Here is a 43,584-nt window from a genome sequence, read left to right as displayed (position 1 = left end):
AATGCGTCGTAGCACGTTTGCCATCCAACAGGCCGGTATTGGCAAGGATAAACGCGCCCGTGCAAATACTGGCGATGCGTCGCGTTGCACCGGCAGCCTCCTTCAGCTTGGCTTCGAGCGCGGGTAGCGGCGGCGGCAATGCGGTCGCACCGGCGATCATCAACGTATCGTACGCGCCCCAACCTATGGCATCGCTTTGTACAACCACACCCGATGAGCTTTTGACCGGCCCACCGTCGATCGACAGCGCGGCAAACTCGTAGACGATCTTTTGCTGCAAGGTATTGGCGAACTCGAAGACCGTGAGTGCGGCCAGATCAAGGGCTTGAAATTGCGGATAAATGACGAGTCCGATGCGCTTGTTCATGGTATGCAGAAAATTGTTATTTAACGCATTTTAAGCCATGAAGTGCTAATAAATGTCGATAAGTGGGCAAAAATTTCCAAGTAATTAGGAGGCACGTCCGAAAAATAGGAAATGTCCTAATTTGCGGTATTTATGTCATAACGCACATTCGACTTTTCCGCACAATGGGAACTCTTCAACTACGCAACAGAGAGTTTTCCCATGACCACGACCAAAACCGCACTGATCACTGGCGCCTCTTCGGGCATCGGCGCCGTCTACGCAGATCGCCTCGCTCGCCGCGGCTATGACTTGATTCTCGTCGCACGCAACTGGCAGCGCCTCGAAACGGTCGCCCAGCGCATTCACTCCGCCACAGGGCGTCGTATCAAGCTCGTCAAAGCCGATCTCGCCAAACCGGAAGAGTCAGCCAAGGTCGAGGCGCTGCTGGCTGAAGGTGCGGTCGATGTATTGGTGAATAACGCAGGCTTCGGCGGCGTTACGCCACTGGTTGACAGCGATATTGCCCGGATGACCGAAATGATCGACATCAATGTCACCGCGCTCACCCGTTTGACCTACGCCGCGGTTCCGGCCTTTCTCAAGAAGGGCAACGGTACGTTGATCAATATCGCTTCTATCGTTGCCGTGGGTCCTGAGATTCTCAATGGCGTCTATGGCGGCACAAAAGCCTATGTGCTGGCGCTTACGCAATCGCTGCAACATGAAGTCGGCAGCAAGGGCATCCGCGTGCAGGCGGTTCTGCCCGGTGCCACCGCCACCGACTTCTGGGATACCGCCGGCCTGTCGCACAGCGCGTTGCCCAGCGAGATTGTGATGCGTACGGAAGACATGGTCGATGCTGCGCTGGCAGGCCTCGACGCAGGTGAAGTCGTCACCATTCCACCGTTGCAGGACGGCACGGCGTGGGACAACTACGACGCCATGCGTCAGCAGCTGTCGCAGCAATTCGGTCACCACGTTCCTGGTTCACGTTACCTGCCACGCGCAGCAGCGTGATTGATCACATCGCACTTTTTATTAGCTACTTTTGAAAGGCACCATCATGCAACTCAGCGGAAATACGATCTTCATTACTGGCGGTACATCTGGCATCGGTCGCGGCATCGCCGAAGAATTTCACCGACTCGGTAATCAGGTCATCATTAGCGGCCGTCGCAAAGCGTTGTTGGATGAAGTCACACGTGCCAATCCCGGCATGGCTGGCATCGAACTCGATATCCAGGACCCTGCACAGATCAAGGCGGTTTCTGCGCAGTTGGTGAAAGATTTCCCGACATTGAACGTGGTCTTTAATAATGCGGGCATCATGCCTTTTGATAATCCTGCAGGCGAACAGGACGACGAGAGTATCGTCGCTACGGTTGCGACCAACTTCCTCGGTCCGGTCCGCGTGACTTCCGCATTGCTGCCGCATTTAAAACAGCAGAAAAATGCGGTTGTCATTCATAACTCTTCGGTGCTCGCCTTTCTGCCGTTGGCGACTAATGCCGTTTATTCCGCAACCAAGGCTGCTGTGCATTCTTACGCACTGACACAGCGCTTTGCGTTGCGCGATGCCGGCGTGCGTGTGATCGAAGTTGCACCGCCATGGGTCGATACCGACCTGATCCATAAAAGCGGCGATCCCCGCGCGATGCCATTGAAGGACTTCATCGCAGCGACAATGGCCGGTCTCGGAAGTGGGCGCGACGAGGTGTACGTCGATGCTATTCAAGCTTTGCGTGACAATCCGGGTTCCGGCGAGCACGCGCTGATCAATGCCTTCAATCAATCCATTGTCGACAATCCCATCCCGACAGGGCATTGATCGACGAGGTACAAAGGGCGGCAGATAGGAATTTCCCGCCCTTCTCAAAAATCAATACGCTTAATCTACAGTTAATCTTCGCCCCCTAGCCTTCCTCCATCGCAACAATCAGGAGTGGCGAATGGTCAGGCAACAGGCATTGGCACCGTGGACGACCGGAACGGCGTTTGCGGCTGCACACGGGTACCGTACGGACTGGGTAGGTCGCGACCATCCGGATCGGCAGGGTTTGCAGGACTTCATCGCTGCCTCCTTCTTCAGGACGTACGGTGCACAGGTCCGGTTTTTTCTGGATATGCTGGTCGGCTGCCGCACCGAGCAGGGCGAATGGATTGCCGCCCTCGGTTTCTCGCTGGCGCAAGACGGCCGTACCTTTCTCGAACAGTATCTCGACGTGCCGCTGGAAAATGCAATCGCCGCGCAAACGCGTGTGCCGGTCTGCCGTGACCAGATCGTGGAAGTCGGCAATCTGGCGGCCACGCATGTCGGTGCCGGTCGGCAATTGATCGTGCGCATGACGCGCTTTCTTCATGAGCAGGGATTGAGCTGGGTTGCCTTCACAGCCACGCCAGGCCTGTTGAATTCCTTTACCCGTTTGCACCTCAATCCGCACGTATTGGCGGAGGCCGATCCGAGTCGTCTGCCTGATGGCGGCAAGAGCTGGGGTTCCTACTATGTCTCGCGTCCACAAGTGATGTTCGGCGATATTGGAGCAGGCCATGCGCAACTGGCGTGATGCGACGCCGGCACGGCAGCCGGTACTCAGTGGCGGCGGTCAGTCATGGACGGCGACAGAACTCGATGCATACATTGCCGGCATCAAGACAGCCTTGCTCGCGCGCCATCAGCCGCAGGCACCCGTTGCGGTGCTGGCAGACAATTTGCCGCAGTGGATTGCGATCGATCTGGCAACGCAGGAGTTGGGCATTACGCTGATTCCACTGCCTCTGTTTTTCACGCCCGCGCAATGGCATCACGCGCTCGTCAGCAGCGGCACGCAAGCCGTGTTTTGCGCGCAAGCCGAGCAAGGTGCGGCGCTGGGCTTCAGCCGTGTGGTGCCATGCATAGGTGAACTCGTCCTGTGCGAAGCGCCAGAAGTGGTGGCGTCAGCCGATGGGTTGGAAGATATTCAGAAGATCACCTTTACTTCCGGTACGACATCCGAGCCCAAAGGCGTATGCCTGACAACAGCGCAGCAGTGGGAGGTTGCCGAGGCCCTGCATGCCGGCCTGGACTGCCTCAAGGTCCGCCGCCATCTGTGTTTGTTGCCATTGGCCGTGCTTCTGGAAAACGTCGCTGGTGTGTACACGGCATTGCTGGCTGGCGCCGAAGTCATCGTGCCGCCGCTTGCCGAGGTCGGTTTGCGCGGCGCCAGTGCGTTCGATGCGCAGACCTGCCTCGATACCATCGCTCGCACACGTGCGGAAAGCGTGATCCTGTTGCCACAGATGTTGCAGGCACTGGTTGCCGCGGTGAAGATACATGACGCACGCATCGAGAGTCTGAAGTTCGTTGCTGTAGGTGGCGCGCATACGCCGGATGGCTTGATTGCACAGGCGTGGCAAAAGGGTTTCCCGGTTTTCGAAGGTTACGGCTTGTCCGAGTGCAGTTCAGTAGTGGCCTTGAACCTGCCCGGTGCGGGCCGCGCACAAAGCGTCGGCAAACCGCTTGCGCATCGTCAGGTGCGTATCGCTGCCGATGGTGAAATCGAAATTGGTGGCTTGCTACCAACGCGTTATCTGGGACAGCCGCCGCAAGATCAGGCATGGCTGCCAACCGGCGATATCGGCTATCTCGATACGAATGGTTTTCTGTTCATCAGCGGTCGCAAGAAGGATGTCTTGATCACAGCGTTCGGTCGCAATGTATCGCCCGAATGGCCGGAGTCGATACTGCTCGGGCAGCATGTGTTTGCGCAGGCATTCGTATTCGGCGATGCGCAGCCCACATTGAGTGCCCTGCTGGTGCCGGCAGCCGCCAGCGTGACACCGGAGATGATGCAGGCCGCCGTTGCCGCCGCCAACGCAGTGTTGCCTGATTACGCACGCATCGCTACCTGGCACATTGTGCCGCCCTTTACGCCCGCATCCGGCCTGCTGACGGCAAACGGACGCATGCGGCGTGCTGCCATCCTGCGCCATTACGCGGCGCTGACCGATCCCTCTTCGAACAAGACAGGAGATTCCCTTGCCATTCTTTGACACCTTGCAACAGCGCACAGAGGCTGACCGTGCCGCACTGTTTTCCGTGCCCGTGATCCAGCATGCCCTGATGGGCGAGATTGATGTCGCGCAGTACATCGCCTTCCTGAGCCAGGCCTACCATCACGTGCGACATACCGTACCTTTGCTGATGGCGTGCGGCAGCCGTCTCGATCGCCGCCATGAATGGTTGCGTACGGCCATCGCCGAATACATCGAGGAAGAGCTTGGGCATGAAGAATGGGTGCTCAACGACATCGCAGCTTGTGGCGGCGATCCTGATCAGGTAAGGCACTCCAAGCCGCATGCGTCGACCGAACTGATGGTGGCGTATGCCTATCATCAGATCGATCGGGGTAATCCGGTTGGTTTTTTCGGCATGGTGCATGTACTTGAAGGCACGAGCACCGCACTTGCCAGCAATGCGGCAGAGACGATTCAGACCGTGCTCCGGCTGCCCGCCAATGCATTCAGTTACCTGAATTCGCATGGCAGTCTGGATCTTGAACATGTGAAGTTTTTTGAATCACTCGTCAATCGCCTGGATCGTGAAGAAGACAAGGACGCCGTCGTACATACCGCCGCCATGATCTACAAGCTTTACGGCGATATTTTTCGCAGCCTGCCCGCGCGTGCATCGCAGATGTCGCAAGCCGCACAAAGCGTGGAGGCATGATGACCCAACGCTATCGTCCCTATCGCGCCGTATTGACGGGTGCTGCTGGTGGCATCGGTGCAGCGCTGGCAAAAGAATTGTTGCCGCAAGCCGAATACCTGATTCTGGTCGGGCGCAACCGCGCCGCTCTCGAAACCTTGCGTGCGCAACTGGATCCGGCGCGGATACATCTGATCGAAGGCGATCTGACGCAAGCCGCCACGCTGGATGCCATTGCCATGCTGGCCGAGCAACTGGGCGGCTTCAATCTGCTGATTAACAACGCCGGCAGCAATGATTTTCACGCGTTCGAAACACAATCCGAAGACGCGATTCGCAGCATGCTGGAAATCAATCTGCTGGCACCGATGCTGCTCTCGCGCCGCCTGATTCCCTTGATGAAAAAGCAGTTGCACGCGCAGATCGTCAACATCGGTTCGGTCATGGGATCGATCGGTTTTCCGGGATTTTCGGTTTACTGCGGCACCAAGGCTGGCTTGCAGGGCTTTACGCAAGCCTTGCGTCGCGAGCTGGCAGATACGTCGATCGACGTGCGCTACTTTGCGCCGCGTGCCACGCGCACTGCGATCAACAGCGATGCGGCCAACGCCATGAACCGTGAATTACGAACGGGTGAAGACACGCCCGAGGCTGTGGCCCGATCCTTTATCGCCTTTCTCAATGGCGGCAAGCGCGAACAAACGCTGGGCGCAAAGGAATCTTTCTTCGTCTTGCTCAACAAGGTGTTGCCGGGACTGCCCGAGCGTGCCATTCGTGGGCAGTTGCCCATCATCCGCAAACATTTACCTGACTAATTCATGACAACCAGAGGAGCCTCCGTGAACAATCCAAGCCAATCTCTCGTATCGCAACGTCCGCTGACCCAGCGCTTCAATCAGCGTTTCACAGCCATCTGTCTCAGCGCCTGCTGCGCCACGCTGCTGCTGGCCGGCGCAGCACATGCAGCGGTGGAAGAAGATGTCGCCAAGCTGCAGCAAAGCTGGGAGCACATTAAATACCAGATGCCTGCTGCCAATCAGGAAAAGGAATACGAACAGTTGATGAAGAATGCCGACCAGGTCGTTGAGCAGAATCCGGGCAAGGCGGAAGCATTAATCTGGCATGGCATCATCGAAGCGAGTTATGCTGGCGCCAAAGGTGGACTTGGCGCCTTGAGTCTCGCCAAAGGTGCGCGTGCCGATTTCGAAAAGGCACTCGACATCAATCCTGATGCACTCAAGGGATCGGCTTACACCAGCCTCGGTTCGCTTTATTATCAGGTACCGGGTTGGCCAATCGGTTTTGGTGACAACAAAAAGGCCGCGACCATGCTGAAGAAAGGGCTGGCGCTGAATCCGGATGGTATCGACTCGAATTATTTCTATGGCGATTTCCTGTTCCGTTCGGGCGATCTGGATGGTGCCGAAGCCGCGTTGAAGAAAGCCTTGCAGGCCCCGCCACGCCCGACACGCAAGCTGGCGGACGAGGGCCGTCGAGGCGAGATCAATGCCTTGCTGGAAAAGATTGCGGCGAAACGTAAACAGTAAGTCGCCGATAACTGACGACTAAGGATAGTCAATTGCGCATATTGCTGGTCGAAGATGATCCCCTCTTGATCTCCGGGCTGCTCACTGCCTTGCGCCATGCACACTATGGCGTCGAGCATGTGGCTGACGGCGTCAGCGCGACGCAGGCGCTCAAGGTCAATCACTTCGATCTGGTGATTCTCGATCTGGGTCTGCCGCGCATGGATGGTCTTGATGTATTGCGTCATGTCCGTGCGGCAGGCAATGATGTCCCCGTGTTGATCTTGTCGGCCCGCGAGGGTACGCGCGATCGCATCACGGGGCTGGATCTCGGTGCCGACGATTATCTGGTCAAACCGTTTGAACTCGATGAACTGCTGGCGCGTATCCGTGTGATCGAACGACGGCGCAGTGGCGTCACGGTCAATCAGTTGCAGCTCGGTGCATTGAAAATGGATCTGGCCAGCTTTGCCGTCTACTGGCATGAACAGCGCATTGATCTGCAACGCATGGAATTCATGCTGCTCAAGCATTTGGTGGAAAGTCCACAGCGCGTGTTCAGCCGTGCGCAGCTTGAAGAGTCGATCTACGGCTGGGGTGATGGCGCAGAGAGCAATACGATTGATGTGCATGTCCATCACATCCGCAAGAAAACCTCTGCTGATGTGATTAAGACCGTGCGCGGTGTCGGTTATCGTCTGGGCGAGGTCGAAGCCTGATGCGGCCGCCCTATTCGATTCGCCGGCGCCTGATCGTCAGTACGCTGATCGCCATGACACTGATCTTCGGCGCGATCAGTTTTGCCGCACATAGTTTGGCGATTCGTGAATCCGAAGAGTTGTTCAGCGCGCGGTTGGCAACGTCCGCGCGTGTGCTTGAAGCCCTGGTAGCGCGCCAGCTTGAAAACGCCAGTATCACCAATCCGCTCGTCATCGCCTTGCCTAAAGAGCTGGAAGAAGCGACGGACGACTTGCCCGAAAAATACGGTCACCACTACGAAACCAAGATTGCTTTTCAGGTCTATCTCGATACCGGACAGTTGCTGGCACGATCAGCATCCGCGCCCGATGTGCCGCTGGGCACATTTGAGGCAGGTTTCAGCGAACGCAAGGTGGATGACGATTTGTGGCAGGTGTTTGCGCTGCAATCGGGCAAGGTATGGATACTGACGGCCGAGAAAGACGAGGTGCGTCAGGAAATGGCAAATGGCATCGGCTTGTCGATCGTGCTGCCGATGTTGGGCGGTGGGCTGGTCCTGTTGCTGGCAGTGAACCTGATTCTGTTTTATAACCTGCGTTCGTTACGCACACTGGCTTCGCTGATCGCGCATCGTGAGCCCGAATCGCTGGCCCCTGTCAATCTACCCGTGGCACCGGCCGAACTGAGGCCCATCGTGACCGAACTCAACAGTCTGCTGGCGCGTGTGAAGGCGGCATTCGATCGTGAGCAACGCTTCATCAATGCAGCTGCGCATGAAATCCGTACGCCGATCGCTGCCTTGCAACTGCATGTGGAAAATGCGCAGCGTGCGGGCACAAGTGAAGAGCGCGAGAAATCTCTGGCGGATGCGCTGACGGCGGTGCGTCGTACCGCCAAACTGGCTGAACAGTTACTAGCCTTGAGTCGCTTGACAGCCAAGACCGAGCAGGGGCAGTTTCAGCCCTTGCCCTTGGAGGAAGTTTGCTGCGAAGTCATCGCTGCACATGAGCCTTTGCTGGCGCGACGTGGTCAGGGTATTGCGCTCGATGTACAAGGCGAAAGCCGCATCTGGGGCGAACCTTTTCGCTTGCAGCGTCTATTGCAAAATCTGATCGATAACGCCTCCCAATATGGCGCGCCGCAAGGCGAGATCGAAGTGTTGGTGCAGCATGCGGACGACGCCGTTCTGCTGAAAGTGACCAATGATGGCCCGCCGATTCCCGAGGATGAGCTGGAAAACATCTTCATGCCTTATTACCGGGTGGTCGGCCATGCTGTATCCGGTTCAGGCCTTGGACTAGCCATTGTGAAGGAAATCGTCGAACAGCATGAAGCGACGATCGCCATGATGCCCAAGGCCGATGGTCAGGGCAATGTGGTGACCGTGTGTTTCAAGGCGTGGAAGGAAGCTGCACCGAACGCCTGAGATCGGCGTATGTGCATCACGTCGGGTTTGCCGATCGCTCTGCCATTTTCTCCACGCGCACGAATTCTCTGGAGGCAATGGCACCTAGTTCGCGTAACGCGCGAATCTCCTTTTCTCGCAGACGGCGCGGCTCGCGGTCCAGTACACATAGCGTACCCAGACGGAATCCTTGAGCGTCGACAAGCGGAATGCCAGCGTAAAAGCGAATGTGCGGCTCACCCGTGACAAGTGGATTGTCACGAAAACGTGCATCAGTCAGCGCATCTTCCACGATCAGTTCCCTCTCCTCAAGGATGGCGTGACTGCAGAATGCCCATTCGCGCGGCGTCTCGCACACATCGACACCCGCCGTGGACTTGAACCATTGACGGCGCGCCGTCAGTAAGGTGATAAGCGCCATCGGCGTATCGGTAACCATCGTGGCGAGCCACGTCAGGCGATCAAACGCGGGATCAGCCGGTGTTGCCACCATGTTCAGTTTGTCGACTGCCAGAAGTCGTTCGGCTTCGTTAGGCGGGACTGGATAGCTGGGTGCAGATAAAGGAAGAAATTCGCTGCTTGACGGCAGGTGGCGTGATGTCTGTTCAGATGCTTGTGTTTCTTTAGAGCGACTTGCCAGCAGCTGCGTCACTGTACTGAGCCGCACACGACGGTGTCCACCCGGCGTTTTCCAGGATTCCAAGGCTCCGCTTTCCATCCAGAGTTGCGCCGTACTGACAGCTACGCCGAGAAGACGCGCAGCCTTGCTGGTTGTCAGGATGGGGTCGTTTGCTTTGTTAACAGTTCCGTGCGGCATGAGATGTGGCAAAGAAGTGACGAAGGTGCTTATGGTATGCGCGAATTAACTATTTATGACAAACATTTGATTGTTATGCGGAAACTTAGTTCGTACTATTTGGTCATATCCGACATATTCGTCAAATTCGTCAAATGTGAACTGCACGTATTTTATTTGACACTTTTGAACGGACTGCAGAAAGCAGGCCTTAGGGAGGCCATTGCTTGTCATGAAAATAACATTGGAACGAAGGAAATATTGTGCGACTTCTGCGTAATTTAAATATCGGCAAGAAGCTCGGTTTGGGATTCGGCGCTGTCACCTTGTTGATGTTGTCGCTCACTGTCTTTGCGCTTTTCCGCATGACAGCGATTTCCGAAGCGGTTAATCAACAGGCCCAGGTGGAGATAAAGAAGCTTGATCCTTTATATGTGACACGTGAGGCGCTTGCGCAAACCGGGTTGGCAGCACGCAACGCATTCATTTTTCAGGATGAAGCAGGAGCCCGCAAGGAACTCGACATCCTCGATCAGCAAAAAGCAATTTATTTGAAGGCGTTGGAAGAGCTTGGGCCAGCATTCGGCAGTGATGCGGACTTTGCCAAGGTTCGGGCAGGGCTGTTGCAGATGGCCGATGAATTGAAGCGCCCCCGCCTTTATCGTGAAGCACGTGACATGCAAGGTTATGGCACCTTTCTCGTGACCGAATGCAGCCCCTTGCGCCGCCAGATTGTCAGAGATATCGAAGTCTTGCTGCAAAAGGTCGAGGCAGAAAATGCCGAGGCAGCCCGGCATGCCAATAATCTGCTGAGCGAATCCATCACACTAGTGCTGATTCTGGCTGGCGTGGTATTGGTGATCAGTGCTTTGTTAGCGATTCTGATTACACGCGGTCTGCTGCGCCAGCTTGGCGGTGAACCCGCCTATGCGATGACGATTGCCAACCGTATTGCGGAGGGTGATCTGGCCACCGTCATCCACACCAAGAAAAATGATCACAGCAGTTTGCTGCATGCGATCAAGACCATGCGCGACAATCTTGCAACGATCGTTCATCAGGTTCGTACGGGGACCGATATGATCGCGTCGTCCTCCTCCGATATTGCGCAGGGTAACTCCGATCTTTCTTCGCGCACCGAACAGCAGGCTTTTTCGCTGGAGCAAACCAGCATCGAAATGCACAAACTGACCGATACCGTACGTCTCAATGCCGAGAATGCGCGTCAAGCCAATCAACTGGCACTGTCTGCTTCCGAAGTGGCGGGCGAAGGGGGTGTGATGGTCGACAAGGTGATCAACACCATGGAGACCATTGACGGCTCATCGCGTCGCATCGTGGAAATCATTTCAGTCATCGATGGCATTGCATTCCAGACCAACATTCTGGCATTGAATGCGGCTGTCGAAGCAGCGCGTGCGGGTGAAGCTGGTCGTGGTTTTGCGGTCGTCGCAACCGAGGTGCGCAATCTGGCGCAACGCTCGGCCAGTGCCGCAAAGGAAATCAAAACCTTGATTGATGATTCGGTCAGTAACATCAACGCCGGTACCCAACTGGTGGCGCAAGCTGGTAGCACCATGCAAGACGTTGTGGCAAGCGTGCGTCGCGTCACCGATGTCGTTGCCGAAATCAGTGCTGCCAGCCAAGAGCAGAGTGGTGGTATCGCCGCAGTCAGTCAGGCTGTTGCGCAGATGGATCAGGCTACGCAACAGAACGCGGCGTTAGTGGAGCAGGCTGCGGCCGCTGCTCAATCCTTGCGTGATCAGGCTGAAACCCTGTCTGGTCTGGTGAAAACCTTTGTGCTGGTTGACGATGCAATGTCGGTGCGTTCGCCTAATGCGTATTCGTCAGGAGCCGCACCTTCTCTGTCAATGCAAGGACAGCCCTTGCTAGGAGTCTGATCATGTCGTTCTCGAACGCCTCGCCTTGCCTGCCGCTCGATCCTGCCATCGAGGCATTGCGTCTGTCGGCGTTGCGTCGCCTTAATTTGCTCGATACACCGCCGAGCGAAGCGTTCGACCGCATCACGCGTCTGGCTTCACAGATTTTTCACCTACCGATCGCTGCAATATCCCTGACGGATTCGGATCGTCAATGGTTCAAGTCGCGAGTCGGTGTAGATCATCAGCAGATTCCACGCCATCTGGCCCCTTGCGCGCAAGTGGCAGAAACATCCGATTTGCTGGTGATTAGCGACCTGCAAGCCGATGGCGCGTATTCGCGCAGTTTGCTGGCTGACCGTGGTATCCGCTTCTACGCCGGTGCACCGTTGATTACCGACGATGGTTACAGTCTGGGAGCGATGTGTGTGCTCGGGACTGAGCCGCGGCAGATTTCCGTTGAGGAGCGCAAGGCGTTACAGGACTTGGCAGCGATGGTGATGGCACAGATCGAACTGCGTCATGCGCTCGGTCGTATCGACCCTGTAAGCGGTCTTCCGAATCGTACTCAATTCCGCGAGGATTTTGATGATATAGCAAGGGATAGTGCGGGGCAGATGGCAGATCTGGTGTTACTGAATATTGCACGCCCTGAAGAAGTGGCAATTGCCGCCCGTGTCATGGGAAGCGACTATATCGATACCTTGATCAAGGGTGCGGCAGAAATGATCAGCGCCCTTCTACCTTTCGGAAGACAGGTTTACCACGTCGGTGAGATGCAGTTCGCCTTCTTTGTCCCGCATGATATTGATATCGGAAGTGATACGTACAGGGATGATTTAACCAATTTTCTTTCCGAATACGAATACGGTGTTGACTCCCGCTTTGTCACGACGGCATCCTTCGGTATCACGCAATTTCTCATCGGCAGTCAGACCTACGCGGATGTCCTGCGTATGGCACATAGTGCTTCACAGGACGCATTGGAACTAGTCTCGCGCGTCAATACTTACTCGTCACGACAAGATGTAACGTGGCGTCGCCGTTTTGCTGTACTTCATGGATTTTCTAGTGCGCTCAAGCATACGGATCGTTTGCATCTTGTCTATCAACCACGCATAGACATTGTCTCCGGCAAGTGTGTTGGCGCTGAAGCCTTATTGCGGTGGACCGATCCCGAGCTCGGCATCGTGTCGCCGGCGGAATTCATGCCAATTGTCGAGCATAGCGCCATGATCCATCTGACCACAGCTTGGGTATTGAATAAGGCGATCGAGCAGCTGGGGATATGGCAACGTGCCGGCTTGCATCTGCAATTGGCGATTAATATTTCTGCTGTCAATTTGCTCGAGCCAGGCTTTGCACAGAACCTTTTCAACACCATCGAGCGATATGGTGTGGATGCGACTTGCGTCGAACTTGAAATCACCGAGAGTGCCTTGATGACGAAGCCGGTCGAGGCACATCACGCCTTGAATCGTATCGTTGCGTATGGTATCCGCATTGCCATAGACGATTTTGGAACGGGCTATAGCAGCCTTGCCTATTTGCAGAAATTACCTGCGCAGATTCTCAAGATTGATGGGACCTTCGTCAAGGATTTATCGAAGGATGACAGGCAACGCGCCTTGGTGCTGGCAATGATCAAAATGTCCCACGAACTCGAATACACCGTGGTTGCTGAGGGAGTGGAAAGCGAAGCAATCCTGACATGCTTGAAGGAGATGGGTTGCAATGAAGCGCAAGGTTACTTTTTCTCTCAACCGCTGTTACCTGGAGAATTTCTTAAGTGGAAATCCGAATCGCCTGTCGCTAGTTAAATAGTGCCGTGAGTAAAAAAGGCGCGCATGCATTGCGCGCCATTTTTATTTTTGCCCAATATGCCATGTCGTACGATTATGTCGCATCGCATACGGACCATTACAGTTTTACCGCTAGATGCGGCCAGTCAGCAACATGACGAGTAGCACGATCACAAGAATTCCGGTGATGCCACTCGGCGCATAACCCCAGCTACGGCTATGTCCCCAGGTTGGCAGGACACCGATCAGAATCAAAATCAACAAAATCAAAAGAATGGTCGACATGGCTTTCTCCGCAAGTGAGGAACGCTTCGATCATCGTTTCACACCGAGCCAGCGTCTGTGCGGCGACTCACATTTTGGGCGATTCGGGCATGAGCAGAATGCCGTAGTAGTTCCGTTACGCTCCCGGCGACTTAGCCGACGACGCATATCGTCTCGTGCCCTGTTCTACAATTCGCATCGTTCCTTGCGGCACGACACATGCCCACTACAGGCAGGTCGCGATCCACTTGCAGACGGTTGACCCGGTCATGTCGCTACACGCGGTGAATTTTGTTCATAAAAAAACGTCTACCGTTACGAAGAATTTTTACGAGGGTGCAGCAATGAAACCAAGCAAATGCCGTGTGGTCAAGGGAGTGTGTGCACTTCTGATCTGTGCCCTCCTGTCTGCCTGTGGCGGTTATGCCAATACGCCGAACAGCAAGTCTGGTATCGAGACGTATGGTGTTATCGACGTGGGTATTCAGCGCTGACACGCACCAGGACGTCGCGGCTACCATGCCGCAAGCATTGAGATCTCATTTTCAGAAAGCGAAGCCCATGCAAACCACTTCCGCTCCACCAAGCGATAGCACGCACTCCATCGAGCCCGTCGATGCCTTTCACGACAATCTGCTGGGTTTGCCCTGCCTGACATTGGTTTGTAACGGCAGCGAAGTGAAGATTGCACGTCAGGGTGCGCAGGTCCTTTCCTGGCGTGCGACAGACGGACGCGAACGGTTTTACCTGTCGGTGCAGACCGGTGGTGCGAAGCAGGACCAGATCGACGATGCTTCCTCGCTTGCCCAGGCGATTCGTGGCGGCGTGCCTGTTTGCTTCCCACAGTTTTCGGTGCGTGGCCAGATTCTCAAACATGGTTTCGCACGCGCCTTGCCCTGGACGATCGAATCGCTCGTCAATCATCATGCCGAACGGAGTACGGTCGTCCTGAGTCTGCGAGACGATGCACGTACGCGTTCCATCTGGCCGTATGCCTTTGTGGCACAACTGACCGTGACACTGGAAAGCGGCCGGCTGGTCATCACCTTGCAAGTCACGAATGCGGATACGCAGGCGTGGCCTTTTACCGGTGCTTTGCACAGCTATCTGCATGTGGATGACATTGGTAAGACAGAACTGCTTGGTTTGCAGGGCACGCGTTATCAGGATGCGACTGCCGACAATATCGAAGTTATCGATCCCGATCCCGTCGTGCGTATCGGCGCAGAACTCGACCGGGTCTATCTGTCGCCACCAGCCTCTCTGCAACTCGTGGAAGAAGGCAAGCCCGCGCTGCAAATTGGCAAGACTGGTTTCACCGATACTGTAGTGTGGAATCCCGGCCCCGAACTCGTGCAGACCCTGAGCGATATGCCCGATGCGGACTGGCAGCAGATGTTGTGCGTGGAAGCTGCTTGTGCTTCGGCCCCAGTGATCCTGCAGCCGGGAGAAAGCTGGATCGGCAGTCAGGTGCTGTCGGTCACCTAACCTAATGTAAAACTGATTTTCATCAGGCAGGCTTTGGGGAATAGGCCTTGTTTTGTTTCATGTGAGCGCCGCTACGAAAAGCTTTCGTTGCGGCGTTTTTCTTTATGTCGGCGGGCAAACAATGACTTCGCATTGGCGACCGGCAGCCAGGCTATGTTCGATGGAGCACAATTGCCCTCCTTTTATCCGTACACAAGTGTACGTTTGCGCTATGATTGCCTTACAAACAACCTTTGAGAGTGATCAAGATGGTGCGACAAAAGATTGTGATCGTAGGCGGCGGTGTTGCGGGGTTAGGTGTGGCAAGCGCCTTGGGCAGGCAAAGTAAACGGAGCAGGCAAAACGCCTTTGATATCACGGTATTGGACAGGGACTCGGCCCATGTCTGGAAACCCATGCTGCATACCATTGCAGCAGGAACTACCGATATTTCCCAACAACAGACGACTTATATTGCGCAGGCGCGCGACTGCGGTTTCATTTATCAGCCGGGAGAACTGAAGGGTATTGACCGTAGCTTGAAGAAGGTGCTGGTCAAGGAGCTGAAAGCACCGGATGGTCGCCTACTCGTCCCTGAACGGTCGATTGCGTATGACGCATTGATTCTGGCGCTCGGCAGTGAAGCGAATGATTTCGGCACACCCGGAGTGAGAGAACACTGCTACATGATTGATTCACGTATTCAGGCAGACGCTTTCAATCGCGAAGTTCGGTTGCGCATGTTCCAATGTCTGGGTCTTGATCAGCAGTTATCGATTGCAATTGTGGGTGGTGGCGCCACCGGTGTGGAGCTGGCTGCCGAATTGATCCGACTGACGGAAATTGCGGAAAGCTATGGAGCCCATGGTTTGGGAAGCAGGATCAGTATTACCCTGATCCAGAGTGGTCCACGTCTACTGGATGCCTTCCCGGAAGCGATTTCGAAAGCAGTGCAGGAAAAGCTGGAATTGCTGGGTGTAAAAGTGCTGACCAATACACGTGTGACAGCGGCGGATGAACATGGCCTGAGCATACAGGATGGCGAACGTATTGCAGCGACCATGCTGGTGTGGGCGGCGGGTGTCAAAGCGCCACAAGTGCTTTCCGGACTGGATGGATTGGAAACGACCAGAAACAATCAACTCGTCATCAATCCGTATCTGGAAACGACCAAGGATCCGTCTGTTTATGCGATCGGTGATTGTTCTTCCCTGACACTGGATGGTGCTGCACGCGCGCTTCCCCCAACGGCGCAGGTCGCACATCAACAGGCGACGTATCTGATACGCAATCTGTCGAAAAAGCTGGAAGGAAAAGCGGTGCCAACCTTCAAGTATCAGAATCTTGGCGCTCTCGTTTCCCTTGGCGAATACGATGCCTATGCATCGCTTGGCCAGTTCGGCTTGTTCAAGGATGGATACATTCGGGGCAAACTGGCGCAACTGAGTCACGCCATGCTGTATCGCAGCCATCAATCCAACTTGCATGGCTTCTGGCGCGGAAGTGCGCTATGGATGGTCGATCAACTTAACCGTCTGGTTCGTCCAACCATCCGTCTGGACTAGCGATGAAGCGTATAGACGGAATCAACAATCGCGAAGCGCTCTTGCTGGCGGCAGAAAGGCTCTTTGCCGAAAAGGGCTTTCATATTCCGCTGGAAGAGATCGCGCAGGCAGCCAACGTCAGCCGTACGACGCTGTATCGGAATTTCAAGGATAGGCAGGCACTGGGCATTGCAATCTACGAAAGCCAATTAGCTGACTTTGAAGTGTTTGTCGAAAACGTCAGCGAAGAGCCGGATGGCTTGTTCCTGGTGCTTGAAGAAATGGCGGTCAGCCACTGTCATAACGCCGGGATGACCGACGTTTTGCGTAATGACCGTGCTCTTCATCCGCAACTCATGGCGATGCGCATGCGCGTCCTCAAGTTGATGGAGCCGCTACTGCAACACGCCAAGGCTTGTAAACTTGTGCGCGCAGATATCACTTCACAGGATCTCGATTACCTTTTGGATGTCATCGTGAGCGTGACACAACGTGAGACGTTTGAAGAGCGCAAGCACGGCGTGCTACGCATGCTGGATCTCTTCAAAGCGGGCATCATGACTACCTGACGCGACATCGCGGAGCATGTCTTCATTACCCTGCGATCGTTCTCAAACGTTATTTCACATTACTTCTGCGTGCGGCTAGCCGTGAAGGAAGTGCTGCTCAAGGCTTCCCGTCGCGAACTTGCTGAAAGTCATGAAACGGTGTGATGCCTGTTCGCGCGAGTCGTATGACCGGTTCTTACGTCGGTGCCGACCATTCTGCGACGAATGTTGAACGAAATTCCCTCAACCATGCCAATCGCTGTTCTCCCATGCGTCGTCCGGCATCGGTTTGCATGGTGGCGGGCAAAGTGGCGAGTTTGACTTCGATGTGATCGAGTGCATAGCGACGGTCATCGAGCGATCGTCGCAAGCCGGTGGGATCATCGGTATGAGCAAGTGCAGAATCCATGCGGCCCGCCGTATAGAAAAGTCGGGCCAAACCGACGGCACCGAGTGCATCCAAGCGATCGGCATCCTGCACGATCTGCGCTTCGATGGTTTGTGGCTTGATGCCGGCAGAGAAGCTGTGCGCTTCGATTGCATGTGCAACCGCATCCAGCTTCTCTTTCGGAAAACCGGCATCACACAGTAGATCGCGCGCACGTTCCGCAGCAAGCCGTGAAGCATGCGCACGATCAGGATGATTCTTCGGCAGGTTGACGATATCGTGCAGATAGCAGCCAGCCTGCACGACGAGCACATCTGCTTGCGGATAATCAGCCAGTAGCGTGCGTGCCGCTTTCCACACGCGTTGCAAATGATTGAGGTCGTGTGCACCATCGTCCTGTGCTTCGCTTGCCGCGATTGCGATCAGGCGCGCTTGCCATTCTGTTTCGATGTATTCAGTCATTTTTATTGGATTGTTGGATGCAGTCATGCACTGTTCGGACCGGTTTGCATGATCGGCAATGGCGGTGTGTGACCATCCTTTTCCTGATGAAAGGACAGGACGGTATGCGGATACGGTAACTCGATGCCGGCGGCCGCAAAATGCTTGGTCACCAGACGATTGAATGCACGTTGCACCGGCCATTGCATGCCGGGTGCCGTCTTGATCAGCACGCGAATATTGAAGCCGCGTTCGTGCAGCGAGGTCACGCCGGGAATAGCAATTTCTTCGAGGATGGATGGTGCAAGTTCGGCATCCTGCATCAATTCCTTGAAGGCTTCGCGCAGATGATGCATGGCGTTGTCCACATCTTCGCGATAGGCGATAGCGTACTCGCCGTAGTGATATGAAAAATCGCGCGTGTGATTCGATACCTTGTCTACCGAGGAAAACGGAATCAGATGAAAGCCGCCATCAAGCGTGCGAATGCCGACCGAGCGAATCGTGATCTTCTCGACAGTACCAAAGGTGCCCGCCACTTCCACCACGTCGTTCTGGTTCATGCCATTCTCAAGCTGGATGAACACGCCCGTAATCACATCCTGCACGAGCTTTTGTGCACCGAAACCGATGGCGAGACCGACCACACCCGCACCGGCGATCAGCGGCGCGATATCGATACCGATCTGTGACAGCACGACCAGAATGGTCAACGTCACGATGACGACCAGCGCCGCGTTCCGGAACAGTGAGAGCAGCGTCTTCTCGCGTTCGCTAGGCTGCGCCATGCCGAGCGGACTCAGACGATGTTCGATGATGCTGGCAATGGTGGTCCAGATCAGCGCGGCGATCACCAGAATGATGGCAACGTGTACGGTGGCAATGACGACCGCACGACCGCTATCCGACGTGATCCATTGGCTGAGGTTGAAGGCACGCCAGGCATCGAGCACGACCAGTATCACGACCATCATGTTCAGGAAATGGAAACCCTTCAGTGCCGGCGGGACATAGGAGTTGATGCGAGATTCCAGCATGGGCAGGCGTTTGCGCAAATCGTCGGATAGACGAATGTGTTGCCGGAACACCGCATTGACGATGGCCGACAGCAGTAGGCCGATACCGATTGCCAGCAGGGTCTGTAATGTGGCCTGTGCCATGAAGGGCAAGGCGTCATGCGGCGCAATCTGGCTGACGATCAGCAGGACCGTGAAGTAGACGATCGCCAGCGTATGCCAGACACGCGCGAGGATGCGGATGAGCGTCGAAAAGAAAGAGGTGGATGCCGTATCGGCGTAGCCCTCCAGACTATTGCGTACCGATTGACGATTGCGGCGGATGATAACGATGGCATAGAGGTAGACGCCCAGCATGATGATCACGCTCAGCAATTGACCTACGGTCGGGGACAGGATGGCGGCTACCAGAGGTACGGCAACCAGAATGCCGTAGCCCATGATGGTGATGACACGTTCCAGCCATGCACACCAGTAGGCCGCCAAATCGTCACGCATCGAGAACAGCCGCAACTGGTCGTAGCGCGGTGAGAAGATGCCACGCACGACGGCCTTGGCGATTTCGACGGCGACAAAAGTATTGATGAAGAGCGACTCAATGGTCTCGATCTTCTCCGCTTCACCGACGGCGAATAAACCAACGGCATAACCCACCGCGCCGGCGAGCAGGATGGCGGCGGTATCGACGATCATCGCAAAGCCGATAGCGAGCGACTTGCGATACAAGCCCGAGCCGATGAAACGCTTTTCCATTTCAGCATCGCTACCGGTATGCGTGGGCACGGCTGTGATCCAGCGGTTACTGCGCAGATAAATACGTGCCGCGATTGCGCGGAAGATATGGAACGCTGCCAGTGTGGCGGCAGCGACGATGAGCAGATTCAGCAACAAGTTTCGCCAGCCCTCGGTCGTGAAGCCGGAAATGGAGACAGCATCGTCTGCCTGATCGATACGACGTACGGCATTGATGGCATCGCTCACATCATGTGAAACACTTGCGATGAAACCCTGAATCGCATCGGCAATGTTGCGCGAGAATAGGACATTGCTGTCCTTGCTGATCGGAGACGTTTTTTCGGATTTGCTGGTTGGCTGTTCGGTCTCTTTAGCTGACGTGGCCGTTGCAGACGGTGTGGTTGTAGCGTTTTCTTCGGGATGCTGCTTATCGGCCAGCGCACGTAACTCGGCGATCAGCTTGTCGCGCGTCTGTTCGGTTTCCAGTAGATCAGCCAAAGCAGCGTAAGACGTTTTCGTCTTTTCATGGGAATCTGGTGCTAGGGATTGTGAATGGAGCGTAGTACTTGTTCCCATCAACCAAATCGAGAGCAACAAGATCAACCTATGCCGAGAAAAAAAAGAACGGATGAACGTGCTGGTTCGATGGCAGTAAGAACATGGATGCAAATCAGTTTCCTCCACAGGACATATGTTGATGGGCGCACACGTCGCAACAAGGTCGCGACATCGACGGAAAGAGGAGAGAGGTATCGCAAGAGAAGCAGAAAGAACGGCAGTGCAGGTCTCATGCGAAACGCTACGAGGTCATGTACGTGGCCTGTGTTCACCTCGTGATAGGTGGAGGCCGCTTCATGCTGCTGACATTTTCAGGACGTCTGACGTACGATGATCCGACTGCCATGATACCAGCCGGATCATCGCTATTGATTGATCAACCTTATTCAAGGTCGGTGACGGATGTGCAAAAAGAGAGCATCAGTGAGGTATCGCCGAGAAACCCTCTCTCATCCAGTCTTCAAAATCTGCCGCGCCCAGCGGCTTGGCGAACAGATAACCTTGTGCCACATGATAGCCTTGCCGCTGAAGGATCTGATATTGCCCCTCCTCTTCAATGCCCTCTGCCACGACGGTCAGTTGCAATGTTTCGCCAATACGTGCGATGGCTTCGCTGAGCGCACGGCTCGTGGCATTGCTGCAAAGATCGCGTACAAAACTTCGATCAAGCTTGAGTTCTTGAATGGGTAGATCGCGCAGATAACTGAGACTCGAATAGCCGGTACCAAAATCGTCCATGGAGAGTCGCACGCCGACATCGTGCAACTTGCGTACCGTTTCCATTGTTTCCGGATTTGTATCCATGAGCACGCCTTCTGTCAGCTCTAGCGTCAGGTCGTCAGGCTGAAGCCCATTTTCACGCAGTGTGCGCAAAATCATTTCCGGTAGTTTGGAATCATGGAAATTGGTGGCCGAAAGATTGATCGCAATCATCGGAATCGAAAATCCTCGCTGGCGCCAATGCGAAAGCTGGCGACAGGCTTTGCGAATCACCCAGAGACTCAATTGATCAATCATGCCGCTTTCTTCGGCGAGCGGAATAAAGCAGGTAGGTGATATGTCTCCCATGACGGAATGACGCCAACGCGCGAGAACTTCCACCCCATGCAGCTTATTGTTACGCATGCAAATCTGAGGTTGATAGTGCAAGTCGAGTTGATTGGTACAGATTGCTTCGTGCAGAGCACGTTCCATCGCCTGGCGCCGGATCGCAAGCTGGTTGAGTTCATGGCTGAAAAAGCTGAAACGACCACGCCCTTGCTCTTTGGCTTGATGCATCGCGGTATCGGCACGATGCAATAGCGTGCCAATATCATGGCCGTCTTGGGGAAACAGGCTGATGCCAATACTTGCCGACGGCAATATCGCGACACCATTGATATCGCATGACTTGCTGATCATGACGCGCAATTGCTCGGCTAGTTCAGTCGCCTGTCCACCGTCGCATTGCGGAACGACGAGAACAAACTCGTCACTTGAAAGACGACCGACGATATCGTTAACTTTGCGCTGTTGATCAAGTCGTTTCGCGAGCGTTTGCAACAAGAAGTCGCCAACTGGATGACCATGAAGATCATTGATTTGCTTGAAACGGTCAATGTCTAAAAAGAACACCGCAACTTGATGATGATTGCGTTGCGCTTCGCTCAAAGCCAGTTCTGCTTTCGCCTGGAGTAGGCTACGGTTCGGTAGCTCGGTCAGGCTGTCATAAAACGCCAGACGCCGAATCTGTCCACGTGTTTCTTCCCGTTCAAGTGCGAGTGCGCACAAGGGCACCAGAACATCGGTCAATTGGCGATGAAAGGTCGACGGTTCACGAATTTCTCGATAATAGAATGCGAGCGTACCGATAGAACGGCCTTTGCTACATTTGATGGGGGTCGACCAGCAACTGAACAGGCCAAGGGGTAGAACAAGGTCCCGATAGCCGTCCCATAAAGGATCCGTAGCGATATCTCGCACCACCACAGTCTCGCCGAGATAAGCGGCGGTACCGCACGAGCCGACTTTGGGACCGATCGGCAATCCATCGATTGCTTGCGAATAACTGTGCGGTAAACTGGGTGCCGACAAAGGACGCAAGCGCCGCTCTTCATCGACGCGTAGAACGGACGTGACGACATCGGGAGCAACCCGCTCGATTTCGGCACAGACGATCTCCATTACGGTAGCGATGGGTTCTTCACGTGCCAATGCTACGAGCATGCGATGCTGTAGTACTTCATGCATCTTCGAATGGGTGATCTCTGTCAGCACGTTGACGATATTCATCAACTGGCCGCTCTCGTTGAGCACGGGGTTGCTGGTGACGCTGCACCAAATTCGACGACCATCTCGCCTGCAGGCAAGTTCTTCGCTGCAATACGCCTGGCCTTTTGTCAGATGATTGCGTACGGACTGCACGTTATCGGGAGTCCAGTGTGGTAGCAAAAGTGCAAACGGTTGCTGCCCAATCAGCTCATCAGCGGCAAAGCCGAACATCTTGGTAAAACCGTTATTTGCATACTGGATTTGCCAATTGTCATCCAGGATAACGATGGCGTTGTCGGTCTGATCGGCGACCATGGACAATAGACGATGGTGCTCTTGTTCTATATGCTGCTCCGTCACGTCTTTGATGAAAGCCGTGTAAAGGATTTCACCCTCAGTTTTTACACGTGACAGCGACATCGAGCCCCAGCGCGTTGCTCCATTTTTTTGCTTGATCGGAATTTCGCGACTGCTGCCTACTAGACGATTCAGTCCGGTGCGACGATTCGAATCGATGAAACCGTCGTGGAATGGACTCAGATAGTCCGGGACCAACATGCTGACATTTCGCCCCAGCACTTCGGCGCGGGGCCTTCCCCATAATTGTTCGGCAGCACGATTGAATAGGACGACATCGTTATTCACATCGATCACGACAATGCTGTCGATCGCCTGCTCCATTGTCTGGATGAAGATGTCGGAAAGATTGCTTTGTATGTGCATCGCATCTCCTTATGACAAGTCATCATGCCGTTCTGCTTTATTTATTCACTAAGCATAACCGGCTGGGACAATCCTTCTCTATTCAGCTTGCGCTCTTTTACCATGCAAACATTCTGCGAGCTTTGCTAGACAAATGCACGAAAAAATAGATCGATTTCTTGAGATCAAGCGGTGATATCAGAGACAACGCGATTTTTACCGGTACTTTTTGCCTGATAAAGATTCTTGTCTGCCAATGAAATCAGATCGTCCGGTCCGCCTTCAGCCTGTGGCACGATGCTGGCTACGCCGATGCTGACGGTCAGCCATTCGCCGGTGCTCGACTGTTCGTGTGGAATCTTCAATGCTTCGACAGCCTTGCAAATCTTGTCGGCTGCAACGATGGCGCCATGTCTTCCTGTTGCCGGAAGTACCACGGCGAATTCTTCGCCGCCATAGCGTGTGCACAGATCGGTGGAGCGCAGAATATTCGTTTCCATGACATGCGCGACCTGCTTCAGCGCATGATCGCCGACGACATGGCCGTATGTATCGTTATAGGACTTGAAGTTGTCGATGTCGATCAGTAGCAGCGAAATTTCCTTTTGCTCACGTCGTGCGCGGCGCCACTCGGCGCTCAGGTATTCGTCGAGGTAACGTCGATTGGCGATGCCGGTGAGGCCATCGGTATTGGTCAGGCGTTGCAGTTCAAAGTTGGTCTTTTGCAGTTGCTGCTGGCTTTCGCGCAGGGCGCGATAGGCTGCATCGCGTTGCAGCATGTTGTTGTAGGCGCGTGCATGGTAGCGAATGCGCGCGATCATCTCGATGGTTTCCGGCACCTTGACCAGATAATCGTTGACCCCGGCGGCGAAGGCATCGCGCTTGACTTCGGCATCTTCGCGGGTGGAGAGCACGATGACCGGAATATTGGCGGTTACAAGATTGCTGCGGTATTGCCTTACCAGCGTCAATCCATCCACACCCGGCATCACCAGATCCTGCAGGATGACGGTCGGGCGGGTTTTCTCGGCAACGGCGAGCGCATTGTCGGCATACTCGCAATAATGGAAATCGATATGCGGATCGTTCAGCAGGGCGCGTCGGATCGCTTCTCCCACCATGGGCTGATCATCGACAAGCAACACCATGATCTTGCGTTCGTCGTCCGGGATATGCAATCCCAGCTCGATGCGCATGTCGGGTGAGTTATCCATGGTCTGGTTCCTTGTTATTGAATAGAGTGAGCAATCGCGGCGCTATCGCCGTGATCGACAAAACTTCGCTGGCAGCCTGTAAGGCGACGGCGGCTTTCGGCATGCCATAGACGGTGCAGCTTTCGCGGTCTTGTACCAGCGTGTGACTGCCATGCTCATGCATTTCCTTCAGGCCTATTGCGCCGTCGCGGCCCATGCCTGTCAGTAGCACGCCGACGGCGCGGCCGCGCCATTGTCGCACCACGCTCTGGAAAAACACATCGATAGATGGGTGATAGACATCCTTGGGCGATGGCGCAAGATAACCTAGTGATTCGCGGCTCTTGAAACGAAGATGCTGATCGGTGCCGGCCATCAGCACTACGCCTGGTTCGGGAATGTCGTTCTCGCATGCCACGCGCACGCGCAGACGGCATTGCTGTTGCAGCCATTCCGCCATGCCGGTGGCAAAGGCCGCATCGATATGCTGGACTACAACGATGGCTGCCGGGAAATCCTTGGGCAGGCCGCCGAGCATCGTTGCCAGTGCGGCGGGCCCACCTGCACTGGCACCGACGGCGACCAGTCTGGTTGACGCATCAGGGCGTGCAATTGCGCAGGAGACGGTTGGATTGAGTTGTAAGCTTTTCTTGGCTTGCATGGCGTCGATCTGTTCGAGCCGTGTCAGCAACGCTTGTGCGTCCATCTGCTGCTTGTCGTTGATGGTCGGTGTCTTGACCGCATCCAGCGCACCGTGACCGAGCGCCTGATAGATCATCTCCGTATTTGCCCCGAGATCGGCGGTGACCAGCAGAATCGGGCACGGCGTCGCTTGCATGATACGACGCGTGGCCTCGACGCCATCCATGTTCGGCATCACCAGATCCATCAGCACCACATCAGGCAACTGCCAGGCACACATCTCAACGGCTTGTGCACCATTCTGCGCGACCCAAATCAGCGAATGCTCGTGCCGCTGGGCGATCACGCGCCGTAGAATTTCAACTACCATGGGAACGTCATTGACAATGCCGATACGCATGTTCAGGCTGCTCCGATTAAATCATTGACAGCCTGTAGCAAGCTGGCGTCATGGAAACTGCTTTTGGTGAAATAGTAATCGGCCCCGGCATCCAGCCCGCGTTGGCGATCCTCTTCCCGGTCCTTATAGGACACGATCATCACCGGCAGTTTGCCCAGGCTCGGTGATTGCCGTATCAGCGACACCAGCTCGATACCGTCCATGCGCGGCATGTCGATGTCCGTGATGACCAGATCGTAATGGTCGGTACGTACGGCATTCCAGCCATCCATGCCATCTACCGCGACCGTGACCTGATAACCGACGTTGCCGAGCAGCTTGCGTTCAAGTTCGCGCACGGTCAACGAATCATCGACAATCAGGATTCTCTTGCGGGCCTGATCGACAGCGATGCCATCGTCCTGTTTCACCGTCTGTAACTGGCCATCGCGCGACAGTTTTTCTACCGAGCGCAGCATGTCGGCAACATCGAGAATCAGTAGCGGTGCGCCGTTCTCCATGAGTGCGCCAGCCAGAATGTCAGGGATTTTGCCGATGCGTTCGTCGAGCGGTTGTACCACCAGCATGCGTTCACCAAGAAAGCGATCGACGGCAATGCCGCAAGTTTGATGCTGGTTGCCGATCACGACGACAGAAATGCCTTCGTCCTTGCCGTGCAGGCTGCCCTTTTGCAGAATCTGGTGTGCGGCGACGAGTCCGATCTGACGACCTTCGAAATGAAAATGTTGCCGCCCTTCCAGCATCGAAAGCTGATCGGCTTGCAAGCACAGGGTACGGTTGACGTAGGCAAGCGGAAAGGCATAAGGCTCGTTGTCAATGCTGACCAGAAGACTGCGCATCACCGACAACGTCAATGGCAATTGCAACTGGAAGCGTGTGCCCTTGCCCGCTTCGCTGGTGATGCGAATGGTGCCCCGTACTTCCTTGAGCATGTTGCCGACGACGTCGAGGCCGATACCCCGACCCGAAATATCGGTAACGGTTTCGCGCATGCTGAAACCGGGTAACAGCAAAAAGTCGAGCAATTCGCTCTCGCTCAGGCGTGCCACGGTGTCGGCGTTCGAAAGCTTGCGTGCCACGATTGCCTGTCGCAGACGATCCAGATCGATGCCATCGCCATCGTCGCTGACATTGACAAGCAACATACCGGCGCTATGGCGCGCCTCGATGGTGATGTGCCCCTGTTCCGGTTTGCCAGCGAGGCGGCGTGCAGCCGGCATCTCGATGCCATGATCGATGGCATTACGCAGCAAGTGTCCGAGCGGTGCGTCAAGTTTTTCTAGAATGTCGCGATCGATGCGGGTATCCAGTCCGAGGATTTGCAACTGCACCGATTTGCCCAGCGCGTGCGCGACGTCGCGTACCATGCGCGAATAGCCGCTGGTGCCGTCGGAGAATGGTCGCATGCGACACGCCAGCGCTTCATCGTAAAGGCGTTGCGACAGATTCAGTGAACGTCGATCGAAACTTTCCAGTTCGCCCAATTGCTCGGCCACCACGTGTTGGCACTGCGTCTGCAAGCTGCGCAGTGCATGAAAGGCATTTTGCGTGAGTTCATCCGTCATGCGACCGTTCAACAGATGATCGAGTTGCTCGATGGTCTTGGCGGTGTCGCGTTGCAGGCGTTTCAGGCGCAGCATGTCATCTTTGAAGGTAGCCAGTCGGCGCGACTCGACCAGCGATTCGCCGCTCAAGCTCAGCAAGCGATCCAGATTGTCGGCGCTGACGCGCAACGAACGACTGCCGATATCGCGTGATTCCGGTTCGCTGCGTTCGTTACTGTCGGCACTTTCGTTCGGCGCTTCGTCAACGACGGTACGCGACAGGATGGCTTCCTCATCGGCATCGCTGTTTTTTTGGGCTGCGGTAAGATTGGCAATGCAGGCTTCCACTTCGGCACGCCCTGCATGCAGCGCCCAAGATTCATCCTGATCCGGCGGATTCGCAATGCGTGCCAGCAAGTCGGTGCCTTGCAGCAGCGTGTCAATCTGACGGCGCTTCAGTTGCAGTGTGCCTTTTTGGGCGAAGACGAAGCAGTCTTCCATCACATGCGCGATATCGACGCCGGCCTGCAGACCGATGATGCGCGCCGCACCCTTGAGCGAATGCGCAGCGCGCATGCAGGCTTCAAGCTGGTCTGCTGCATTCGGCGACTGTTCCAGGTGCAGAAGGCCGTGATTGAGGATACGCGTCTGGTTGTCGGCTTCCTGTCGGAACAGATCGAGCATCGACATTTGACTCAAGTCGGGCGAGCTCATATCAGACTCCGCTTGAGGGTGTAAAACAGCAAATCGGTGTCCAGCAAGCCGACCTTGCGATCCTTCCACGGCAGGATCGCCTGCGTATAAGTCATGCTGGATTGGGCAAGTGTCGATGGCGGTGTGAGCCAGGCAGAAGGGTCGAGCCGTTCGACACCATCGATTTCATCGACAGGGAACACCACCTTCTGCGCATCATGCGTGACGACCAGAAAGCGTGCGGTGTTGCGCTGACCGATGGCCGGTTGCGTATGCAGCAGACGTTCCAGCGAGATGCAGAGCACCAGCATGCCGCGTATATTGGCCAGCCCGAGTACGGCGGCGTTGCGTTGATGCGGTAGAGAATGAATCACGTTTTCTGCCACGACTTCGGTGATGCTGGTCGCAGGTAAGGCTAGCCATTCGCTGCCGATCCGGAAGATTAGTACCGATTGCTGCGCAGTGGTGGTTTGCGCTGCTTCCGATGCTTGCGCCGTGTTGAAGCCGCCATAGATGATGTCGTTGCTATGCGGCTTGGCATCGAGAATGTCGGCAGCATGCTGTGCAAAGACCGGGCAATTGAGGCAGCGCACATACTGCTGCAATTTCGTGCAACTGCCATCACCACGGCTGCCGATGCGGCTCCAGCATGTATCGATCGCGGGCATGGCGGACATTTCATGCATGCGATTTCTCCGCAGCGCGTTGGGCACGCTGTTGCAGGCGCAGGGCACCGGCATGGTCGCCCTGCGTGGACAGCAACGCTGCCAGATGCGTCAACGCCTCGACGTGACCGGGTTCGAGATAAACCGCCTTGCGGTACAGGCGAATGGCATTGTCGGTGTCGTGATCAGCGTCGCTGAGCAAGCCCATCAGATAGAACCCGGCGGCACTCGGTCCAGCCAGCTTCTCATGTTGCTGGCACAGACTGCGTGCGGTAGCTAGATCGCCACGATCGGCGCAGGCCAGGGCCTGTTGCATGAGTTCAGCAGGTTCGGGCAGGTGGGCGGCGGGTACAGCTTGCGTGAGTATGCGTACCGGTGCTGTTGGTTTGGGTGGTATGCGCGGCACGACAGACGGCAGCGGACGCCGTATCGCCGGTTTGGTTGCGGCTTGGGCGACTGGGGCAATGTCGCGATGCCGGAAACCGAACGCGAGCGGCATGCCGATCGATGCCAGTTGCTGACGCATGAGAATGCCCGATTCCGCCGGGCCGATGAACAAGGTACCTTGTGGTGCCAGCAGGCGTTGAAGAATGGCGACAGCCTGATCCTGCATGGGTCGATCGAAGTAGATCAGCACGTTGCGGCAGAACACATAATCGTAGGGCGCTTCATTGCATAGAAAATCATCGGCAAACAGATTCCCCAAGCGGAAAAAAACCTGACGCCGGATACGTTCCGACAGCAGATATTGCGTGCCACTGGCGTGAAAATGCCGGTCGCGATAATCAAGCTGTCTGCCGCGGAAGGAATTGCTGCCGTAGAGCGCGTCCTGTGCGACCGCGAGTGCACGCTGGGAGATGTCAATCGCATCAATGCGAAATCTATCCGCAGCAATGCCTGCATCAAGCAATTCCATCGCAAGCGAATACGGCTCTTCACCGGTCGAACACGGCAGGCTAAGGATGCGCAAGGGACGATAGGGTTCGCGTTGCAACTGGCGCTGTGCCAGTACGGTCATCGCCGACATGGCTTCGCGGTCCCGAAAGAAATAAGTTTCGGGAATCACGACCTGTTCGATCAACGCCTGCATCTCGTCCGACGTTTCCTGCAAGGTGAGCAGGTAACTTGTCTGGTTATCGAGTCGCAAGGCCGTCATGCGTTCGGCGATCGCCCGTTCGATTTGCTGAATGCCGATCGAGTTGGCATCCAGACCCATAGTCTGTTTCAGCAGCGCGGCGATGCGATTGATCGTATTCATACTTGCAAGGCCTCGCTGAACAGCAATTTCTGAACATCCTGGCCGAGCAAATCCTTGACGGTGATGCGCTGGATCAGGCTGCCTTCGTGCTGCAATACCGGACCCAGATAGCGCGCGTTGCCATGATCGATGCCGGAGGCCGTGAAATCGTCGGGATTGCAACGCAGTGTGGCCGTTGCATGTTCGATTTGCAGGCCCAGCATCTGGTGTTCTCCAGCAGCAGTCTGGTAAGGCACCAGCACGATGCGCGTGCTCAAACGGCGTACGCATGGTATGCCGGTGGCCAGCATGCTGATATCGATCACGGGCACATGCCTGCCTTGATGAACAAGCAAGCCGGCAACCCATGCCGGTGCACCAGGAATCTGCTTGCAAGGTGCCAGTGGCAGCACGATGTCGATCTGTGCCGCATCCAGTGCGTAGCGATCTTCACCGATGCGAAAAAGCAGGAAAAGCATGCGCGTATCCGTGCCCTGTTTCAGGCCGAAATCTTAAAGCGCGAGACGCTGTTGCGCAGGCCGCTGGATACCAGATGCAATTCATCGATGGCCTGGCTCGATTGCTGCAACGACTCTACGGTTTGTTGCGCTGCTTCGCTTAATTGCACGAGTGCCTGATTGATTTGCTCGGCGCTGTTGGCTTGTGCATGCACGCCTTCGTTGACGACCTGGAAGCGTGGTGCCAGTTCCTGTACCTGCCCGATGATCTGCGACAACTGGCTGCTGACCTGGGCGACTTCCTGAATGCCACGGCGGACCTGATCGGAAAACTTGTCCATGCCCATTACGCCGGCAGCCACCGCCGACTGGATTTCCTTGACCATCAATTCGATGTCGTAGGTGGCAACGGCAGTCTGGTCAGCCAAGCGACGAATTTCGGTGGCGACCACGGAAAAACCACGTCCGTATTCACCGGCTTTTTCCGCTTCAATTGCGGCATTGAGTGACAGGAGATTGGTCTGGTCGGCAACCTTGGTGATGGTGGTGACGACCTGATTGATGTTGCCGGCCTTTTCATTGAGGATGGCCAGTTTGCCGCTGACCGAGCCAGCCGCTTCCATCACCGATTGCATGGTGTCTTCCATGCGAGCCAGTCCGACCTGGCCGTTGCCGGCCAGTGTCGCGGTTTGTTCCGACACGATCGATACTTCGTTCATGGTGCGCACCAGATCGCGTGATGTGGTCGAAATCTCGCGCGAGGTTGCGCCAATCTCCGTGGTCGTTGCTGCTGTTTCCGTCGCGGTTGCCTGTTGCTGACGCGAAGTTGCGGCAATTTCGGTGACCGAGGTGGCAACCTGTCCCGACGATTTTTGTGCCTGTCCGACCAGCGCTGTCAGTTCATCCGTCATGCGATTGAAGCCGGCGGCCAGATGAGCAAATTCATCCTTGCGATCAACTTCGAGCCGCTGCGAAAAATCGCCGGTGCGCATCACATCGAGGATCTGCATCAGGCGCTGCATGGGAACGGTGATCGCGCGCAGCAACAGATAACCACAAAGGACGGCCACCACGAGTGCGATGGCGCAACCGATCAGCATCAGGCGTTGTGTCGCTTCGACCGATTCCTTGATGTGACGCGTCGAGTTGTCGGCGAACTCGCGGTTCTCTTCGAGGATTCGCTGACTCAATGCATGCCCTTTTTCCCAAAGTGGACGCAGTTGCTCTTCGATCATGGTGCGATCAAGCGCGACTTGTTGCAGAACGAGCGTCTGTGCTTCGGTATAGGCGGCGCGTGCCGCGATGAATTGATCAAAAAGTTTTTGATCGTCTGTGTCATGAATCGATTGCTGATAGTGCCGTTGCACTTGATCCAGGCGCAGGCCGTTGGCTTGCAGATTTTGCAAACGTTGCTGTTTGGCGGCTTCACCGCCGCTGCTACGGCTTACTTCTTGCGTCAGCAAATAGTTTTCCTGCCAGGCGGCATTGAGGATGGCACTGTAATACAGGCCGGGTGTCGAATCATTTTGCAGACTTAAGGCTTCCTCATCGATGCTGTCCAGACGGAACCATGAAAAGGCGGCGATCAGGGCGGTCAGCAGCAGGATGATCGTGAAGCTGCCAAGAATACGTTGTTTGATTGTCCAGTTCTGCATGCGAACGGATCTCCGGGCTGGAATGGATGGGGTGACAGAAAAACAGATTTTGCCTAGCAAGATACCCGAATCTCTCCGGGATCACTATGCGTACATTTAACAATGTTTCCTATTCGAAACAGTTTTTCGGCTATAGGAGTCGTCCGCCGTTCTGACAGACGTTGCCGGCGAATCAAGCGAGATCGCGTCAGTGCTGGTGATTCATTCAATAGGATTGGCAATCCACCAATAACCGACGCTACGGTCACTGCGCACGACGTACCGCACCTGATTGATGAAGCGTTGCGGAAAATCGCGTCCTTCTTCAGCTGGCGACAGTTCTTGCAACATTGAGGCAACGATGCCGGCGATGCGGTCCGTAGACAATGTTGGATTGGTGGCCGTGGTCACTATTTCAGATATGGCCAGCATCAACTCGCGGTCCTGCAAAGCCCCGTGACGATTGACGAGCGCCGTGATGCTGGTAATGCGGCCGGTTTCCTTGGACACGCCGGCGGTGAGTGAAATGCCCGTATCTAGGATCTGTTGAAAGTAATCCTGCACGGCACCGTGCCGGACTTCGATATGCGCGATCTGGAAAGGCTTGTCGTACAGGCGTGCGGCAGTATTGAAGGCTTCGGCAAACTCACGTGGCGTGAACGGAAATTCGGCGTTTTGCGTCACCGCAGGACGCGGTGCGGTGCTGCTAACCGTTTCGAAGTTGTCGCTGTTGCATGCTGTCAGGCTCAAGGCGAGCAGCACACTTGCCATCCGTTTCATCATCTCCTCCGTGCCATTCTTGCGTCGTCAAGACAAGCTTGTGAGCGCGGGCTTTTTCTGGAAGGCGGCCTCCAAGAGCCGCAATGCTGAAAGATTACACCCAATTTCGCCTAAAAACAGGCTTATTCCGCGCTGCTTTCTAGGGTTTAGGCGAGATTAAGGTCGAATCACTGGTGCGATGGCGGATGAAAAAGTGTTCGCTTCGCTATAATCTGCCCATCCCCATTGCTGTACCTAGCGATGGTGTGCTGCAAGAGCGGGCCGTACAGTTACCGTTTTGCAGGACGAGCATGATTTTCCATTCCGAGTCCGCTTTCCACTATGACCAAATCCGACCACATTCTGATCGTCGACGACGATCAGGAAATCCGGCAGTTGTTATCCGATTACCTGCAATCCGCTGGCTATCGCATCTGGACCGCTGCCGATGGCAACGAAATGCGCAAGTGGCTCGAAACCGTGCAGATCGATCTGATCGTGTTGGATCTCATGATGCCGGGCGAAGATGGCCTGGCATTGTGTCGCGATCTGCGTTCACGCAGCGAAACGCCGGTCATCATGCTGACGGCACGTGGTTCGCCACTTGACCGTATCGTCGGCCTCGAAGTCGGTGCTGACGATTACATGCCTAAGCCTTTCGATCCGCGCGAACTGGTGGCGCGTATCAAGGTCGTGCTCAAGCGTGCCCGAAGCTATCCGCTGCAGGCCGAGCGCAATGAGCCGGGAACGATCGAATTTGCCGATTGGCGGCTGGATACGCAGGCGCGCCAGCTTCAGAAAGGCGACGGCCCGGTCATTACGCTGGGCAGTTCCGATTATCTGGTGTTGCGTACGCTGATCGAGCATGCCAACAAGGCACTGACGCGTGATTACCTGCTCAACAATGTCTACAGCAAGGAAAGCCTGCCCTTTGATCGTTCGATCGATGTCTGCATCAGCCGTCTGCGTCAGCATCTGGAACCCGATCCGCGCCACCCGACGCTGATTCGTACCGTGCGCAATACCGGGTATATGCTGACGGCCGACATCAAGACGGCATGATGAAACGGTTGTGGCCGCGTTCGCTGACTGGCAGGCTGGTCATCATCATGGTACTGGGCATGCTGGCCGCGCAAATCATGACCGGCACCATCTGGTTCGACATGCGCTATGGCAAGGCGATGGAAGTGCCAACGCGCCTAGTCGCCAGCGAACTGGCGATGCGTATTCGCCTGCTCGACACCACTTCGCCCGATCGACATGGATCGATGATGGCTGCCATGAGCAGCCCACGATTTACCATGCTGGAAATTGCCGGCCCCGACGAATCGGCACGCAACGAAACGCGGCACAAGGCTGTCGCTGATCTCTTCAATAATGTGCTGGCACAGCAATTCGGCCAGCGTTTGGAGACACGCATTCTGAAAGCCGATCTGCAAACGCAGGAAGGCGAAGACAGCGATTTTTTCTCCCTGTTTCGCGAGAGTTTTCCGGCTGGACACTTCGTCGTGCAGGTCGAATTGCCTGATCAACGGTGGTTGCAGATCGATGCACATGAAGGTCAGGCAGGCCTGAACCTGGCACCGCTGACAGCGCTTTACGATTACCTGATGCGCATTTATGTGCTGCGCATCATCGCCATCATCGTCATCGCATTGGTCGTTGTTCGCTTGGTGATGCAGCCGCTGAAGAAACTGGCCAATGCCGCAGAGCGATTGGGTGAGAACATTCACAGCCCGCCGCTGGATGTGACCGGCCCCGACGAGGTCAAGCAGGCGGCGCAGGCATTCAACGTCATGCAGCGCAAGCTGATCGACGGCATGGCCGAGCGCACGCGTTTCCTCGCAGCGGTATCGCATGACTTGCGCTCGCCGATCACGCGCATGAAACTGCGTGCCGAAATGCTCAAGGACGATGTCGCTCGGGGAAAATTCCGCAAGGATCTGGATGAGATGGAAGCGATGGTTACGTCCACGCTGCACTTCGTTCAGAACGTCGAAAACGACGAGCAGATGCGCAACGTCGATATCGATACCCTGCTGGAAAGCCTGAAGCTCGACGCGGAAGAAGTCGGCTCGCTCGTCAACGTGCAAGGCAAGGCCGCGCCGATTCCCGCCTATGCGCGCAGCCTGCGACGTTGCCTGCAAAACCTGATCGAGAATGCCATCCGCTACGGACAGGAAGCGCATGTCGAAGTGAGCGATACGCCGGATAACCTGCGCATCGTCATCGCCGACCGCGGACCAGGCATTCCACCCGAGATGCTGGAACAGGTGATGGAGCCTTTCATGCGCGTGGAAGGATCGCGCAATACGCAAACCGGTGGCTTCGGTCTGGGTTTGAGTATTGCACGTACCGTCGCGCAAGCCCATCGCGGCACGCTGAGCTTGCGTAATCGCGAACAAGGCGGTCTGGAAGCCATCCTCGATTTGCCGCGCACGAACAAGAAAAGCCTATAAGCCGGGACTGCGCATCATGATTGATGCGCATCCGGAAAGAACGAATCACGTAATAGAGCGAGTTCAGGTAGATGTTTTACCTGACCTCACCTGCTTTATCAGAAGCACTGGACAGGTCGTTCTCCCTCAGCGAATCAACCAGTGATTGGCTGCGAATAAATAAGCGCCAATTATTTGGGAAATATCTCGAACGCCTCGCCGACCTTGAGGGCTACCAGATCGTACAGCGAGTGACGCGGTTCCGGTCCGGCGCGTTCGAAACCTTCAACCGTGTCTGGAGTGACACCCTCAGGCGGCGGTACGAACTGCATCCATTCTTCGTAACCGGGATGGTCCTTGAGGTTGCGATTGAGTTCGTCCAGAAATTCCTGCGTGCTCAGTTTGGTCGTCGCCATGATCGCCTCCTTCTGCTTGAAGAGGTTTCAGCTTAGCACGTGGCGCGCTGCATGTTTGTGCGTTGCATGACAAAAAAGCCCGCCTTGTTCGATCAGGCGGGCTTTCATTGGGTTTGGTGCAGGGCTCAGGTTTTGTAGACCCCGCAACCGACGATCAGATTGCGATAGCGTTGCAGGTACATCGATTTTGCTTCGACCTGCTTGCTGATCGGATTGAGGAACAGGTAATCCTGCCAGCCCTTGTCGTTCTTTTCGATGATGGCAATGCGTTCGCGTACATACAGATTGCCGGCACCATCCTTGGCATCGATCAGGTCCTTGCCGACCAGCGCAGCATTCGCGCCGTGCGCCAGATTGCGGCCTTGCATATCGTAGACGACGACATACAGATCGCGGTCGCAGAACGGGCCGAGCTTGTTGTTGATGTCGGCGAAGGCTTTCTCGATTCCTTCTTCGTGCATGGCTTCGATCGCTTTTTCCACCATTTCTGCGGCTTCCTGCGTCGAACCGTGGCTGCCTGTCTTGATCGTGAATACACCGACCACATTGTTCAGTTCGGTCGTCTGGTTTTGCAGCGCATCGGCCGCAGCAGCAGCTTCCTCGACCAGTGCCGCATTCTGTTGCGTGACCTGATCCATCTCGGTAATGGCCTGATTGACTTGCTCAATACCAATGCTTTGCTCGCGGCTGGCAGCGCTGATTTCGGCCATGATCGCATCGACGCGCTGGATGCTGCTGACGACTTCCTTCATCGTATCGCCTGCATGCGCCACCAGCTTGCTGCCGTTCTGTACCTTGCTGACCGAGTCTTCGATCAAGTCCTTGATCTCACGCGCTGCAGCCGAACTGCGTTGTGCCAGACTGCGCACTTCTCCGGCGACGACGGCAAAGCCGCGGCCCTGCTCGCCCGCGCGTGCCGCTTCGACAGCGGCGTTGAGCGCGAGAATATTGGTTTGGAAAGCAATGCCATCGATCACGCTGATGATGTCCACAATACGTTTGGACGACTGGTTGATCGAATCCATCGTCTGCACCACATCCCCAACTACCTGACCACCCTTGACGGCGATTTGCGATGCGGAGCGTGCCAGATCGTTGGCTTCGGTGGCGTTGGTGGCATTGCCCTTGACTGTGGACGTCATCTGCTCCATTGCCGAAGCGGTTTCTTCGAGCGAGCTGGCTTGTTGTTCGGTGCGCGAGGACAGGTCCAGATTGCCGGCGGCGATTTCGCTTGTGGAGGCCGACAGGCGTTCCGTGCCCTGACGGATATGCCAGACTACATTGGCCAAGCCTTGCCCGATGCTGTTGATGGCGCTTAGCAAGTGGCCGACTTCATCTTGTCGGTGATGCTCAACACGCGCTGTCAGATCGCCGGTTGCCATGCGACGTGCGAGTTGCGTTGCCTGCGCCAGCGGAGCGGACAGCATCTTGCGGATGGTGACATGCAGCAGCAGGCTCAGCAGCAGTGCCGCGATCAGCGCCGCCGCCGCAGCGACATTGCGTAGCACGTTGGCATCGTGTGTCAGTTCGTCACGCAAGGTATCGCCGACGATGAGCCAGTTGCGTTCTGGAACGAGCGCGAAAGCTGCCAGATGCTCGTCGCCTGACTGCGTATAGGTGAGCATGCCGTTCTTGCGTTCCAGCATGGTCTTGATGAGTGCTTGACCATCGGCAGACTGTTCGCCCAGCGCATTCTTGCCCTCGCCGCTTACAGCGATGAGAACAGTGCCGCGTGTTGCTCCATCTGCTGAATCGATCACGCGATAGCTGCCATTCTGTCCAACCTTGAGGTCGAGCAGTGCCGAGCGGGCAACCGAAAGATCGGCAGTCGTGCTGGCCACGAGCCTGCCCTTGGTGAGGATGTCATCGACCGCGCGCTGTTCGAGCAATTGCGTAGTGGCCTTGGTACTTGCGAACACGAAGACGCCAAGCAGCACGACAAGGGAAAGAAAGACGATAAGGGAGATTCTGGTGCCGATGCCAGAACGGGAAAGGCTGCGGGTCATGCGCTTCATTGCTGCTTCCAATCACAGACGAGAATACGGGGCAGTCCTGAGAGAACTGTCTTGTGTGGCTTCATCATAACCATATAACGGCACGAACACGTTGCTGAAATGCAAGAATCTGTTAAATCGTCGCGCTATTGCATCCAATGTGGCGCAACATTTGGCCCAACAAAAAACGGCCGAAGGATCGGCCGTTTTTTCGGAAATGATGAAAATCAGAACTTGTAGCCCACTGAGAGGAAGCTGACGTAAGGGTCCAGTGTCAGGCTTGTCGTATGGCGTGTGATAACTGTGCCGGCGGCGTTACGACCAATGATTTCTGCATCGGTTTTAAGTGGAATATACGATAGTGAGAAGTTGATCGACCATTTGTCATCCAACTTGTAGGTAACGCCGGCATTGGCGACGGGGGCCCAAGACGAGCTCAGGTTGGCCGAAGTGCTGCCTGTTGCGCCACCTGGATATTGGCCGGTCGTGAGGTTCGTCAAGGAACTGTTGAGTTTCACGTCGGTGTACCAGACATGCGTGACACCCAAACCGACAAATGGACGCCATTTATCTTCCGCTGCACCAAAGAACCATTTCGCAACGATGGCAGGACTCCATTGTTTGGCAGTGCCTAGCTGTCCTCGGCTGGCCAGTGTTCCTGCTCCGTCGAGTTTGAATTTTGGTGGGACACCCGCATCCAATGTCAGAGCAAAGTTATCGGTGATGAAGCGTGTATAGGCAAAGCCTAGAGTATCTGCGTTACCAACACTTGCGCCGCTACCGGCAAAGGTTGTTTGTGGTGAGGGTGACGTACGTGTTAAGGGGGTGCTCGAATCATCTGTGTACAGATGGAACCAGCCAATATTCAATACATTGCTGCCCGCGGTCTGTGCTGTGGCTGGCAAAGTAAATGCCGCCAGTGCGGACATGGCTGAGACGGCGGCAACGCGGGAAATCAGATAAGAAAAGGGAAATCGATTCATTGCTTGTCTCCTTTTATTTGTTGTGATCTGGCATCAGGCCATCATGGCGGGTCAGTGCGTGTTCATCCTATAACGAACTCTGCAAAAACAGAATGCCTGTCATGACCAGCGTTGCGTATTGACCGCGAATGTGGCGTATCGAACAGAGTGACACTTTGCCATCATGGTCTGATGAGGCCATCGTTCATTCCAAGGAGTTAGCCATGTATATCGGTATCGGCACCCTGTTGGTCATCGTGATTCTGGTTCTGTTGTTGCGTTGAATTGCTGCGCAGACGACAGTGCCGCTGTCGTTGCGTAAAAAAGGCCGCGATGCATTGATGCATGGCGGCCTTTGCATTTTGCATCGTAGCCAGACGTTTTCAGTTACGCCAGCAATTCGATGAGCATCCAGGCAATCGCCTTGGTGGCAACAGGCAATGTTGCCAGCGGCACGCGTTCGTCGGCACGATGGCCATTGGCGTCGAGCAGGGTACGCGGGCCGGCACCGTACATCACGGTAGGAATGCCGGCCTCGGCATAAAGTCGTGCATCTGAATACAGCGGCACGCCGATGGGTGTGACGATTTCACCTAGTGCCGCGCATCCTTCCGCGCACAGGATATCGCGCAGACGTGCGGCATCGCCGACCGGCTTGAATGGCGCGGCCAGCAGGATGCGTTCAACGTCGCAATGGATGCCGGGTAAATCGGCCATCGCTGTTTCGATCACCTCGCGCAGCTCGGCTTCTACTTCTTCCGGATTTTCTTCGGGAATGATGCGGCGATCCATGCGCAGCGTGACTTCGTCAGGGACGACATTGGTATTGATGCCGCCATTGATGGTGCCGATCACGATGGATGGCGTGGTGATGCCGGGCGTTACTGATTGTCGGTGCTTGAGCGTGTCGCGATAGGCATAAAGCGCCGTCATCAGGCGAGTGGCGGCTTCCAGCGCATCGTGTCCGGTTTCCGGACGTGCCGCATGTGCGGAAACGCCGCGTACCTTGACTTGCAAATGCAGGCAGCCATTGTGTGCCGTGGTGACGTTGTACGAGAAGCCGGCGCAGACCGCGTAATCGGGCCGCGTCAGCCCCTGTTCCAGCAGCCAGCCGGGGCCAGCCAGTCCGCCGGTTTCCTCATCGTAGGTGAAATGCAATTCCACGTTGCCGCGTAGCCGTATCCCCAGTTCCTTCAGCGCGCGCAAGGCATAGGTATACGTCGCGAAATCGGATTTCGAGACGGCTGCGCCGCGCCCGATCATCCAGCCATCGCGTATCGTTGCCGAGTACGGATCGACACTCCAGCCGCTGCCCGGCGGCACCACATCGCCATGTGCGTTGAGTGCAACGGTCGGGCCGTCACCGAAGTGCTGGCGCACGATCAGGTTGATGGCGCTTTGCAAGCCGGTACTTTGCGCAAAGGCATCGGGTACCGCGTGGCGTTCGACCGGCAATTGCATGTTTTCCAGCAACTGCGCCGTCATGAGCGCATGCGGTGCGCAATTGCCGGGTGGATTGTCAGACGGGCACTGCACGACCTTGGCAAGGAAATCCACCTGTTCGGCAGCGTGAGCGTCGATCCATGCGGCGACCTGTTGTTTCAATGATTGCTTGTCCATCGATGTTCTTCGTGTCTCGGTAATAAAAATAATGAATAGATCGCCTGACGTCCATTTGGTGTTATCAAGGATTCGTTGGGTTCGGTATTTGAAAATGCGTGACGAAATCCATGAAGACGCGTGCTGCCATATCGGCATCGGCTGCATCGAGAATTTCATCCGGATGATGGCTGATGCCACCGTTGCCGCAGCGTACGAACAGCATGGCGATCGGGGCGATGTCGGCAATTGCCATCGAATCGTGTCCGGCTCCCGAGGGCAATTCGAGCGTTGGCTGCTCATGGCGTTGCAACGCATGGCGCCAGCCTCGTTTGAGCCAAGGCGCGCAGGTGGCACTCGATGTTTCGTATGTCTTGCTCAGCATACTGCGAATGCCGCGTCGGCTGCAGATGGCGGCGAGTTCCTGTTCAAGGTCGGCAATCGCCGCCAGTCGTACCGCATCATCTTCGGCACGCACATCCAGCGAAAGAATCGCCTTGCCGGGGATGACATTGGTGGCGCCGTTCGGTACCTGCCATTGCCCGATGGTGCCGACCAGCCCCGCTACGGTACTGCAACGTCGTTCCACGAACAGGGCAAATTCGGCAGCAGCCATTGCAGCATCATGACGCATCGTCATCGGTACGGTACCGGCATGACCAGCAGTCCCTTGCAGTTCGAGCATGAAGCGCGTGGCACCTGAAATTGCGGTTACCACTCCGAGTGGCAAGCCGGCATTCAGCAAGACCGGCCCCTGTTCGATATGCACTTCGATGAATGCGGCAATGCTGCCGCGTTTCGCTGCCGAGGCATCGATGGTCGTCGGGTCAAATCCTGCGGCGCGCATGGCATCCTGCATGCTGATGCCATGCTCGTCGGTATGCTCGAGCACGCTGTGGCGGAAGGTGCCGGCAATGGCGCGGCTGCCCAGCATCGGTGCCTTGAAACGCACGCCCTCTTCTTCGCTGAAGGCAACGATCTCGATGGCAAAGGGAAAACGTACACCCGCCTTGTGCCATGCGGCGACACAACTGATCGGCAAGACGATGCCGAGCAGGCCATCGTAGACGCCGCCGTTACGCACGGTATCGAAGTGCGAGCCTGTCATCAGAATCGGTGCCGGTTGTGCCTCGTTGTTGATGCTGCTGCATGCGGCGTAATGGCCGATCACGTTGCCGACCGCATCGCGCCGCACGTGCATGCCGGCTTCCTGCATCCATGCACCAATCTGCGCGGCTGCTGCTGTGTGTGCAGGCGTCAGGTAGGTACGCGTCATCATGCCGGGCTGCTCTGTATGTCGCGCCAGCTCCTGCAGGCGCTGCATGATTTCTGCCGCGATCTCCGGCGCGTTTTGCGAGAGGCTATGCGAAAGGGTTTGCATGGTGTCTCGGTGTTGCATCAATGTTGTGTCATGCCGAGGAACTGCTTGAGTTCCGGCGTGGAAGGATTGGCGAAAATGGTTTCCGGTGCGCCAATCTCATGCACCTTGCCCTGATGCATGAACACCACGCGGTCGCAGACTTCGCGCGCGAAGCGCATTTCGTGCGTGACCATGATCAGCGTCATGCCTTCATCGGCCAGGCTGCGCACCACACTCAATACTTCATTGACCAGTTCGGGGTCGAGTGCCGAGGTCACTTCGTCGCACAGTAGGGCTTGCGGCTCCATGCTCAGTGCGCGTGCAATCGCCACGCGTTGCTGCTGGCCGCCCGACAACTGATCGGGAAAGCTGTCGAATTTTTCGGCCAACCCGACGCGTGCGAGATTCTTCATCGCGCGTTCGCGTGCTTCCTTCTCGCTGACACCCTTGACAATCATCGGCGAGATCATCACATTGCGGCCGACGCTCATGTGCGGAAACAGGTTGAACTGCTGGAAGATCATGCCGACCTTCAGGCGCAGGTTGCGCAACTGCAGGTCGCTATCGCCCAGATGTGAACCGGCAACCGTGATCGCCCCTTCGTCGATGCTTTCGAGGCCGTTGATACAACGCAGCAGCGTGCTCTTGCCGGAGCCGCTCTTGCCGATGATGGCAATCACTTCGCCCGGTTCGATATCCATGCGAATGCCCTTGAGCACCTGATTGGTGCCGTAGCTTTTCTTGACGTTATCAATGGTGATGAGAGGCATGGAATTTCCTTTCGAGGAACTGGCTGTATTTGGAAAGCGGCCAGCACAGCATGAAATACATCAGGCCGGCGGCGGCATACACGGTGAACGGCATGAAGGTGGCGTTGGTAATTACGGTGGCGGCTTTAGACAATTCGACAAAGCCGATGATGGACGTCACCGCCGTACCCTTGATGATCTGCACGCTGAAGCCGATAGTCGGCGGAATCGCAATGCGCAAGGCTTGCGGCAACACCACGTAACGCATCTGCTGGTAGTAGTTCATGGCCAGCACGGACGAGGCTTCCCATTGCCCGCGCGGAATCGCTTCGACGCAACCGCGCCAGATTTCCGCCAAATAGGACGCGCTCCACAGCGTCAGCGTCAGGCCGGCAGCCAGCCAGGCCGGTACTTCGATGCCGAACAGCGCAATGCCGAAGAACACGAGAAACAATTGCATCAGCAGCGGCGTGCCCTGAAAAACCTCGATGTACACACGCGCCGTGTTACGCAGTAAGCCGAAGCGCGACGTGCGTACGAACAGGATGCACAACCCCAGCATGCCGCCGAGCACAAAGGTGACCAGTGAGAGAACGACGGTCCAGCGCCCTGCCAGCAGCAGGTTGCGCAGGATGTCCCAGAGCGAAAACGAAATCATGCGCTTCTCCTGCCGGAAATGAAGGTGATGTCGATCAGTCGCAGGATCTGACGCAGCAGAATTGCGAGTGCCAGATAAATGACCGTCGTGATGAGATACGCTTCAAACGCGCGGAAGTTGCGGCCCTGAATGAAGTTGGCTGCAAACGACAATTCTTCCACTGCGATCTGCGAACAGACTGCCGAACCCAGCATCACGATGACGATCTGGCTCGATAGTGCCGGCCAGATCTTCTGCAGCGCCGGTCGCAGGATGATGTGACGGAAAATCTGGATGCGCGTCATGGCCAGGCTCAACCCCGCCTCGATCTGTCCGCGTGCCACGGCAACTACGCCGGCGCGGATGATTTCGGTACTGTAGGCACCAAGATTGATGATCATTGCCAGACAGGCAGCTTGTATTTCCGTGATCTGTACACCGATGCTGGGCAGACCGAAGAAAATGAAAAACAGTTGAATCAGGAACGGGGTGTTGCGGATTAACTCGACATAGGCGCTCACAAGCGGTCGCAGCCAGCGTGGGCCTTGCGTGCGGGCCCAGGCACCGAAGATGCCGACTGCTACGCCGATCACACCACCGATGGCGATCAGTTCGACCGTGGTCAGCACGCCCTTGACGAGCATGTCGGTGTAGTCGAAGGTCGAGGCGAAATCAAATTGGTAAGCCATGATGCATTTGCTTTGTGTCAGACGTGCAGACAGTTGAGACAGCCGTGCCGCAAGAGGCACGACACGGCCGGTTCCCGATTACAGGTTGGCAGGCAGCGGCAGGCCCAGCCATTTTTCGGTCAGCGTATTCAGCGAACCGTCTTTCTTGATTTGCGACAGGATGTCGTTGACCTTCGCTTGCAGCTTGGTTTCATCCTTGTTCATGCCGATGTAGCAAGGCGAATCCTTGATGAGGAATTTGGTTTCCGGTTTTTTCGGCGGATTCTTGGCGATGATGGCGGCGGCGATCACGTTGCCGGTTGCCACCAGTTGCACTTGGTTCGACAGGAAGGCGCTGATGGTGCCGTTGTTGTCTTCATAGCGTTTGACGGTCGCGTTGGCCGGTACCACTTTCGACAATTCCAGATCTTCCACCGAACCACGCGTCACGCCGATCGTCTTGCCGACCTCGCCGGCAAGAC

Annotated in this window: 40 protein-coding genes; 17 read left to right on the top strand and 23 right to left on the bottom strand. The window is 55.8% G+C overall.

Features of this window, described 5'->3' with window-relative positions; genetic code table 11:
* On the bottom strand, positions 1-367 hold a 367-nt coding region (locus QZ725_RS05970; RefSeq protein WP_293777354.1), incomplete at its 3' end, for a DJ-1/PfpI family protein.
* Between the two features lie 201 nt (positions 368-568).
* Here QZ725_RS05970 and QZ725_RS05965 point away from each other — a divergent pair.
* From QZ725_RS05965 to QZ725_RS05925, 9 genes are all read left to right on the top strand, one after another.
* Positions 569-1,366 carry an SDR family oxidoreductase gene (locus tag QZ725_RS05965; protein ID WP_293777353.1) on the top strand — a complete coding sequence of 266 codons (798 nt, stop codon included), beginning with the start codon at positions 569-571 and terminating at the stop codon, positions 1,364-1,366.
* Positions 1,367-1,412: 46 nt separating this feature from the next.
* Positions 1,413-2,177: an SDR family NAD(P)-dependent oxidoreductase gene (locus QZ725_RS05960; protein ID WP_293777351.1), complete on the top strand. Its 765-nt coding sequence runs from the start codon at positions 1,413-1,415 to the stop codon at positions 2,175-2,177.
* 121 nt (positions 2,178-2,298) lie between these two features.
* Positions 2,299-2,913, top strand: coding sequence for a thermostable hemolysin (locus QZ725_RS05955; RefSeq protein WP_293777349.1), 615 nt, complete (start codon positions 2,299-2,301; stop codon positions 2,911-2,913).
* A complete protein-coding gene (locus QZ725_RS05950; RefSeq protein ID WP_293777348.1) occupies positions 2,897-4,378 on the top strand; it encodes an AMP-binding protein in 1,482 nt (493 codons plus the stop codon). Before QZ725_RS05955 ends, QZ725_RS05950 begins: the two co-directional genes overlap by 17 nt.
* Positions 4,365-5,054, top strand: coding sequence for an iron-containing redox enzyme family protein (locus tag QZ725_RS05945; protein WP_293777347.1), 690 nt, complete (start codon positions 4,365-4,367; stop codon positions 5,052-5,054). Before QZ725_RS05950 ends, QZ725_RS05945 begins: the two co-directional genes overlap by 14 nt.
* Complete coding sequence (locus tag QZ725_RS05940; protein WP_293777346.1) at positions 5,054-5,848, top strand: SDR family oxidoreductase; 795 nt, start codon at positions 5,054-5,056, stop codon at positions 5,846-5,848. Before QZ725_RS05945 ends, QZ725_RS05940 begins: the two co-directional genes overlap by 1 nt.
* Positions 5,849-5,872: 24 nt before the next feature.
* Positions 5,873-6,580 carry a tetratricopeptide repeat protein gene (locus tag QZ725_RS05935; RefSeq protein WP_293777345.1) on the top strand — a complete coding sequence of 236 codons (708 nt, stop codon included), beginning with the start codon at positions 5,873-5,875 and terminating at the stop codon, positions 6,578-6,580.
* Between the two features lie 32 nt (positions 6,581-6,612).
* Positions 6,613-7,278 (top strand): response regulator, encoded by a 666-nt coding sequence (locus tag QZ725_RS05930; RefSeq protein WP_293777344.1) that lies wholly within the window; start codon positions 6,613-6,615, stop codon positions 7,276-7,278.
* A complete protein-coding gene (locus tag QZ725_RS05925) occupies positions 7,278-8,684 on the top strand; it encodes an ATP-binding protein (RefSeq protein WP_293777342.1) in 1,407 nt (468 codons plus the stop codon). Before QZ725_RS05930 ends, QZ725_RS05925 begins: the two co-directional genes overlap by 1 nt.
* Positions 8,685-8,700: 16 nt before the next feature.
* Here the strand turns inward: QZ725_RS05925 and QZ725_RS05920 are convergent, their stop codons facing one another.
* Positions 8,701-9,480: a GAF domain-containing protein gene (locus QZ725_RS05920; protein ID WP_293777340.1), complete on the bottom strand. Its 780-nt coding sequence runs from the start codon at positions 9,478-9,480 to the stop codon at positions 8,701-8,703.
* 242 nt (positions 9,481-9,722) lie between these two features.
* On the opposite strand from QZ725_RS05920, the gene QZ725_RS05915 reads away from it, so the two are divergent.
* Together QZ725_RS05915 and QZ725_RS05910 are read left to right on the top strand one after the other, a co-directional pair.
* The gene (locus QZ725_RS05915; RefSeq protein ID WP_293777337.1) at positions 9,723-11,360 is read left to right on the top strand and encodes a methyl-accepting chemotaxis protein; all 1,638 of its coding nucleotides are present in this window, start codon (positions 9,723-9,725) and stop codon (positions 11,358-11,360) included.
* 56 nt (positions 11,361-11,416) lie between these two features.
* Positions 11,417-13,159, top strand: coding sequence for a bifunctional diguanylate cyclase/phosphodiesterase (locus QZ725_RS05910; RefSeq protein ID WP_293777334.1), 1,743 nt, complete (start codon positions 11,417-11,419; stop codon positions 13,157-13,159).
* A 114-nt stretch (positions 13,160-13,273) separates the two neighbouring features.
* Here QZ725_RS05910 and QZ725_RS05905 read toward each other — a convergent pair whose 3' ends face one another.
* A complete protein-coding gene (locus QZ725_RS05905) occupies positions 13,274-13,426 on the bottom strand; it encodes a DUF3309 family protein (protein WP_293777331.1) in 153 nt (50 codons plus the stop codon).
* A 323-nt stretch (positions 13,427-13,749) separates the two neighbouring features.
* On the opposite strand from QZ725_RS05905, the gene QZ725_RS05900 reads away from it, so the two are divergent.
* From QZ725_RS05900 to QZ725_RS05885, 4 genes are all read left to right on the top strand, one after another.
* Positions 13,750-13,899 (top strand): hypothetical protein, encoded by a 150-nt coding sequence (locus QZ725_RS05900; protein ID WP_293777329.1) that lies wholly within the window; start codon positions 13,750-13,752, stop codon positions 13,897-13,899.
* 67 nt (positions 13,900-13,966) lie between these two features.
* Entirely contained in the window at positions 13,967-14,893 is a 927-nt protein-coding gene (locus QZ725_RS05895; RefSeq protein WP_293777327.1) for a D-hexose-6-phosphate mutarotase, read from the top strand.
* Positions 14,894-15,141: 248 nt separating this feature from the next.
* The gene (locus tag QZ725_RS05890) at positions 15,142-16,437 is read left to right on the top strand and encodes an NAD(P)/FAD-dependent oxidoreductase (RefSeq protein ID WP_293777325.1); all 1,296 of its coding nucleotides are present in this window, start codon (positions 15,142-15,144) and stop codon (positions 16,435-16,437) included.
* Between the two features lie 41 nt (positions 16,438-16,478).
* Positions 16,479-16,985 (top strand): TetR/AcrR family transcriptional regulator, encoded by a 507-nt coding sequence (locus QZ725_RS05885; RefSeq protein ID WP_293777323.1) that lies wholly within the window; start codon positions 16,479-16,481, stop codon positions 16,983-16,985.
* A 175-nt stretch (positions 16,986-17,160) separates the two neighbouring features.
* Here the strand turns inward: QZ725_RS05885 and QZ725_RS05880 are convergent, their stop codons facing one another.
* The 11 genes from QZ725_RS05880 to QZ725_RS05830 all read right to left on the bottom strand — a co-directional run bounded on the left by QZ725_RS05880 (position 17,161) and on the right by QZ725_RS05830 (position 32,300).
* Positions 17,161-17,814, bottom strand: coding sequence for an HD domain-containing protein (locus tag QZ725_RS05880; protein ID WP_293777321.1), 654 nt, complete (start codon positions 17,812-17,814; stop codon positions 17,161-17,163).
* A 23-nt stretch (positions 17,815-17,837) separates the two neighbouring features.
* Positions 17,838-20,042, bottom strand: coding sequence for a mechanosensitive ion channel domain-containing protein (locus QZ725_RS05875; RefSeq protein ID WP_293777319.1), 2,205 nt, complete (start codon positions 20,040-20,042; stop codon positions 17,838-17,840).
* 480 nt (positions 20,043-20,522) lie between these two features.
* Complete coding sequence (locus tag QZ725_RS05870) at positions 20,523-23,033, bottom strand: EAL domain-containing protein (protein WP_293777316.1); 2,511 nt, start codon at positions 23,031-23,033, stop codon at positions 20,523-20,525.
* A gap of 206 nt (positions 23,034-23,239) precedes the next feature.
* Positions 23,240-24,268 carry a diguanylate cyclase gene (locus QZ725_RS05865; RefSeq protein WP_293777313.1) on the bottom strand — a complete coding sequence of 343 codons (1,029 nt, stop codon included), beginning with the start codon at positions 24,266-24,268 and terminating at the stop codon, positions 23,240-23,242.
* Entirely contained in the window at positions 24,261-25,289 is a 1,029-nt protein-coding gene (locus tag QZ725_RS05860; RefSeq protein ID WP_293777310.1) for a chemotaxis response regulator protein-glutamate methylesterase, read from the bottom strand. Before QZ725_RS05860 ends, QZ725_RS05865 begins: the two co-directional genes overlap by 8 nt.
* A gap of 2 nt (positions 25,290-25,291) precedes the next feature.
* Positions 25,292-27,547, bottom strand: a complete 2,256-nt coding sequence (locus tag QZ725_RS05855) for a hybrid sensor histidine kinase/response regulator (RefSeq protein ID WP_293777308.1) — start codon at positions 27,545-27,547, stop codon at positions 25,292-25,294.
* Positions 27,544-28,212 (bottom strand): chemotaxis protein CheW, encoded by a 669-nt coding sequence (locus tag QZ725_RS05850; protein ID WP_293777306.1) that lies wholly within the window; start codon positions 28,210-28,212, stop codon positions 27,544-27,546. Before QZ725_RS05850 ends, QZ725_RS05855 begins: the two co-directional genes overlap by 4 nt.
* Positions 28,205-29,449: a CheR family methyltransferase gene (locus tag QZ725_RS05845; RefSeq protein WP_293777302.1), complete on the bottom strand. Its 1,245-nt coding sequence runs from the start codon at positions 29,447-29,449 to the stop codon at positions 28,205-28,207. The genes QZ725_RS05850 and QZ725_RS05845 overlap by 8 nt, the downstream gene beginning before the upstream one ends.
* Positions 29,446-29,907: a chemotaxis protein CheW gene (locus QZ725_RS05840; protein ID WP_293777300.1), complete on the bottom strand. Its 462-nt coding sequence runs from the start codon at positions 29,905-29,907 to the stop codon at positions 29,446-29,448. The genes QZ725_RS05845 and QZ725_RS05840 overlap by 4 nt, the downstream gene beginning before the upstream one ends.
* Before the next feature lie 20 nt (positions 29,908-29,927).
* Complete coding sequence (locus tag QZ725_RS05835) at positions 29,928-31,541, bottom strand: methyl-accepting chemotaxis protein (protein ID WP_293777297.1); 1,614 nt, start codon at positions 31,539-31,541, stop codon at positions 29,928-29,930.
* Between the two features lie 201 nt (positions 31,542-31,742).
* Positions 31,743-32,300: a hypothetical protein gene (locus QZ725_RS05830; protein WP_293777294.1), complete on the bottom strand. Its 558-nt coding sequence runs from the start codon at positions 32,298-32,300 to the stop codon at positions 31,743-31,745.
* 321 nt (positions 32,301-32,621) lie between these two features.
* Between QZ725_RS05830 and QZ725_RS05825 the strand changes: the two genes are divergently transcribed.
* Both QZ725_RS05825 and QZ725_RS05820 read left to right on the top strand, forming a co-directional pair.
* The gene (locus tag QZ725_RS05825; RefSeq protein ID WP_293777291.1) at positions 32,622-33,341 is read left to right on the top strand and encodes a response regulator; all 720 of its coding nucleotides are present in this window, start codon (positions 32,622-32,624) and stop codon (positions 33,339-33,341) included.
* Positions 33,341-34,738 (top strand): ATP-binding protein, encoded by a 1,398-nt coding sequence (locus tag QZ725_RS05820; RefSeq protein WP_293777288.1) that lies wholly within the window; start codon positions 33,341-33,343, stop codon positions 34,736-34,738. The genes QZ725_RS05825 and QZ725_RS05820 overlap by 1 nt, the downstream gene beginning before the upstream one ends.
* 170 nt (positions 34,739-34,908) lie before the next feature.
* Here the strand turns inward: QZ725_RS05820 and QZ725_RS05815 are convergent, their stop codons facing one another.
* From QZ725_RS05815 to QZ725_RS05775, 9 genes are all read right to left on the bottom strand, one after another.
* The gene (locus QZ725_RS05815; protein ID WP_293777285.1) at positions 34,909-35,133 is read right to left on the bottom strand and encodes a hypothetical protein; all 225 of its coding nucleotides are present in this window, start codon (positions 35,131-35,133) and stop codon (positions 34,909-34,911) included.
* A gap of 125 nt (positions 35,134-35,258) precedes the next feature.
* Positions 35,259-37,148, bottom strand: a complete 1,890-nt coding sequence (locus tag QZ725_RS05810; protein WP_293777282.1) for a methyl-accepting chemotaxis protein — start codon at positions 37,146-37,148, stop codon at positions 35,259-35,261.
* A gap of 206 nt (positions 37,149-37,354) precedes the next feature.
* Positions 37,355-38,110, bottom strand: a complete 756-nt coding sequence (locus QZ725_RS05805) for an OmpW family outer membrane protein (protein WP_293777279.1) — start codon at positions 38,108-38,110, stop codon at positions 37,355-37,357.
* Between the two features lie 366 nt (positions 38,111-38,476).
* Positions 38,477-39,709, bottom strand: a complete 1,233-nt coding sequence (locus QZ725_RS05800; RefSeq protein ID WP_293777276.1) for a M20/M25/M40 family metallo-hydrolase — start codon at positions 39,707-39,709, stop codon at positions 38,477-38,479.
* A 64-nt stretch (positions 39,710-39,773) separates the two neighbouring features.
* A complete protein-coding gene (locus tag QZ725_RS05795; protein WP_293777274.1) occupies positions 39,774-41,069 on the bottom strand; it encodes an allantoate amidohydrolase in 1,296 nt (431 codons plus the stop codon).
* Positions 41,070-41,086: 17 nt separating this feature from the next.
* Positions 41,087-41,818, bottom strand: a complete 732-nt coding sequence (locus QZ725_RS05790) for an amino acid ABC transporter ATP-binding protein (RefSeq protein ID WP_293777272.1) — start codon at positions 41,816-41,818, stop codon at positions 41,087-41,089.
* Positions 41,799-42,455, bottom strand: a complete 657-nt coding sequence (locus tag QZ725_RS05785) for an amino acid ABC transporter permease (RefSeq protein ID WP_293777270.1) — start codon at positions 42,453-42,455, stop codon at positions 41,799-41,801. Before QZ725_RS05785 ends, QZ725_RS05790 begins: the two co-directional genes overlap by 20 nt.
* The gene (locus QZ725_RS05780; protein WP_293777268.1) at positions 42,452-43,123 is read right to left on the bottom strand and encodes an amino acid ABC transporter permease; all 672 of its coding nucleotides are present in this window, start codon (positions 43,121-43,123) and stop codon (positions 42,452-42,454) included. Before QZ725_RS05780 ends, QZ725_RS05785 begins: the two co-directional genes overlap by 4 nt.
* 78 nt (positions 43,124-43,201) lie before the next feature.
* Positions 43,202-43,584, bottom strand: a 383-nt coding sequence (locus tag QZ725_RS05775; RefSeq protein ID WP_293777266.1) for a transporter substrate-binding domain-containing protein, incomplete at its 5' end; no start/stop codon positions are given.

Source organism: uncultured Oxalicibacterium sp. (assembly GCF_913776015.1).
Classification (GTDB): Bacteria; Pseudomonadota; Gammaproteobacteria; order Burkholderiales; family Burkholderiaceae_D; genus Oxalicibacterium.
The sequence above is the reverse complement of the archived record's forward strand: the minus strand, read 5'-3'. Positions and strand labels throughout refer to the sequence as shown.

Excerpts from the sequence above, each read along its gene's own strand:
- QZ725_RS05965 (WP_293777353.1), top strand. The coding sequence starts at position 569 with ATGACCACGACCAAAACCGCACTGATCACTGGCGCCTCTTCGGGCATC.
- QZ725_RS05960 (WP_293777351.1), top strand. The coding sequence starts at position 1,413 with ATGCAACTCAGCGGAAATACGATCTTCATTACTGGCGGTACATCTGGC.
- QZ725_RS05955 (WP_293777349.1), top strand. The coding sequence starts at position 2,299 with ATGGTCAGGCAACAGGCATTGGCACCGTGGACGACCGGAACGGCGTTT.
- QZ725_RS05950 (WP_293777348.1), top strand. The coding sequence starts at position 2,897 with ATGCGCAACTGGCGTGATGCGACGCCGGCACGGCAGCCGGTACTCAGT.
- QZ725_RS05940 (WP_293777346.1), top strand. The coding sequence starts at position 5,054 with ATGACCCAACGCTATCGTCCCTATCGCGCCGTATTGACGGGTGCTGCT.
- QZ725_RS05925 (WP_293777342.1), top strand. The coding sequence starts at position 7,278 with ATGCGGCCGCCCTATTCGATTCGCCGGCGCCTGATCGTCAGTACGCTG.
- QZ725_RS05920 (WP_293777340.1), bottom strand. The coding sequence starts at position 9,480 with ATGCCGCACGGAACTGTTAACAAAGCAAACGACCCCATCCTGACAACC.
- QZ725_RS05905 (WP_293777331.1), bottom strand. The coding sequence starts at position 13,426 with ATGTCGACCATTCTTTTGATTTTGTTGATTTTGATTCTGATCGGTGTC.
- QZ725_RS05900 (WP_293777329.1), top strand. The coding sequence starts at position 13,750 with ATGAAACCAAGCAAATGCCGTGTGGTCAAGGGAGTGTGTGCACTTCTG.
- QZ725_RS05895 (WP_293777327.1), top strand. The coding sequence starts at position 13,967 with ATGCAAACCACTTCCGCTCCACCAAGCGATAGCACGCACTCCATCGAG.
- QZ725_RS05890 (WP_293777325.1), top strand. The coding sequence starts at position 15,142 with ATGGTGCGACAAAAGATTGTGATCGTAGGCGGCGGTGTTGCGGGGTTA.
- QZ725_RS05880 (WP_293777321.1), bottom strand. The coding sequence starts at position 17,814 with ATGACTGAATACATCGAAACAGAATGGCAAGCGCGCCTGATCGCAATC.
- QZ725_RS05870 (WP_293777316.1), bottom strand. The coding sequence starts at position 23,033 with ATGGAGCAGGCGATCGACAGCATTGTCGTGATCGATGTGAATAACGAT.
- QZ725_RS05865 (WP_293777313.1), bottom strand. The coding sequence starts at position 24,268 with ATGGATAACTCACCCGACATGCGCATCGAGCTGGGATTGCATATCCCG.
- QZ725_RS05860 (WP_293777310.1), bottom strand. The coding sequence starts at position 25,289 with ATGCGTATCGGCATTGTCAATGACGTTCCCATGGTAGTTGAAATTCTA.
- QZ725_RS05855 (WP_293777308.1), bottom strand. The coding sequence starts at position 27,547 with ATGAGCTCGCCCGACTTGAGTCAAATGTCGATGCTCGATCTGTTCCGA.
- QZ725_RS05850 (WP_293777306.1), bottom strand. The coding sequence starts at position 28,212 with ATGCATGAAATGTCCGCCATGCCCGCGATCGATACATGCTGGAGCCGC.
- QZ725_RS05845 (WP_293777302.1), bottom strand. The coding sequence starts at position 29,449 with ATGAATACGATCAATCGCATCGCCGCGCTGCTGAAACAGACTATGGGT.
- QZ725_RS05840 (WP_293777300.1), bottom strand. The coding sequence starts at position 29,907 with ATGCTTTTCCTGCTTTTTCGCATCGGTGAAGATCGCTACGCACTGGAT.
- QZ725_RS05835 (WP_293777297.1), bottom strand. The coding sequence starts at position 31,541 with ATGCAGAACTGGACAATCAAACAACGTATTCTTGGCAGCTTCACGATC.
- QZ725_RS05830 (WP_293777294.1), bottom strand. The coding sequence starts at position 32,300 with ATGAAACGGATGGCAAGTGTGCTGCTCGCCTTGAGCCTGACAGCATGC.
- QZ725_RS05825 (WP_293777291.1), top strand. The coding sequence starts at position 32,622 with ATGACCAAATCCGACCACATTCTGATCGTCGACGACGATCAGGAAATC.
- QZ725_RS05820 (WP_293777288.1), top strand. The coding sequence starts at position 33,341 with ATGAAACGGTTGTGGCCGCGTTCGCTGACTGGCAGGCTGGTCATCATC.
- QZ725_RS05815 (WP_293777285.1), bottom strand. The coding sequence starts at position 35,133 with ATGGCGACGACCAAACTGAGCACGCAGGAATTTCTGGACGAACTCAAT.
- QZ725_RS05810 (WP_293777282.1), bottom strand. The coding sequence starts at position 37,148 with ATGAAGCGCATGACCCGCAGCCTTTCCCGTTCTGGCATCGGCACCAGA.
- QZ725_RS05805 (WP_293777279.1), bottom strand. The coding sequence starts at position 38,110 with ATGAATCGATTTCCCTTTTCTTATCTGATTTCCCGCGTTGCCGCCGTC.
- QZ725_RS05800 (WP_293777276.1), bottom strand. The coding sequence starts at position 39,709 with ATGGACAAGCAATCATTGAAACAACAGGTCGCCGCATGGATCGACGCT.
- QZ725_RS05795 (WP_293777274.1), bottom strand. The coding sequence starts at position 41,069 with ATGCAAACCCTTTCGCATAGCCTCTCGCAAAACGCGCCGGAGATCGCG.
- QZ725_RS05790 (WP_293777272.1), bottom strand. The coding sequence starts at position 41,818 with ATGCCTCTCATCACCATTGATAACGTCAAGAAAAGCTACGGCACCAAT.
- QZ725_RS05785 (WP_293777270.1), bottom strand. The coding sequence starts at position 42,455 with ATGATTTCGTTTTCGCTCTGGGACATCCTGCGCAACCTGCTGCTGGCA.
- QZ725_RS05780 (WP_293777268.1), bottom strand. The coding sequence starts at position 43,123 with ATGGCTTACCAATTTGATTTCGCCTCGACCTTCGACTACACCGACATG.